The sequence below is a fragment of the Butyrivibrio sp. INlla21 genome (assembly GCF_900116875.1).
GTDB lineage: Bacteria > Bacillota > Clostridia > Lachnospirales > Lachnospiraceae > Butyrivibrio.
Window position 1 is genome coordinate 1 of the sequence record NZ_FPCC01000016.1, and the last position, 57,671, is coordinate 57,671.

The window sequence follows — 57,671 nt, forward strand, 5'->3', positions numbered from 1 at the left end:
TACTATGCGACCGCGTGAATCAATGAAGATTGCTTTCAGATCCTCCGCTCTTCCGATCTTTTCCCAAAGCGCATCTATCTCTGCTTGTATATCTTCTATAGATCTCATATTTATTCCCCATCATCTTTTACTTGTCTCGACTTTTATACTTGAAGCAGCTTCTTTATCTACGTTCATCATGCTGTCTCGCATCTTGATATAAGCCGACGGCAAAACTGCCGCTGATTCCGCATTATAAGCCTTAGATGACTGAAGGACATCCTTTAAGAGTTTAGTCATCTTCTTGCCAACAGCGGTATTATCCCAGGTTTTTACGTTATTAAGTACAGCATCGGAAAGGACACAGGTAGACGCAGAGGTGCCGATAGAATCGACTATCTCCGTAAAGACATTCGTGTCCATAAAGACTTTATTTTCAGACATTTCCCCTATCCTTCCTTTTATCTTATAAGCGTATTTGTAAATAACTAATTAACATGATATCACGGTAATACTTGTCCTTGCAAGAGAACGTAAGAAAATAAAAACTGATTTGTCATAAATATTTACACCAGTTTTTCTATTTCTCTTTTGATAGTCTTATCGTAGATTCCGTCTTTTGCTCTTTCAGCATCCGAAAGCTTCTCATAAGGAACAAGGAGATTGTGCTTACGCTTCTCGTTATCTCTTTTTTCTGCATAAGACCAGTGATTTATAAAGTGGAAACGGCTCCATCTGATGTGTTCGATCTTAAGTGCGTCTTCATCTTCATCACTCAGAATGCCGTCTTCCTTTAATTTCTTTTCAATCCAGTAGTGATCAGCTCTTGCGATACTTGAGCTCTTTTTAAAACCGCTGAGTTTTTTCCATTCGTTTTCCATCTCTTTTTTATAGTCGGAAGGTGCACATCTTTCTGAATACCTAAGTGCATAGTCGTAGTTGAAGAGTTTACCTTGAAGATATAAGCTCTCTTTTTTAACACTTTCTTCCGTAAGAAGATCGTCAAGAGCTCCGAAGGTAATGATCTTGTCGGAATCGTAAATATCTTCGTAGCTTGTTTCTTCCTTGAAATAACAATGAATCTCCGCAGTCGGATTTACGTAGAGGACCATCTGTATCATGTCAATGCTGTTTTCTTCAAAGCAGTAGATCACGCGGTCAATCTCCTTAAAAGCATCAGCGAATTCAAAGGCGTCATTTTCGTGAATGATTATCGTATCTTTGTTGTCAGTCGGGAGATTACCGATAAACTTTGCCTTGGCACCTGTAAGTCCCCAAATATGATATTCAAAAGACTGCTCCAAAGTATATAGGTTATTGAGATAACCGTATTTAAAGATTGCATCGGCAACGTCGTTGTTTCCGATGATTGCAATCTTAAAGCTTTTATCCTTGTGGTTGTAAAGATTGTATTTTTTCCAATAATCTCGTGCCAGAAGTTCATTTGTATTAAAGAAGTGAAGGTCTGCTTCCGAAGTGTCTGTCGCTTTAAGAAGCGTGGAATCAAGCTCAGTCATCATCATGAAGACCTTTTGATTCTTCAGTCTTGTCTCATTCTGACTGTAAAATGTGATGTTCTTGGCGTCGTTTTCAAACATCACAATGTGGTTTTTTACCTTCTCAGGCCTGGAATCATTTTCTGTTGCATATCCGTTTTTTAATGATGAAGCAAGGGCGTACCCCAGCTCGTTGTCTGTGTATACTACGGTCGAATCTTTTTTTAACCTGATAAAGAAGTGTTCTATCTTGGCATAAGCGTATTTAAGGACACTTAAAATGATTCCGGCTGTTACGATTACGGAAGTAATCTCACCGAATAAGATGAATGCGTTGACGTCTTCGGATACCGGGTTTACAAAATAAACGGCAATCGCGGCGTAGACGAATTCCCAGAATGTAAACTTACCTGTTATATAGTAGCCGTAGCAGGATACCACGAAGGGTATGAGCGCGGCAATGTAGATAAATACAGGATGTTTCTTGATGAATTTCTTTATTTTCCCCATTTACATTCTCCTCTTATCTTACAAACTTCCTCGGTACTCTCTTATTAATATCGCATGTAAGCTCGTAGTTGAATCTTCCGCTCATCTCTCCCAAAAGCTCAGCCGAGATCTCCTCTCCGCTTGTCTTGTCTTTTCCAAGGAGGATGACATCGTCGCCCTCTTTTGCTTCGGGAATATCAGTCACATCAACCATGAACTGATCCATGCAGACTCTGCCAAGAATCTGTGCTCGCTTGCCTCTAATAAGAACGTATCCCTTGCCGGAAAGGCTCCTGGGATATCCGTCTCCGTAGCCAACGGGAATCGTAGCGATCTTGGTATTCTTATCGCAGACAAAGGTTCCGCCGTAGCTTACAGGTGTTCCCGCAGCAACTTCTTTGATCATAACTATATGGCTAATAAGCTCCATAACAGGCTTAAGATCCACAATATCCTTAGGCACTTCCTCGGAAGGCCACATTCCGTACATAGTAACACCGGCTCTTACCATATCCATGGATGATTCGGGAACCGCAATGATACTCGCGGAATTCGCGCAGTGATGAAGCTCGATCTTGCGTCCTAATTTCTCTTCCACATCGCTTACAAAGCCCGCAAACACAAGCTCTCTTTCTTTTACATTGGAAAGATCCTTCTCATCCGCTCTTGCAAAGTGAGTGAAAATGCCTTCTATCTCAAGAGATTTTTCTTTTTCACATTCAAGGACAAAAGAAATTCCGGCATCGTCGGGATGTATTCCGATCCTGGACATTCCGGTATCAACAGCGATATGGATAGGTGCAGGCTCTTTTATCACGCCGTCTTTAAGAAGCTTGTCCGCGCACTGCGAAAGCTCTTTTACCATGTCTGATCTAAAGACGGTCGGCCTGATACCTTCCTTGAGCATCCTCTCGTACGCGTAAGGGAAGGTGTAACCGAGAATAAGAATAGGCTTACGTATGCCGTTATCCCTAAGCTCAAAGGCTTCCTCCGCGGTCGCTGTCGCGTAGCCCCAGATGTAATCCTTAGTCTCAAGGTCCTTTGCTATCTCGATACTTCCGTGTCCGTATGCATCTGTCTTAATAACCGCCATGATCTTGGTACCCTCAGGTATGTTGGCACGCATGGAATCAAGGTTGTACTCCACAGCGCTCAGATCGATCTTGGCGCAAACTCTCAAAAACTCGTTCTGCATTAGATTTCTTTTTCCTTATTTCAATATATCTTCAAGCTCATCGACAATATCCGTTGCCGTCATAGACAGCTTGCCGTGGCCTCTTGCTGCGATATTTCCTGCAGCGCCGTGAATGTATGCTCCGAGGCACGCCGCTTCAAATCCCGTAAGATCATAGCTAAGAAGCGCTCCTAGAATACCTGTGAGCACGTCTCCGCTGCCTGCGGTCGCCATTCCGTCGTTGCCGCTCATATTAATATAAATCTTTTTCTCATTGCTGTCACTTACGATGCTGCGCGCATCCTTGCAGATGACCGTGCAGTGAAGCTCGTTCGCAAGCTCCTTGGGATACTCCAAAAGATGCTCCTTGCAGTCCGCAACGCTCGTATTAAACAGTCTTGCAAATTCGCCCAAATGAGGCGTGATTATCAGCTTCTTGCCACCCGTAGCATAATTGGAAACAATGCTACGTAAGTTCTTGTCATCCGAAATAATATTGAGCGCATCCGCATCCGCAATTATGTCCTTGTCATAGTTGTCAAAGAGCGTTCTTACAAGCTCTATTCCCTTACCGTCAGCACCGATGCCGGGGCCAATAACAGCACAGCTTGACCACTTCATCGCTTCAGATAACTTGGGAAGGATCGGCTCAAAATCCTCATAAGTACATAGAAGTGCTTCAGGCAAAAGAGTCTTCACAGCGTCCGCGTTTTCGGCTGCCGTAAACACCATGACCATACCCGCTCCGGATTTAAGGCAGGCGCCCGCCGATAAGATGCAAGCTCCGCTTATGGTCTTGGAACCTGCGATAACAAGGACTTTTCCGTTTGTTCCCTTGTTGGAATCCTTTTTCCTCTCAGGCAAAAGATCTTTTACCTCATCATCGTACCAAAAGCACGTAGGCTCTTTGGCCAAAAAGCTCTCGTCCGTGATACCGGCGTCCTTCACAATAAGCTTACCCGTATACTCGCAGCCCGGATAAAGAAGGTGCCCTATCTTAACCTGATTGAAGGTAACGGTCGAATCCGCCATAACGGCGCAGTCCATGACTTTGCCGTTGTCCGCGTTTATTCCCGAAGGAATATCGACAGATACAACGAACATGTCATCCAATCTTTCTTTTTTACAATCATTGATATAGTTTATCGCTTCCTCAAATGTACCCGTGACATTTCTTGAAAGCCCTATACCGAACAATGCATCTACTATGATATCCCATTCGGCAACGCTTTTGTTGTCTCTTATATTGGAAAAAGTGTCAGTAGTGATCCCGTAACTTCCGCAGATCTTGAGCTGCATCAAAAGAAGATCGCTGCACTTGGTGGGATCTCCGATAACGCACAGATTTACAAGATATCCTCTCTGTTTGAGGAGTCTTGCGATACATGCGCCATCTCCTCCGTTGTTTCCGATTCCCGCAAAGACAAGTGCTCTGCGCTTTCTCGTGATCTTTCTTTCATCAGCGTATCTGTCTACTTCATCGCACACCGAAAGAGATGCTCTTTCCATAAGAATCTCGGTCTGAACGCCGAAGATCTGCGACGTATTTCTGTCGTACTGCTTCATCTCACTGCTAGTGACTGCGTATCTCATAGTAGTTTTCCCCTTTTTAGAACAATAGGCTGCCACTCGGGCAGCCTACTATATATAACTCATTCAACAAATTCACCGTCATCGGCGCTTCTCGGCCTTCTGATGGGATGCCTTCTGTTAGGATCGTATTTAAGATCAAATATCTCCATAACCTCAGGCCCGAATATCTGATGCATGTAGGAATAGAGATTGTAGTTTTCAAGCTCCGCTTCCTGCATATGGATTATGTTCTTCTTAAGCTCAACTCTCACTTTGGATACCCAATCATCAAGTTCCAAAATGTATTCGGTGTTGTCATGAAGCCTCTCATAGCAGACATTCATGGTCTCGACCATAAGCTTATAATCCACATCATATATTTCTCGCGACAGGTCTTTTAACTCATCGCTATAGGAATCAAGTCTCTCATTGCACTCCGAGATAAGCCTGGTCCTGTCCTGGATCTCTTTCTCAATCTGGGGATTGTCAATCTTACCTGCTTTATCGCGAAGCGGAACTATCTCGCCAAGAAGCTTCTTCTTAAGTTTCTTGATGTCCTTGGTCTCTCCGCGAAGCTTGGAATCCCTCTCTACCAGTGCATTAAGTTGATCCGCCAGCTCTTTGATCTCAGGCGACATTTCCGTCTGGGTAAAAAGCTGATGCCATTTGTTATCAAGCGTCAGAATGGGAATCTTCTTCCCTTCAAGCGCAGACATATAGACTTTATTGTCTTTTGCCATTACTTTTTCTCACCCGGGTTTAATGTTTGTTCGTATCTGTTAATATTATACGATAATTTCATCAAACTGTCAGATAAATGTACGTTTTCAACCTGTATGCTGCCCGGAACTTCAAGGTCAACATGCGCAAAGTTCCAGATAGCCTTGATACCACATTCAGAAAGCCTGCGCGCCATGGGCACTGCCTGATCCTTGGGGATCGTAAGCACGGCTATTTCTATCTTGTTCTTGCGAACAAAGTCCTCAACTTCATCTATAGGGCGAACCTCTACGTCTCTTATCTTGGTACCGAAAAGCGATGGATCGCGGTCAAACGCCCCCTTAAATACAAAACCTCTTCTTGTAAAGTTGGTGTAACCCGCAATAGCCTTACCAAGATGTCCGGCGCCGATTATAACAAGGCTGTGCTCCTTATCAATACCAAGTATCTTACTGATCTCATCATAAAGATAGCCGACATTATAACCATATCCCTGCTGACCAAATCCGCCGAAATTATTGAAATCCTGCCTGATCTGGGATGCAGTAACCTTCATTATATCGCTGAGTTCCTGAGATGATATTCTCTCGACACCCTTTTCCTTAAGGTCACCTAAATATCTGAAATAACGTGGGAGTCTCCCTATGACGGCTTGAGAAATCTCTTTATCTGCCATATTCCGCTCCTCCTCATTTTTGATATGTGGAACAAAATTCCGATTGGATTGTTAAGAATTCCACAATTCAATTATATCTGCGCGTTAAAAGTCTGTCAATTGAAAAAAAGGCTAAAAAAGGGCAAGGGTAATATCCCTTGCCCCAAGTGCCCAAGGGGATGGATGGGCACCGAACCTGATTTTCACGGTTTGAAGTAGCTTATAGCTTCTGTCAGATTGCCTGCAAGATCCTGAAGATTTCTCGCCGACTCCGTTATTATCGAGAATGTCGCATTAAGCTCCTGCATAGACGCATTGGTCTCCTGCGTTGATGCTGCATTTTCCTGAGATATAGCGGAAAGATCCGAGATAATCTCAACAAGCTTATTTTTAGCTTCATTAAGCTGCTCGATATGTCCTGCGATAATGTCGGTACTTCCCGAAACATTTCCGACGTTCTCGGCCATTCCTTTCATATTGTTTCTGGTATCATCGAGCTGTTCCGACTGATGCTCAAAGCTTGCATTAAGTCTCTGCATAACCTCAACCGAAGCTTCGGAATCTGCAACAAGCTTCTCTACTATCTTATTTATCTCTTCCGCACTGTTACTACTCTGAATGGCAAGCTGACCGATCTGAGTCGCAACTACCGCAAAGCCTTTGCCCGCTTCACCGGCTCTGGCAGCCTCTATACTTGCATTAAGTGACAAAAGATTGGTCTCCGATGCGATCTCCGATATAGCCTCCGAAAACTTCGTGATCTCTTTTGCCGATTCATTGGTCGATTCTATCGTACTTCCTATATCTCTTACGGATTCCTGCACCTCGCCGCTCTGCTCGATAAGCCTGTCAAGCGCTTCCATAGCCGCTTCGCAGGATCTCTTCATCTCATTTGTATAGTTATTGAGCTGCTCGACATTCTCAGCTACAACATCAATGTCTCTTCCGATATCGCCGGTACTTCCCGCCGCCGTCTCAACGCTCTCCGCCTGACTTACCGCACCTCTTGAGATGTCATCGACAGCTTCACTGACCTGATTGGATGCAGCGGAAGCCGAATCAGCGGATTCAGACAGTTCGGAACCGGATTTCTTCAGTTCTTTTGACATATCCATGGTCGTGCGGATTACTTCGCCAAGCTTATCGGACAGCATCTGTGCTCCGTCCGCAAGCATTCCGATCTCATCATTTCTTTTTACCGATTTGGGATCTATGTTGAGCTTGAGTTCTCCCTTAGACAAAAGATCCAGCTCATCCGCGATTGCTCTCATCTTGACCGATACCGTATTCGCGACAAGAATTCCGACTGTCGAAAGAGCTATCGTAAGGATGATCGCCACAACTACCATTGCAGTGATTATCGATCTGATCTTGGAGGAAACATCCGCCGTCGTTCTTCCGCAAAAGACCATTCCGATAGGGGTTCCGTCGTCCTGACAAAGAGGCATATAGTAGCAATAATATTGCTGCGCCGCCCCGGCGGGAATCGCCTTTGGAATAAAAGTAGCCGTGTTTCCTTTTACAACGGTATTGTAAACTGCATCGGAAATATCGTGGCCGACAGCCTTTTTACCGCTTGCATCAAGCATCGTTGTGATCATACGGGTCTTTCCGTAGAAAAGAGAATACTCTATTCCCGTCTCATCTTTGAGATTATCCATGATCTCTTCATATTCGGCCATGACATTTTCTTCACCTTTATAGACACTTCCGTCAACAAGCTGCCAATCACCGTCCCATACACTTGACATCTCACTTCCAAGCTGTGTAACGGCAAACCTGAGCTCCTCTTCGACCATTGTGGTATAGGTCTTATTTATCTCGATACCGCTTATGATCGTGAGCATCGTCGCAATTCCAACGATTGCCGCGATTGCTGCAAAAATAAGCTTTTGAACAACTTTTCCTTTTCTGATCTTAGCTTCCATGTGTGGCCTCCTCATAAGAGTACTATTCATAATTACGTATATTAATTATTACAATTTAATTATAGCAAACAAATGTCTCATTTACACAGTTTCAAAAAACATTTATCATATTGAAGAAAACCAAGAAAAGAAAGAGGATTTATTATGTCTTATAAAGATTATATGGTCAGGGCAACCGCAGCAAATGCACAGATCAGAGCCTTTGCCGCAACAACCAAAGACCTTGCCGAATATGCAAGAAAGGTCCACGGCTTATCCCCCATCGCCGCAGCTGCGCTTGGAAGGCTGATGACGGGAACCGTTATGATGGGAACGATGATGGATAATGACGACGATCTCATTACGGTCAAGATAGACGGCGACGGCCCGATGAAGGGCGCACTCGCAACAGCTGACAGGCACGGTAACGTCAAGGGTTACGTCATCAACCCTCTTGTTATTATGGAGCCAAATGCTTCAGGACACCTCAATGTTGGCGGAGGCTTTGGTGAGGGAACTCTCACAGTCATAAGGGATATGGGGTTAAAAGAGCCCTATGTAGGCCAGGTTCCTCTTTATACAGGAGAAGTCGCAGAGGATCTCACATACTATTTTTCCAAGTCCGAACAGACTCCTTCTTCGGTCGGACTCGGAGTACTTGTCGAAAGAGAAAACTTATCCGTTATCGCAGCAGGCGGTTTTATCATACAGCTCCTGCCCTTTGCCGATGACGCGACCATCGATCACCTTGAGGAGAACCTTAAAAAATTCACTTCCGTAACTGATATCTTAAAAGCCGAAAAGACTCCGGAAGAGCTCCTTAACATCCTTCTTGAGGGCTTTGACGTAGAGATCACTGACAAGGTTGATCTTAACTTTTACTGCAACTGCGATAAGGACAGAGTCGAAAGGGCTCTTATGCTGATCGGTAAAAAAGAGCTTGATGAGATGATAGAGGAAAACAAGGACTTTGATGTGTGCTGTCACTTCTGCAACAAAAAGTATACTTTTTCTCCCGAAGATCTTAAGAAAATAAGGGAACGCGCCAAGTAATTTTGACGGTAATGAGTTATAATATTTTTTAGACATAATTAAATATAAAGGAGGTATGGTATGAAGACTATTACTAAGATGACAAGGTCAATAGCATCTGCTCTTGCAATCGCTATCTTCTTTGCATTAAGTGTACCGACACTTAATCTTGCAGCTTATGATGCTCCGGCCGATGTCAGAACCATCGCAGACATTCCTGCAGATCTTACCGGCAAAACCGTGGTATTACAGACAAATGACGTCCACGGTGCACTCGGAAGATATGCTTATGTAGCTTCACTTAAGCAGAACCTTGCTGCCAGAGGCGCTGAGGTTATTCTCGTCGACTCAGGTGATTTCAGCCAGGGAACTCCTTATGTAAGCACATCAATGGGGGCAACCGCCGTTACGGTTATGAACGCGGCGGGATACGATATCGCAACTTTAGGAAATCACGAATTTGATTACGGTTATGCTCAGCTTGCAGCAAATCTTACACAGGCTAAGTTTAAAGTTATCTGTGCAAATGTGCTTGATGCAAACGGCAATCCTATTTACGATCCCAATTATATGTATGTTACAAAGAGCGGTTTAAAGCTCGGATTCTTCGGAATGGAAACACCCGAGACACAGACCAAGGTTAACCCCGGTCTTATCAAAGGAATATCTTTCCTTTCAAAATCCGACATTTACAAATGCGCTCAGGCTCAGACTGATGCATTAAAGTCTCAGGGTGCAGATCTTGTTTTGTGCCTCGGCCACCTCGGTGTTGATGAAGAGTCAGCTGCCGACGGACATCGAAGCGTTGATATGTATGCCAAGACTAAGGGCATCGACCTTATTCTTGACGGCCACTCTCACACTGTTATGACAGCAGGTGCCAAGAATGAGCCTATTCTTTCTACAGGAACCAAGGTAGAAAACATCGGTGTCGTTATTATCGACGATGCTTCCAAGGCTATTGAGGATAAGTTCCTCATCACACTCGACGGACTTCAGCCCGAAGTTACATCTTTTAACGTTGCCAACGATATAATCAAAAAGGTTGATAACGAATACAGCGTAGTATTTGCAAAGAGCGAAGTTCTCCTTGACGGAAATAAAGCTCCCGGAAACAGAACTCAGGAAACAAACCTCGGCGATCTCATCGCTGACGCACTTATCTGGAGCGTTCTTAGAACAGACGGCGGAATTACCGTTCCCGAGGATCACGTCGTTGCTATCACAAACGGCGGCGGAATCAGGGCTACGATCAAAGCCGGCGATGTTACCAAGGCAGACCTTAACACTGTTCTTCCTTTCGGAAACACAGTTGCCGTTGTTTATGTTAAGGGTTCTGAGCTTCTTGAAGCTCTTGAAGCTTCAACATTTGCCGCACCCGAAGCTGTAGGCGGTTATCCTCAGACATCCGGAATCAAGTTTATGCTTGATACAACAGTGCCTTATGCTCAGGGAGCCGCATATCCCAAGTCAACATACTATGCTCCTTCCAAGATCAATCGTGTGACCATTCAGAGCATCAACGGACAGCCTTTCAACATGAATGACACATACGCTGTAGTAACCAATAACTTCTGTGCAGCCGGCGGCGATACATACTATGCTTTCGCAAACGCAAGCTCACAGTTCGATACAGGTATTGTAATGGATGAAGCCGTTATGGAATATGTTAAGCAGATTCTTGACGGTAACATTACAGCTGCTCAGTACGGAAAGCCCAGAGGTGATCAGACGATCATTACTTCCGCTACAGACGCTTCCACAATAGCTGACGCAAAGGCAGCCGTTCAGGCCGGTTCAGGTGAGGCCGCTGCAGCACCCGCTAAGGAAGAGGCAAAAGCCGAGGCTCCCGCTGCTGAAGCTAAAGCCGAAGAACCTGCCAAGGCTGAGGAAAAAGCTGAGGCTCCTGCTGCTGAAGCTAAAGCCGAGGAAAAAGCAGATGCTACTGCCGAGAAGCCTGCAGAAGCTGCAGCTGAAACAGCTCCCGCTGCTGAAGCTACTCCCGCGCAGACACAGCCTTCCGCTGACACCTACGTTGTCGTATCCGGCGACAATCTCTGGAAGATCGCAGCTGTCGTATATGGTGACGGAAACAAATGGAAAGACCTTTACGAACTCAATAAGGACGTTATCAAGGATGCCAATAACATTCTTGTAGGTCAGGAATTAAAGACTAAGTAATCAAAAACATTATAAATAAACAAAGAAAGGGACTCTCCTCGAATGCCGATGCATCCGAGAAAGCCCCTTTCTTTTTTATAAATCGATCAGTAGTTCTTTCTACAGAGCCTTGATAAAATGCACTGTGAAAACCAAGGCGTTTTTTCTTTATGCATAAGCGCGTTGGGTTCACTTTCCCCATTTTTTTATTCTATCAAGCTCGTCTGTAAAAATGTACTTTCCTTTTACTATCTGCGTGTGTGAATTGATAAGCATTTCTTTCCCCATAACTAACTTCCTTTCCTTTATAAGCGCGGTTTGTTTGTGTATTTATATAGTAACATATTTTTTATAAAATGCAACTATTTTTTAATAATTATTAAATATATTTTTATATTTTTTTCATTTTTTATCATCATTATATGCTGAGATATAAAAAATTCCCAGAAAGCACCTGCGCTTTCCGGGAATTTAACTTTTATTTCACTTTTTCATTTTGCATTAACATTTTGCAACATCTGTTGCATAACGCTTTATTACTGCGCAACTTCCGTAACGGTAAATCCCACCTTTTCAAATATCTGAGCTACTTTCATGAAATTCGCTGCTTTGCCGCTCTCTTTTGACAGCGCATCTATTGCCTCCGTGTACTCTGTCGATGATGTATCAACAACAGGTATGTCCAGGGCATACAGCTTGTCTTCATAAACAAAATAGCATCTCTTAGCTAAAGTACCGTCTTCGCAAAGAGTCTTCACTACCGACACACTAAGATCGGTAATAGATCCAAAGCCAAACTCCAGCACCTTGAACGAACGAGCGTCTCTTCCACCCCTGGGTGCACGAGTCTTCTCTTCTATGGGAATATATACGCGTGGTCCGTCGTTAACACTGTATACCATTCCAAGACCGGGATTCTCTACGCCGGGAACATAGACTGTATCCGACTGTCCGCCGGACACACCATCAATAGGCTTATCACCAACTGTACTAACAACTGTTTCATTATTTTTTTCGGATACCTTAAGATGAAGATCCTCGAGTGTAAGCGATACATTTCCCGTAAGCGATGAAAAACTTACCGTATATGATCCGTCTTCATTCTTGCTGAGAGCAAATGCCATCTTATCTGTCTCTCCGGATAGCTGTCCGTTATCGGAAAGAGAATAACCGTCTTTTGCCTTGAGAGTTATAGTTCCGGCAATCTCAACAGGCTCACCATTTTTAGCAGTCTGAATATACTGTGTGTAATCCACGTCGTCACGTACAAAATCATTGTATGTAACATCCGTGTTATCCGTATCATATACTTCTACACTGTTGTATCTATTCTCTACCGTAACAAATTCTTTGTCGGTATCGCCTTTTTCACCATACTTATTGGTAATGTGTATTGTTCCATTGCAGGTAACTTCACCGTCAGGTGTATCTACCGTGTTTTTCAGATCACCGTAATAATAATTCCCGATCGTCAGATCATCTTCAGATTTAACTCCGCTTATTACCGTTCCGCCTCTGTTATTTGCAACAACAGCGCTGCTGATTCGAGCGTCATCAGGATCGAGGGCACTTCCGTAAACAACACCACCCGTATAATTATTCTGTACAGCACCTTCTTCAACGATAGTAGCTTCGGAATAATTCTCTACAATGTTTCCGCTATTCTCACCGACAACGCCGTTATTGGCCATGATCAAAGCCGAATTGTTGCCTACAGCTTTGTCATTATTCTCAATCATATCAGTATTATTGTCCACATAGCCGGCATTGCATAAAACATGACCTGCGTTATTGATAATAGTGGCATCCGTATCATTTAGTTCAACATAATAATTGTTGTTGATAATGCGATCTCTGTTGATGTTAACAGTATTATTATTATCGATGACATCACTCTTGTTTTCACCTACAACACCATTATTACTTATAACCCTCGAATTATTTTCACCAACAACTCCGTTTTTGTCGTTATTTACTATCTCAGCGTTATTGGTAAAAACAAGTCCGTTATTGTTTAAGATCGTACCGTCATTGACACCAACAGTAGAATAATTTGTGTTGATCTTTCCATTGTTGGTGTCAACATAGTCACCTGACGAAGACGCAGGTTCCGCCGCTGCCTCAGACGCGTCTTCAGATGTACTTTCCTGTGAAGCCTCAATCGCCACCTCTTTTGTTCCATCATCAGTACTCTCCTCGGCAGCATACGAATCCACTTTCATTGTCATGCCTACAACAATCGGAGTAAACACCATAGCGGCTGATAATAAAATCCTAGCAAGTTCTTTTGAAACAAATCTCTTTCTTCTCATTTCCCTCTCCTTTTATTCAGCGTTTTTTGCAAACATCAAGATGAAGATCCTTAAGCGTGATCTCAGCGTTCCCCTTAAGCTCCGTGATATTCACTGTATAAGAGCCATCGCGGTGCTTATCAAGTGTGTATGAAAACTTATCTGTTTCCCCACTTGTTTTTCCTGTATCGGAAAGCTTATAGCCATGCTTAGCTTTAATCGTAATGGAAGAATTTACCTGAATGGGTTCACCGTTTTCAGCAACAAGCGCATACTCTTTTTCATCGAAATCACTGAAAACAAAACCTGTATATGACACGTCTACGTTGTCGGCGTCTTTAACTTCTACAGAATGATAATGCTTATCCACAGTGATAAAGCTCTTATCTGCAACACCCTTTTCATCAGCGATCGCATCTACACCTTCCTCCGAAAAGTCATTAAGGATGTGGATCTTACCAATCTCGTCGCCTTCATCGTTGGTGGGATTATCATAATTTCCCAAAACCTCACCGTAATAAAAGTTGGTTACGGTAAGCTGATCGTCAGCATTATATCCGGCATAGAGCCTTCCGCCGTTGTTATATGTAACGGTTCCGCTTCCTCTTTCTGCTTCTCCGTTTTCATCATATTCGGCGCCTCCGACTACAGAAGCCGTCTCATTGTTGTTGAGCACGTTTCCGGTAATATTGAACACCAGAGCATTGTGATAATTGTTGTTTATCTCACCATAGTTGTTATGTACGCCCATCTCGTTATAATCAACCGTTCCAAAGTTGTTTTCGACTCCCCATTCCTGAGCGTAATTCCAGCCAAGGAAACCGTAGTTGTTTGAAATGGAACCATCATTCTTATCAACAGTTCCGAAATTATTAACCATGTTTTCCGACAAGAATTCCACATAACCGCTCTCCGGATTATCCGAAACCTGCTCCGCCGCAAAAGCAGTGATCGGCATAAGCACAACCGATGCCGACATGATCGCAGCTACTGCTTTCTTTGAAAAAATCTTGTTTCTCATTTACTCTCTCCTTTTTTGTTTTTATTTTTATCAGGTCAAAAACGACCATAATAAACCCATTCCACGCTCACTTTCCGATAATATCCAGATGAAGATCTCCAAGCGAGATCTCGGCATTTCCTGATAGTGAAGTAATCTTCACCGTATAAGAACCGTCATCATTCTTATCAAGAACATAAGACATCTTGCCGGTATCTCCCGAAAGCACACCGTCATCGCAAAGCTCATAACCGTCCCCGGCTTTAATTGTGATTGTAGATGTTATATTGGCAGACTCTGCATCTGCGGAGATTTCTGCATAATGTTTTTTATTATAGTCACCAATAGTGAACCCTTCATAGATAACATCAACATTGCCGGCTTCTTTTACATCCACATAGTGATAATGATTATCTACGGTAACGAAATCATTATTTTCGATTCCGGCTTCGGAAAAATCATTGATAATATGAATCTTACCTCTGTTAGGCTCATTATCGCCCGATGCAGCGCGGGTATAGCCCTGCACAACATCACCATAATAATAATTATTTATTGTCAGAAGATCACCCGAACAATATCCGTTTACAACAGTCCCGCCAATGTTATTGACAACAGTACTACCGGTTCCTTTTGATTGGGCAAAAGAGCTTTCTACGTCGTACTGTCTTCCGCCGATCACTCCGGCATCTTCGAAATTATTGACAACAGTTCCGCCGACATTCGCAACATATCCGCGTCTAAAATTATTGGTCACTTCCCCAAAGTTAAAATAGACCGATCCGCTATTTTCACTTATCGTGCCAAAATTATTCAGAACTTCCGAATCCTGGTTGTCTGCACCGATCACGCCGTAATTATTCTCAATAGACGAATCGTTGGTATCGACAGCGCCATAATTATTAGCCATGTAATCCGACACATACTCTACAAATCCGTCTTTAGGATTGTCAGCAGTTACAGGCTGTTCCTGCGCATAAGCACTAACAGGCACGAGCACCGAACCTACAGCAGGCACAATTGAAACCGATACTGACATCAGTATTGCCACAACTTTCTTAGAAAAACTCTTTTTCCTCATATAACTCTCCTTTCACACACATATTGTTTTTTGTTATAAAAAAAGGGAGAAATACCGGGATTCCCCAGTATTTCTCCTTTTTATATCTATTCAAAAAAATTATTCTGCAGCTTCCTGCTCTTCTACTACCTTAGTAGCAAAGCCAAGCTTCTCAAAGATCTGTGTAATTCTAAGGAAGCCGGCTGTATGAGCGGGCTCATCATTCAATACTTCAAGACCTTCTGCATACGCGGGTGCAACAAGGTCAAATGCAGGAATAAACATTACATATTCCTGATCCTTGTAATCAAAGTGACATCTCTTAGCTACAGGTACATTCTCGCAAAGATACTTAATAACAGTAGGTGTCATGTCAATCTTATCACCAAAGTAAATATCAATAACCTCAAGTGCTGCGATATCATTTCCGCTTGCAGCTACCTGCTTCTGAACCTGATCTGTAACAGCCTTGATAGCCTCATCGGCAAGGTTGTAACCTGCAGGAGCAGCTGCCTCGGCAGGGCTTCCTGAGTTGTCTGAACCACCGCTGATAACAATTGCTTCATCATCCTTGATATCATCAAGATTTACTGTAGCGCCGCCGATCTTAACCTCTGTAGTCTCATCGCCTGTAAGCTGTGAAATGATAAGATGAAGCATTGCAGGAGTAAGCGCGACATTTCCATGAAGTGAATTAATATTAACAGTATATGAGCCATCTTCATTCTTACCGAGGTTATAAGAAAGTTTTCCTACTTCTCCGCTCATCTGACCATCGTCAGTAATCTCGTAGCCATCGTTAGCTTTAAGCGTAATGATACCATCTACAGGAATATCCTCTTTATTAACAGCAGTCTTCTCATAATTAACGCCCATATAATTTTTATCAAAATTATCATAATGAGCCGTTGCATTTTCAAGATTATCAAACGATACCGTATGATACTGATTATCTACAATAATAAGATCATTACCTTTAAATTCTTTGCTGTCATAATTATTAATGATATGGACTGTTCCTTTTCTAGGTGTGACCATAGAGCCATCATGATTAGTATAATTAGAATCCGTACTCACATCTCCATAAACAAATTCATTTACAGTGATTGAATCATTTTCCCAAGCTCCATTAATAATTGCTCCGCCACTATTGACATTAATTGTCCCAACAGAATCTTCTTTATTTTTGTCTAGCATGACATAATTGCTTGGCATTCCTACAACCAAAGCCGATTCACAATTTTCTCCGACTACTCCGGAGCAATTGTAAACAATACCATTATTAACACCAACATAACCATCATTATCACTAACCGATTCTTCATTCACTTCAACTGTACCTGTAGGACTGTTATACAAAACTTCAAATGCATTAGTTCCCACATATCCATCATTCAAAAAAACAGCGTAGCCTTCATTGTATTCAATTTTTCCGGTTTCAGTATTATGTATTACTCCACCACGGTTATAATCAATATCGCCTTCGTTATTTCTCCTCATAGTATGGTTTTCCTGATATGATACTTCTTCTCCTTCCGGATTATCATCTATCCATTCAAAATTTCCGGATATATCTTTATATTGTTCAAGTATATCAGGCGCCGCGCATGCCTCCATCGGCGCTGCGACACTTCCCACAATCGGTGCGATCAGCATGATCGCTGACATTAAAACTACTGCTAATTTTTTTGAAATAAATTCTTTCCTTCTCACACGCTCTCCTTCGCGGTATTTAGTACTTTGCCTCGTATTTGTCCCCCTCTTAAACAATACTTAGCGTTATTAATCTTACTCATATATCTTACCATTAATTTTAAAAAAATATACATCTTTTTTAATAATTTTTATTTATTGCAAGGGAAACTTATATTTTATTAACAGTTTCCACAGAGTTATCCACAATGTGTTCAAAAAAAAATCACATTTAATTTTTACCCCAGTATCTATCGGACTCATCAAAAAATAATCCGTGTATTTTTCGTAACCTTTATTTGACATGATTTTATAATTTTGCTACGGTGTACGAGTGTTCCCCAAACACACTAGTGTTCCCCATAACACTTAACGTTTGTAAAAGGAAAGAGTTTTTACGTAACACCGGAGCTTCGGCTCCGCGAAAAAAAGACATTGCCACATGGCAATGTCTTCACATACATGTGAGAAACAATGAAATACTAAGCAAGACCTGAGAGACAAAAGGGATCATGTATGACCCCTCTATGATTCCCATTACATTTATACAGATGCATCGGAATCCCCAGGTTCCGTCTTTAAATATTCGATCATATAAATGAAGTATGAATCATAGAGAACACATATTATCTATCTAAGCATTATCCCCACAACAAAATAAAGTCTCTCGAACAAAAACCTCTTTCCTCGCACAAACCAAAAACACTGACGAGGAGGTATATTTAAATTGAGAAAAAAAATCGTTCTTAAAAGTATGCTTACAGCCGCTATGGCAATGAGTATGCTCTTTTCTGCAGTAGGTACCAATACTGCATTCGCGGCGGGAAGCGAAAAGGTATCTTTTGATATTTCCAAAGATAAAATCAGTGATAAAACCAGTAAAGACAAAAACTTTTTGGGCAATTTGTTAAAAAAAGATTTATCCAAAAAGATAGTTCTTATTTCTACCAGCGACATTCACGGTGCCCTTTTGGAATTCACTTATGTATCACAGCTTAGAAATCTGCTTAAAAAACAAGGCGCCGAAGTCCTCATCGTAGATTCCGGCGACTTCAGTACAGATAAAGACGTTGATAATTACATTAAGAAAACCAATATGCTGGATAACCCTTCTTTAAAGACCAGAGGTATCGCACCCGTAAAAATCATGAACGCCGTAGGCTATGACATCATCTGCCTGGGCAATCATGAATTTGAAAGGGATAAGACCGATCTGGATGACATCATCAACGAGGCTAATTTCAAAATAGTCGATGCCAATATTTCCAAAGACATATATGCAGAAAGAATTAAGCCTAATTTAATTTTAGGAAACAACGCAAAAATCGGCTTTTTTGGTTTAGATAGTTTGGAAAACAACAGTTGGTACAGAAAGAACAATTTTGAATGTTCCGATGAAGCCACCTATTTGCATGAATGTGCTCAAAATCAGGTAAAAGAATTACAAAACAAAAATGCTGATGTAATAATCGGTCTCACTCATCTTGGAGTAGATGATGACCCCGGTAAAAGAGCTGCAAAAAATCTTGAAAAAGTCGAAGACGATGAAGCATTATGGCCTCAAAAAACAGAAAAACAAAAGAAAGAAGATCCAACAGATAAATATGACTTACTTTATAAAAAAGGAATCAGAAGTGTAGATCTATTTGCTGACGTTAAAGGAATTGACCTTCTACTTGACGGTCATTCTCACACAACAATGACCGGCTGCAAATATTTTGAGGATTTCAATATCCAGTCATGCGGAATCCAGTTCCAGAATATTGGTGTTGTAGTGATCGGCGAAAATGAGAAAAGCAAAAAATATGAGATTGAAGACAGATTCCTTATTCCCGAACAAGATTATGACCAGATCGGTGAAGATGAAAAGATTTCCGGCTATATCGGTTATGTCCTTACGAAAATATATCAAAGTGAAGAAATGAATGCGGAAATAGCCAGAAACGATATCGAAGATTACAATCCCGAAAAAGACTACTCCGAATACTATATAGAAGTTAAAAAAGGTGAAACTGCATATACAGCAGCAGAAAGATTCAGAAAAGAATTAGAATCATCAAAAAATGATGATAGTTCCGCAGCTGATGACTCCTCTTCTATCGAGGCTAGCCTTCCCGAGAATGAGCTCGAAGCTACTGAAGCAGCAAGCAACACAAGTATCGAGAACGAGGACGCTGCAAACAGTGCAAGTTCAGAAGACGAAGCAAATATCGAAGAGTCAACTGAAGAGACATCTTCAGACGATTCTTCAAATGAGAAGTCCAATGATAAATCAGGCAAAACCGGTGACCATCACCGTGAGCGCCATCACCACCGCAACTATAAACACGGTTTCGGCGGCTGATGACGGTATCACCTTAACTATCTGACACATACAGTAACTTGTAAACACAACACATAGGAGGTGAATTACATTGAAAAGAAAATTCGCATTTAAAAGTTTGCTGTCACTGGCAGTAGCAGGTACCCTCTTCTGCGGCAGCGCTATTTCTGCATTCGCGGAGGATATCGGTAATTATAAGGTTAAAATGCCCGGCTCGGAAGACCCCAAGAATATAGAAGAAATTTCAAAAAAATACAACGGTGATCTATCTGATAAAGTAGTCATTCTTTCAACCAATGACACTCATGGCGCAATACTTCAGTTTGCTTATTTTGCTGCTTTAAAGAATTATTTCGCAGACGAGTTAAATGCTTCCGAAGTTCTTCTTGTTGATTCAGGTGACTTCTGTGCTGACAAGGATAAAAAAGATGATGTAGCGGATGGAGAAACAACCACCTTAAGAGTGGCCGACTATAAACAAGAAGGCCATCTTGGAAGTGGTAAACAAATTAGATCAATCAATCTCATGAATGCAGCCGGATATGATTACGCTTGTCTTGGAAACCACGAAATTAGCAGTAAGGGAACGTTACAAGAAATGCTTAATGCGGCAAAATTTAAAGTACTTGATGCCAATATACATACAGATGATAGCTTCAAGTATTCATCAAATGCTGTTGCTGAATTTGATAATCTGAAGATTGGATTCTTTGGCTTGGATACGCATGAAATAAAAGACACCGTAAAAGGTTGGTCCCCAAAAAAGGAAACAGAAGAGAAAAAACAATATAGTGTAGATACGGGTGCCGCTTTAATAGCGTGTGCTCAAAGCCAAGTAGATGAACTAAAAGGAGAAAAAAATAACGCCGATCTTGTCATCTGCCTCTCACACTTAGGTATGCAAAAGGAATATGCCCCGAATCCGGATAATGCAAAAGAAATTGGTGGCGATAGAGATAAAAAGAGAAGTATTGATCTATGGACTGCTGTAAACGGCATTGATCTTATGCTTGACGGGCATTCTCATACTGCTATCTTCGCCGGAGAAAATAATGAGCCAATTATGTCCGGTCAGATATGGGGTAACTACCTCGGTATAATTGTAATCGATAAAAAATCCAAAGAAATGGATAGATTCCTCATTTCAGACCAAAATTATGAGAGCGTATTCGGAACAACCTCTGAAGAGCGTGTATCAAAGCTTAATGAATACGGTGCCGGTGATGTAATCAATCTCCTTGAAGATTACACAGGCAAAGACGCTGAGACACTGTTCGATTACGATTATGACGACGATGATTCTTCAAACGATAAGAACCACGACAAGAATGGCAAGAATGGCCGAAACTCCGGTAAGAATAACGGAAAGAACAATGGCAAAAACGGTAAGAACGATAAGAACAGCAAGAACGGTAAGCACAGCAAGAACGATAGAAACAGTAAGAGCAACAGCAGATTCGGTAAGCGTAGCTTCGAGTACGATGAGGAAGATTTCGAGCTTGAAGAAGATACACAGGCTATAGAGGATGCTTCAACTGAGGCTACAACAGCTGATGAGAATGCTGAGATCACAAGCGAGGCTAATGACGAGAGCAGCACTCAGCTTGATGAACAGTCTACAGATGCTGCAAGCACAGATGATAGCACTGAAGCAACCGAGCAGACTGATGAGCAGGATAACGCTGAACAGAGCGAGGATGCTGAAGTAGATCCCGCAGCATAAAAACTTTTTTCAAAAACATCGTAATTTCATTGTGACAAATACCTCAATATAGATAAAGAGCACAGCCCTTTTGATACGGTCCCAAAGGCGCTGTGCTCTTTTATTATCCAAAACTTATTATCAAATAATACTACTCTATTCCCGCAAGGATCACTTGACCAGCTCTCCGTAGCATGAAGGTCTTCTGTCTCTAAAGAGCCCCCATGACGATCTCATCTTACTGTTCTCTTCAAAATCATACTCGGCATAGATGATCTCTTCCTTGTCGCGACTTGCCTTGGCAATAACATCTCCCGTCTGATCCGTAAGGAAGCTGCTTCCGTAGAAGCATAACGAAGACTTCTGCCCGCCGTTTTCCTCACAAGGCTCAACATCCTCTTTACCGATTCTGTTAGCCGCCGCAACAGGAATGATATTTGCTGCGGAATGCCCCTGCATCGTTCTCATCCAATGGCCCGAGCTGTCCACATCAAGAATCGGCTCCGATCCGATTGCTGTAGGATACAGGATAATATCCGCTCCGCCAAGTGCAAGACACCTTGCCGTCTCAGGGAACCACTGATCCCAGCAGATTCCGACTCCTATCCTTCCCGCCTGAGTCTCAAACACCTTAAAGCCCGTGTTTCCCGGAGTAAAATAAAACTTCTCCTGATAATAGTGATCGTCCGGAATATGAGTCTTTCTGTAAACTCCGACAATCTTGCCGTCGGCGTCGATCATCGCAACCGAATTATAAAAGACATTCTCATCCTTCTCAAAGACGCTTATCGGCATGACCACTTTGTTTTCCTTGCAAAACTCGCTAAAGTAGATAACAGCCGGGTTCTCCAAGATCGGAACCGCAAGCTCATAGTAGTCATATCTTCTCTCCTGGCAGAAATACTTTCTTTCAAACAGCTCTGACAAAAGAATTATCTTAGCGCCGTTATCTGCCGCTTTTTTAGCTAGCTCAGCAGCTTTCTTTATGTTATTGTCAACCTGCTCCTTATCGGACGCACAAGGCGCTCCGCAGGCAAACTGGATACATGCAACTTTTGTAAGCGACATCTCTATCTCCTTTTCAAATATACTACAGACATTTGCACTTTACCGCACATGTCGTAAGAACACGATCATCCCCTCGGCACCTGCTGCGTAATGCAGTGAATATTACCGCCGCCGAGCAAAATATCCCTCGCAGGAATCCCGATTACTTCCCTACCCGGACACAGCTTCCTTAAAATCTCAAGCGCCCTCTTATCGCTATCCTCATTCTCACCGCCAAACATCGGAAGCAAAACAGCTCCGTTTATATAGTAGTAATTGACATAACTCGCAGCAAGTCTCTCTCCGACCTCTCGGAAATCCTCGCCCTCTTCAAACTCATAGTTACCAAGATCTTTTTCTGTAATAAAAATAGGCTTCTCCGGAATCGGAAGCTTGTGGATCACAATCTCTCTGCCCTTCGCATCCTTCTGCGACCTAAGATATTCATAAGAGGCAAAAGAAAGCTCGTACTGCGGATCGTTCCTGTCATCCGTCCACGCAAGCACAACCTCGCCGGGCGCCACAAACGCGCACACATTGTCGACATGCTCGTTTGTCTCATCATTGTAGATGCCTCGAGGAAGCCACAAGATCTTTTTCGCACCAAGATAAGTCTTAAGCCTATCCTCAATCTCATCCTTGGACAGCGACGGATTCCTTCCCTTACTCATAAGACAGCTCTCCGTCACCATCACCGTTCCCTCGCCGTCGGAATGGATCGATCCACCCTCAAGAACAAAAGGCGCAGCGTCATAATAATCACAGTTCATATGCGCCAAAAACTTACAAGCAAGCGCATCGTCCTTATCCCAAGTAGCATAAAGCCCGTCGTACTCTCCGCCCCATGCGTTAAAGCTCCAGTTGATACCTCTGACCGATTTGTCACCGTCAACAACAAAAGTCGGTCCGACATCCCTTGCCCAGGCATCATCCGAATCTATCGCAATTACTTCTTTTCTTTTATCAAACTCAGAACGAGAAAGACCTGTCGCAGGAAAAAGACTCTCCAAAAACTCGCACGCCTCATCATAAAAATCCGAAGAAGCCGCCAAAAAAAGCTTCTCTCTCTTCATGATCTCGGTGTAGATCCTGCCGAAAGAATTAAGCGCTCCGCTCCTGTCTTTTCCCCAGCTTCCGGGACGAGTCGGATATATCATAAGGGTTCCTTCATGCTCCGCAAACTCCGCAGGCATAAAGAAACCGTCTTTGTCAGGTGTTGTATGTAACCTCTTCATATATGTTCCTATAAATCACAATCTCATCTTGAAGTCGTCGTAGCCAAAGCGCTTAAGCACCTCAACCTCGCCGTCCTCATGCATTATATCGATATCGGGAAGCGGCATTCCGTTAAAAGTATTGTTCTTAACCATGCTGTAGATCGCCATATCTTCAAAATACAGCCTGTCGCCGATTCCGATCTCTTTATCAAAACTGTAGTCGCCGATAATATCCCCCGCAAGGCAGGTTCTCGACGAAAGCCTGTACGTATTGGCAAGCTCTCCCGCTTCACCGCTGTCACGAAGCGGCGGCCTATACGGCATCTCAAGAACGTCAGGCATGTGACAAGCCGCCGAAGTATCAAGAATAAGCACCGGATACTTCTCCGTCTTAACAATGTCCATTACGGTCGTAACAAGAAGCCCCGCGTCAAGCGCGATCGCTTCGCCCGGCTCAAGATAAACCTCGATACCGTAAGTATCTTTTATCCTCTTAACGAGCTTTATAAGCCCTTCTCTGTCGTAGTCTTCCTTGGTTATGTGATGTCCACCGCCAAGGTTGATCCACTTGATCTTGCCCTCTTCGCCTTTACGCGTAGGGAAGAATCGTTTAAAAGAGCTTTCGACTTCAAGAAACGTCTTTTCAAGCGGCTCAAATCCCTGTTCGCACAATGTATGGAAATGAAGCCCCGAAACGCCCTTGGGAAGCTTATCTCCAAGGTCCGCGTTTCTTATTCCGAGCCTTGACCCCGAAGCACACGGATCATAGATCTCATGCCCTTCCTGCGTGCTGTACTCGGGATTTATTCGAAGCCCTACAAAGAGACGTCCGTTTTTGACATTCTTCTCCCAGACCTCTCTGTGATGCTCAAGCTGCGTAAGTGAATTAAAGACCATGTGGTCACAGATCTCACACAGCTCTTTTATCTCATCGTCATTAAAAGCAGGCTCAAAGACATGATTTTCGATCTTGCGCTTACCCTTTAAAGGTTCGATCATCTCTTCTTTCGCAAGCCTTGCTTCATATAAACCCGAAGCCGTAGCTCCGGACAAATACTCACCTATCATAGGATAAGTCTTATATGCGGAAAAAGCCTTCTGCGCAAGAAGTATCTTGGCGCCCGACTCTTTCTGCACATAGCTTAAAATCTCAAGGTTTTCTTTTAATTTCTTTTCATCAATTACATAAGCAGGAGTTGTGATCTCCGATATCTTCATCCGTTTTCTCCCAGAGTTTCAATATGCAGTCAAACCGCTGCTTCTATGCACGTAGCGTCAATCCACAAGAGCGGGATTCTCATCAACCACCCAAGGAAGTCCGTACTCATTAAGCATCTCCATGTAAGGATCGGGATCGAACTCGTCCGTTGTGTACACACCGGGCTTCTTCCACTGTCCGTTAACAACAAGAGCAGTTCCGATCATAGCAGGCACACCTGTTGTGTAGCTGATAGCCTGGCTTCCGAGCTCCTTGTAGCATTCCTGATGATCACATACATTGTAGATGTAAACCGTCTTTTCTTTTCCATCCTTGATTCCGCGGAAGATACAGCCAATGTTGGTCTTTCCGACTGTTCTCGGTCCAAGGCTTGCGGGATCCGGAAGAAGTGCCTTTAAGAACTGGATGGGCACGATTTCTTTTCCCTCAAAGTTAATGGGACTTGTTGAAAGCATTCCGACATCTTCAAGGCAGCGCATATGATCAAGATAGCTCTGACCGAACGTCATGAAGAAACGGATTCTTTTTACCTCGGGGAAGTTTCTTCCGAGAGCCTCGATCTCCTCGTGATGAAGAAGGTACATGTCCTTCTCACCTACCTCGGGGAAGTTGTAAACTCTCTTGATCTCCATGGGCTTAGTCTCAACCCAGTGTCCGTCCTCCCAGTAGCTTCCGTTCGCGCTAACTTCGCGAAGGTTGATCTCGGGATTAAAGTTGGTCGCAAAAGCGTAACCGTGGTCACCGCCGTTGCAATCAAGAATATCGATAGTGTGAATCTCGTCAAAATAATGCTTCTTGGCATAAGCGGTAAACACGCTTGTTACGCCGGGATCGAAGCCTGTTCCGAGAAGGCCTGTGATACCTGCCTCCTTGAACTTATCCATATAAGCCCACTGCCAGCTGTAGTCAAAATAAGCTGTGAAGCCCTTTTCCTTGCAGCGCTTCTCGTAGATCTCACGCCACTTCGGATCATCCGTATCCTCAGGCTCATAGTTGGCTGTGTCGATATAATCAACCTTGCACTCGAGGCAAGCGTCCATGATAACAAGATCCTGATAAGGAAGCGCAACGTTAAGAACCGCGTCAGGCTTATACTCCTTGATAAGTGCGATCAGCTCGTTTACGTCATCGGCATTAACCGCCTTTGTTGTGATCTTTACGCTGCTTCCGCTCTTTTCAATCTTATCTTTTAAAGCGTCGCACTTGGAAACCGTGCGGCTTGCTATGCAAAGCTCCGTAAATGTCTTGCTGTTCTGACAGCACTTCTGTATTGCAACCTGTGCGACTCCGCCGCAACCAATAACAAGTAATCTGCTCATCTGGACATGTCCTCCTCTTCCTGTAATAAGTCTTCTACGTACTTGGGCAGCATGAACGCTCCCTTATGCAAATGCGTGGTGTAATACCACGTCTTGACCCCTCTCTCATCCCATCTGTCAGGATTGAAGTCCTTGAGCGGATGGTACTTCTTGCTGGCAAATCCAAAGAGCCAGTAACCTGCGGGGCATGTCGGGATATGCGCCTGATAAACCCTGTTTACCGGGAATACTCTGAACGCCTTCCTGTGCATCGCTCTGCAGCTCTCCTCATCCTCATCGTAGAACGGGCTTCCGTGCTGGTACACCATGATGCCGTCGTCGTGAAGCGCCTTGTAGCAGCTTCCGTAGAACTCCTTGGTAAAAAGACCTGCCTCATGGCCAAGGGGCTCGGTCGCATCGTTGATTATAAGATCATACATATCCTCGCACTTACGAAGATACTTAAGTCCGTCCTGATAATAAATATGAACTCTGTCATCCTCAAGTCCGATCGCATTGTCCGGGAAATATTGCTTGCAGACATCCACAAACATGTTGTCCGGCTCAACAACGTCGATTACCTTGATCTCCTCATAGTGAGTGAGCTCTCTGGCAACACCGCCGTCGCCGCCACCAAGAACCAGGACTCTCTGAACCTTGGGGTGAACCGCCATCGGAACATGAACGATCATCTCATCGTAAGTAAACTCGTCCTTCTCGGAAAAGATAATATTACCGTCCGAAGTAAGGAACTTGCCAAACTCAGGTGAGTCAAAAACGTCTATTCTCTGAAATTCGCTGCTACCGGAAAAGAGCTGTTTGCTGATCCTGATGCTGATCTTAACGTTTCCGGTATGCATATCGCTAAACCAATAATCCATCTCTGCCATTATCGATCTCCTATAAACGCAACCATATAGCGTGTCTATGTATTATTCATTATATCATGATGTGGTCTGTTCCGCGCGATGCGCACCCACGATCACTTAAGCACAAAAAGCTCGGAAATATCCTCACTCTCGGGTCCCTGCATCGAGCAACCTTTCTCCCTTGCTGTCGTTATATAGTCGAGAATCTCCTCTGTGATAACTTCTCCGGGAGAAAGAATCGGTATTCCCGGCGGATAACACATAACAGACTCCGCACTTATCCTGCCGACTGAATTCTCGATAGAAACAGGCTCTTTTTCCGCATAAAAAGCTTCCTGAGGTGTCGCCTTAACAATAGGTGTCACGTACTCCGCAGAGAAAAAGCTCTGCTCAGGCTTGGAATAAAGTCTTCTGATATCGGCAAGCGCTCCCGCAAGTCTCTCAATATCCTGCAGCCTGTCGCCGATTGAAATATATGCCATGACATTGGACAGATCACCAAACTCCATCTGAATGTCATATTCATCTCTTAAAAGGTCATAGACCTCGATACCCGTAAGACCGATGCTCCTGGTATTTACAACTAGCTTGGTCTCATCGAAATCATAGATACTTCCGCCGTTTATAAGCTCATTACCGTAAGCGTAGTAACCGCCGATATCGTTGATCTCTTCTCTCGCATACTGCGCCATCTTGGTTACTTTGGCAAAGCTGTCCGCTCCGTTGAGCGCAAGATTTCTTCTTGAAATATCAAGACTTCCGAGCAAAAGATAGCTTGCACTCGTAGTCTGCGTAAGATTCACAACCCTACTGATGTATCCGACATTGGCACCCTCTCCGCACAAAAGAACCGAGCTCTGCGTAAGACTTCCGCCCGACTTGTGCATACTGATCGCTGCCATGTCCGCTCCCGCAGCCATCGCATTTAAGGGAAGTCCCGGTCCGAAATACAAATGCGTTCCGTGAGCCTCATCAACAAGCGCCTTCATGCCGTTTTTATGAGCAAGCTCGACGATTGCCTTAAGATCTGAACAAATACCGTAATAAGAAGGATTATTAATAAGGATAGCTTTCGCATCCGGATTCTCTTTTACCGCCTTCTTAACGTCCGCGATCTCCATTCCGAGCGGAATTCCAAGCTTCGTATCAACTTTGGGATCGATATATACCGGAACCGCGCCGCAAAGAATAAGCGCGTTGATCGCACTCTTGTGCACGTTCCTCGGCATAATGATCTTCTCGCCCTTTTTAACGGTAGAAAGAACCATCGCCTGAACCGCACTCGTTGTTCCGTTGACCATCATGAACGCATGCGCTGCACCGAAAGCATCAGCCATGAGCTCCTCTGCATCCTTAATAACCGATACCGGATGACAAAGATTATCAAGTGGTTTCATTGAATTAACGTCTACACTGACGCATCTATCTCCCAGGAAACTAACAAGCTCGGGATTACCTCTGCCCCTCTTGTGTCCCGGAACGTCAAAGGGAACAACCCTCTGCTTACGAAATCTCTCTATAGCCTCGTAGACAGGCGCTTTCTTTTGTCTGCTAAGGTCCAACTTGCCGATCCTCCTACCAAATAAAACTTCGCGAGTAAAAGGGAGCGGTGCGAGTCTTCGCACTACTCCCCGTTAAAATCCAATTGTACAGTAAACTTATAATACTATATATTGCTTCATTATGAAAGTAAAAAATTTGTATACAATCTTTTGCCGAAAAAGAGCTGTCTACTGCCCGTTCTCGAGTTTCAGATAAGCTTCAAGCTCTTCCTCTCTAAAACAGCAGATATAAACATTTATCACAGCATCCTCGTGCGCTGCAAGCCAGTCTTTTACTGCTTTCATGGCGACCTTCGCGGCGTCGCCCAAAGGGTATCCGTAGACACCTGTCGAGATGCAAGGAAAAGCAACGCTCTCAAAGCCTCTCTCAAGCGCCCTGTCGAGGCTGTTTGTATAGCACGATGCCAAAAGGTGCGCATCCTCATCGGATCCGCTGTACACGGGACCGACGGTATGGATTATAGCCTTGGCAAAAGAAATATCGTATGCCCCTGTAGCCTTGGCATCGCCCGTCTCGCACCCTCCGAGCGTTCTGCACTCGGAAAGAAGTCCCGGACCTGCCGCCCTGTGGATCGCGCCGTCGACACCGCCGCCTCCCAGAAGCGTATTGTTTGCGGCATTAACTATAGCGTCGACCTTAACGTCCAGAACACCGCCTTTTACTATATTAATATATGCGTTGCTTCCGCACTTAATAACTTTTTGAATCATATCGCCCTCCTATCCTTATTATAATTCTATTTTTGGACAGGGAAAACCCACGGAAGCTTTGTTTCATTCTCCCGTGGGTTTTTATGAGGTGGGGTATATTATCTATAAAAAACAACTGACGTAAACTGCACGAAAGTGTTTTTATAGGGCAATAATAGCGGAGTACTCGCTGTCTCCGTGATAACCTCCTGTTATCTGGTCGTAATCAAGCCACAGATAAAGGTTATCTCCTTCATATCTCCAGTGAACGTTGTCACTCTTTATAGCTTTTTTAACTTCTTCTGTGATAACGAAATAATCCTTATCGTTATGCGCTGAATATATCTGATCTGCCGCATCCTGGATCTGAGCCTCTGTAAGGCCCTGTACATCTGAAAGCTTTGTAAAATCCTTAGTGTCCTTACTTATAAAATAAGATTCTTCATAAACATTAGGATGAGGTCCTCCGACTTCCTGTATCCTCGAAACATTGATATAAACATATTGAGCCTGTTCATCAATGGATACGGAATTAACCTTCTGCGAATAATACGCAACATTGGCGTTATCGGCAAGATCTTTATTCTTTTCATTTTCAAATATCTCGTTAAGCTCGCCTACAACCTTGTTATAATCAGGGTTCATGCAAGAAAACTTAGGATATTCGTATGAATATAACTGTGTTACGTTGGAACCGTCCCCTGCCGCGGTCTCACAACCTACGGCAATACCCGCACTTGCGAGATTCTGATCGCCGGAAACCTGTGCGTTATCGGCAGGTGCCTGTGCCTGTTCACCACCTGACGGTGTAGGCTTAACATCCTGTGTAGGCTTAGGTGCCGGAGTAGGTACTCCTTGTTCCCAAGATGCGCTTGTTTCCTTAACTGCAGGCGTCTGTTCCTGTGTTTTATTGGGAGGAGTCTGTGCCCCGTCTGTCGTTACTGAAGATGCTGCTGAAGCCGAAGCCTCATCTTTGATACTCTCAGATGAAGATGCGCTCGCGGAAGCGTCTTCATCATGCTCTTCATCTTCTACCGAAGACTCTGCAGCCGAAGATTCCTTAGTTGGAATAGGAATACCGGGTTCAGAGTTTTCGCTTGTTGCCTCAACGGCAGAACCAAACTCACTCTCAATATCCATTTCGCTACAACCTGCCGTAGCAAGCATAGCACCCAATAAGGAAAGAATTAAAATGTTTCTCCTCCATTTCCTTATTTGATTTCTCATAAAATTCTCCTCTTATAAAGCGTTCGTGTCGTCGTCTTTAACACTATAGTTATATTATCACATAATTGTTAATCTGTCTAGTATATTTTTTAATATTTTTTAAATATTTTTAAATATTATTTAAAATACCATATCAAACACGTGCTTTTCCCCGGTTGCGATGATGTCATCGCCCTGCGTTACCTCAAATATAGCGCCATCCCAACCGTATTTGATAATTCCTTTAATACTTCCGGTATCATCCGTAAACTCAAGCTCTCCGTTTCCTTTTTTGGTAAAAGAGCCTTCTATATCTTTCTCTCTGTAAAGAGCAAGCTTAACAATGTCATCGCCTTCCATGCTCTGTGTGATCACCATTGTACTGTAAATATCGCTTGTTCCCTGCGTATCAACATATGTGTTATACAGAGCTCTCTCGGGCATTGTAAAGCTCTCTCCTTTAATCTTTGCAAGCTCAGATGCAAGGATCACGTCTCTGTTATATGTAAGGGATCCCATGCAATTATTATATAAAAGCGGATAAATCGTTCCGCTCTCTTCACGAGGACCGATCTCGGAAATGATCACATCTTCTTTCATTGAATTCCAATTTCTCTGCGCGGAAAGTAAGCTTTCTTTTGTAGCCGCATCTGCGCTCTTATCAATTCTGCCCCAGAGACTGTTAAGTTCATAATCATATACTTTAACGCTCCATGCCGATGCCATATTCATATCGGCCTGTCCCATTGCTTCCTGTGCATACTCATCGTACTTAGCAGCAATTTTAACCACCTTATCAAACTCATCCTGAATAGATGATGCCGATGAGATCGCCGCCTCAACTTCTTTTTCTATATCAGCGGTGTAATCAGCTCCGAAATCCTTGGTCGGATCAAAGTCAGAAGTACTGTTGTCATTCTCGCTCAGATCTGCCTGAGTATCTTCTGAAGTAGCCTGCTCATCCGTATCAGCTTCCTGCTTGTCAGGTGCAGTCTCCTCGATAGACTCGCTGCTTACGCCGCTACCGGTTTCCTCAAATATCTCATCATTACAACCGGCAAGCGAGAGCATAGTGATCATAAGTGCTCCGATAAGTACTTTCCTTTTCATAAACGTTTTTCTCCTTTAGTTTATAGTTTAATTTATAGAAAATTTCTCTATAATTCTATTGGCTATTCCTGCGCAAAGCTCATGATTGGATCCTACAATGTTATACTGAATCGTTACACAATATACAGTTTCATCAACGTTTTTCTCCTGATATATGAAGCAGTTATCTCCCATAACTCCTTCAAGATTAAAGCCCTGACCACCGTTTAACTCATCAACCGATACACTTTCCATCTTGCTTGAAAAGTAGTCATGATCATACATAACAGCTTCATCAGCACTTCCTGCAGGTGTCTGTGCTCCGGGAACTGCACTGACCTCAACGATCATCCCATTAATCGTATCAGAGAATATCATCATATTTCCTGCTGCTGTCTGCTCAGGTGTCTCAGATGTAAAATCAGCAGGCACCTCGAACTTAGCATTCATCACGGAATATTCCTTCCACTGAAGATCGCCCGCCTCGGCAAGCATAGGAACGCCGTCGGCATTAACCTTTCCTGTATCTGTCGCTTCGTCCCCCGATGTATTCATGGAAGCGTCTGTCTCTGTCTCATCATCAAAAGTTAAATCCTTAGCAGTTTCTTCTCTGCTCATCTCAATATTACTTTCCTCTACGTCAGGAGTAGTGCTCTCAACTTCGTCTGCACATGCTGTAAGCAGCATGGCTGCAACTATAATCGGTAAAATAAACTTTCTTTTCATTTCTCTTCCCTTTCTTTTATGAAAACAACTGTAACATTTCTATAACATAATATCACATTTTGCAAAAAAAGCAAACCAAATAAAAAGGCCCCAAAACGGGGGCCCTGCGAGATCAGCTGTAATGCCTGATTTTTAGCTCTATTCCGGTTTCCTTAGATATCTTCTTGCACTTCTCAATATCTTCTTCGGGAAGGACATCGACGATAGACCACTTAACATCGCCAATCTTCGCCTTGCACTTCGTTGCGAAATCGACCATCTTAACGAAACCGTTATCGTAACGGGGTCTCGTAACCTCTTGGTATTTGGCGGCGTCCGGGGCGTTGAGGCTGACGGATACACTGTCGATAACTTCCGCAAGGTCCGGCACAATGTCTCGTCCATTCTCTTCATTTCCGAGACCGTTTGTGTTAAGGCGTGTCTTAAGGCCTTTTTCTTCCTTGGCGATCTTTGCCGCAGCAAGGAGTGTCTCCAGCTCGCAGGTGGGCTCTCCGTATCCGCAGAACACAAGCTCGTCAAATCCCGTAAAATCATAGTCTCGAACCGCCTGCAAAATTTCCTCCTTCGACGGATTCTTCTCATGCCAAAGCGTATCCGCGCTGCCAACGCCGTCCTTAAGCGAGCGTATGCAGAACGTGCAGCTGCAATTGCACTTATTTGTGATGTTTGCGTAAACCGAATTTTTATATGTATAAAGAATGTCTGCCATCTTGAAATCTCCTTAAGTCGTATATTTTAAAACCGTTCTCTTAACCGACGCCCCGTCAAGCGCAGCTGCCGCGATATAGAAAAAGAGCGCGCTTCCGCCGGACTGAACAAGACTACCCGAAAACGCCGCTATTATCGCCGTCTTACTTCCAAACAAGATCATCTCAGCAATGTAATATCCAAACGCCGAGATAAAAAAAGAAACGATCGGCGCGATCATGTTACGCCTTGATATCAGCGACTTACTGCGACTTGAAAATGGCAGTACGATCAGCATCTTAATGATCATCGTAGGAAGCATCCACATCGGCGCCGTCAGAAGATCGGCTATACCGCCGCCCAGCGCTCCCACCACAGACGCATAAGGTGTGGGCAAAAGAACTGCCGCAAGATATATCACGGAATCTCCAAAATGCACGTACCCTCCGTTCATCCCAACAGGAACATGAAAAATATATGCCGTAAATATAACGGTCATCGCCGTCATAAGACCCGTAAGCGCCATAAGTCTTGTCTTTGTCTGTCTCTTTTTCTCTATCATAATCTATCTCCTCCTAAAAAATATATTTCGCATCTGAACCGGGCCACTCACCGCCCTCCCAGAGCACTTCCGCCGCCGGCTCAAATGCGACGCAGTACCTTCTCGAAGTCAACTCCGTAGTTTCTGTCATCGGATGTCGTTGCGGCTATTGCCTCGCATATAAATGAAGAAGCCGCCTTGACTGCGTCTACAATCTCCAAGCCGTTTAGAATATTCCCAAGAAGCAGCGCAGCGAACAGATCGCCTGTGCCGGAATAGCTTCTGCCGTTTGTCTTACCACATATGTATTCATATTTATCACCGTAAACAACAAGGTTATAAAGCTCATCGCCCTCGCCGGGGATTCCCGTAACGACAACAGTCTGCTCCGCATGCGCCCTTGCCCGCCTCGCGATCTCCACGATCCGATCGCGATCCGCTTCGGAAGCGGCGCCTTTCAAAGCAATCTCTGCGATCTCATCGGAAGCCACATCCGAAGCAAAGGTATCCGACGCGCCCTCAGCGCTTTCTCCCGCCGGGGCTTTGCTCCCCGTCGCCGCAAGCTCGGCTCCCGCAAGCAGACACGCCTCCGTAAGATTCGGTGTTATTATGTCCGCCGTCGCCGCGAGGTCTTTTATCTTGGCGAGCATCGCGTCGGAGTAGTTGGAATAGCACTTCCCGCCGTCACCCATCACGGGATCGACCAGAAGCACCGCGCCCTCGCGGTTAAATGTATTTACGAAGTCAAGTACACTCCCCGCCATTTCTTCACTAGGCATGTAGCCCGTAAGCACGCCGTCGAAGGTCACTCCCATCTTGCTCCATTCTTCTTTGCTATGCTGCACCATATCTCCCGTATCGTGCATATAATATGACGAAAAGCCTGTCTGTGCGGTAAGTACCGCAGTCGGAACCGGACAGACCTCAATTCCCATCGAAGATAAAACCGATATATCTGCCAAAAGTGAGCATTTACCAAAGCCCGACAGATCATTAACCGCTGCAACCCTCATGTTTACAGCTCCTTTCAACAATTATTTAAAAGACACTTTACTCCAATGCTGGATATATAAAAATAGTCAATTCAATGTTTTTTCTTATAACCAGATTAAAGCACAAAAAAAGGCGGAGATTTCTCTCCGCCTCAGACTGTAGACAAAGTGGTCTTGAGAGCATAGCTCTCAAGGCCATTTTTCATCTTATGATGATGATTTTATAATAAATATGGTCATAAATGGCCCCTATCAGGCCATTTCTAACCGCCATTCATGCTTGATTCTTGCAAGTTTTTTCAGATTCATACACGCAAAGGTAAGCGCGACCTTCATTTCCATCCGCGCCTTGCCATACATCTGCGTATATCTGAATCCGTGGTTCTCTTTAGCTGTTCCAAAGATTCTCTCTATTGTTTCTTTTCTGTGAGAATAGAGATCCTTCATTCCTTCTGTGTACCTTATATCCTCACATTCTTCCATGTAATCTTCCCAGATATGACGAGTTATAAGCTTTACATGGTTTTTACTGAGTGTGCACTGCTCGAGATATGGACAGCTTTCACAGACCTTTCCGCAGCTCTTGTATTCCCTGTATCCATCACGATTTGTTGTTGAATACTCCAGTACCTGATCATTAGGGCATACATAGCAGTCATTGTATTCGTCGTAAGCGTACTCAGATTTCTTAAAGAATCCCTTCTTTGTCATTGGACGCTTGTATGGAAGAAGTGGTTTGATGCCATCATCTATGAGGAGTTTTGCTATGGCCGGTGTCTTATAGCCTGCGTCTGCAACGATCGTTTCAACACCGATATCCTTTATCTTATCGTATAGCCCTTTGAATGTACGGCTGTCATGCTCATTACCTGGATTAACTGTATAATCAAGGATCCATCCATTCTTATCACATGCAGTTTCTATTCCGTATGCGAATACATTCTTGTGTTCACCTTTGTGAAACCATCCACTATCAGGATCGGTAATGCTGCATTTTACATTCTTGGTATCCTTGGGAGTATCGTCAGTGAAGTCACTGAAATCATCATGCCCGCCTGTGCCTTTATCATTATCATCATCTTTATCTTTAAGAGCCTTCTTACCGTGCTCAGCTCTGTCTTCGTTTATCTCTTTTCTGAGCATTTCTTCGTAAAACAGTGCTTCCTGCTTTGCCAGTTTATGCTGCATCTTACGGTTGTTAGCTCTGGCTTTTACATGAGTAGCATCTACAAATACAGCGGTAGGATCAACAAGCTTGAAGCGGTAGCAGTCTTCAAGGATACGCTGGAATATCTGCTCAAAAAGATCAGTATCTTTAAACCGTCTTGTATAGTTCTTTCCAAATGTTGAGAAGTGTGGGACAGGTTCATTAAGCTCTAAGCCTAAGAACCATCTGTATGCAACATTGACTTCGATTTCCTTGATAGTCTGCCTCATGCTGCGGATTCCGTACAGATACTGGATGAAGGGAATTTTAATAAGAGTGACAGGATCCATGCTGGGCCTGCCCATGTCTGAAGAATACTTATCTTCAACAAGATCATATATGAATGACCAGTCGATAGCTTTATCAATAAGCCTGAGCATGTGGTCCTGTGGAACTAGATCATCCATGCTCACAAACTGCATTTGTTCACGCTTTCTTTCGGTATTAGAAGTCATCATAAAGGCAATCCCCATCCCCAACTTTGATACTACTATTATACCAGAAAAAGCGCCTTAATCCCAGATGCATACTGGGTTTTTGGCACTTTTACAAAGAAAAATCCACGGCGTATGCCGTGGACTTTGTCTACAGTCTGAGGCGGAGATTTCTCTCCGCCTTTTTGCGTTTTAGTCTGTGCACTTACTAAGTGAAGAACCACCTCTGTAAGCATCAGGGAACTGACTATCATCCCATGTCTCATAATACTCGATCATGCTGCTGTCAGTCTCTGCTGTCTGAAGTGTATACTGTACACCGGTTGAAGATGTAGCCTGGATCTTATATCCGTTTGCAGTCTTCTCTGCAGAATCGATCTTGTCTGAATGATCGACTACGAACTCACCGTTCTTCTTGTGACCGTAATCAATGCTTGAATCCTTAAACTGTACATACCACTCAGGCTGCATATCGTCGCCATCCATATATCCGATGGAAGCAGTTGACCATGTTCCGTCGATTGAAACAGAAGCGCCTGACTTAGCATCTGTAGCGTCGCTCTTTGTTGAAGAAGCTGCGTCCGCAGAATCCTCAGAAGTTGCTACTGTTGAAGCCTCGGTAGTTTCCTCCTTTGTGGCCTCCTCAGTCTTTTCTCCTACAACATCATCTACTGTAAGTGTGCTGCTCTCAATTGCAGTCTCATCAGCGGGCATCTCAACAGCCTCGCTTGTACATGCTGTAAGCATCATAGCTGCTGCAGCTATAGGTAAGATCATTTTTATTTTCATAATATTTTCCTTCCTTTTATTCGATATTTGTAAAATGCGTGTAACATTTGAATAACATATTATCACAAATCAGAAAAAAATGCAAAAACGCTCATCAGTTACTGAGCATTGAGATCATCTCACTCTTGGAAACGGTGCCCGAAAGCTCTTTTGCCCTGCTGTTGTCATAAGCTGCACTAAACTTAGCATTGTAGGTAGCTTCGTCAACCGGCTGTCCGCCGATATCATATGATCTTGTGGGATTCTCACTTGAATAATCCTCAGACCATTCACCGTCAAAGACTGTGGTCCAATTACCGTTCTCAAGCTTATATACGGTATCGTTATATGCGCCCATAATTCCCTCTGAATTGCATAAGAGGCCGCCCTTTTCAATATAGTTAAAATACAATCTACGTGTATAGATCTCATTGGGCTGTCCGTTATTACATGCAACTATAAAGCTTCCGTCAGCCTCACAAGCTCCCTGAATAGCAAGCTCGGGAATATCGTCATTGTCCACATAGATAAGAGCATAATTGAACTGATCGCTTCCATCAGGTCTCATACTATTGATGTAAGACAAGTACGCATTTTTCCAATCGGCACCGACAGACGCATTTGCTGCCTGAGTGTTTGTATTATGCTGCTGAACCGCACCTGCGGATGCGTTAACGTTTCCTGAAGGCTGCACTACAGGCGCACTTGAATCATCCTCTTCCAAAGTGTCGCTCTCTTCAACTTCAGTCTCTTCGGGCTGTGTCTCCTCAGTCTCAGTCTCAGTCTCTTCGGTCTCATTCTCCTCAGACATATCCATCTCTGTCTCTGCAGTCTCCTGCACGTCAGACTCGTCACTTAATTCCATGCCGCCACAGCCTGTCATCATGAGCGTCGCAGCAACCATAACTCCAACTCCGTTCAACATAAATTTCTTCATTTTTCTTTCCTCTCTTTCCATTGTACCGGCCCTCAGGGCTTTTACCTTTTCCTAATAACATCAAGAAGAGTAATGGTACTCTCTTCTCTCGTCGCCGACCTTGTAATACAAAGTCTTCGTCTTGGTATCCAGCTCTTCAAAATCCCCTCCGCGAAGAGATGCATACCGGTCATCCGTCGCCGAAAAATCAACATCCGGATTTCTATGATCATAGCAAAATGTCTCGGGCTCCATTGTATCCCCGAAATCATGCTCTCGATCCTGTGCAGTCATCATAAAATATGTCAGCTCATGCTCTTCCGTATCCGGAAGCCCCCAAGTGGGGTCAATAAAATATCCGACGTCATCAAGCGTAACGTATGTCCAGGCGTGCTTACTGTTCTCTTCGCCACCAAGGTATTTCACGGCGTCGACTCCGCACTGGAGAAGCAGATAATTATATACATTGCTGATCTCATTGCAGATTCCTTTTTTATCTTTAAAAGTCCTGTAAGTACCGTACGTTCCTCTCGGAAGATTATTTATCTTGGCAACAGTGTTGTTGTCACACTCCCTGTAATCGTATACATAGTTGTTCACCATGTATTCATACAACGCGATACACTTTTCAAAATCGGTATAATCCGTCCGCACATTCTCTTTTAAAATGTCCTCGATAGTCTGCTCGAACTCTTTTTCCTTGGCAAGAAACTCATCCTTGGGAACGGTGTACTTAATACGTCCCACTCCCTTCGAATAACCGTCTAAGTAATCCATATCCACGCAGTACCGTGCCACCGGAAAAAACTCATCAAGTGGGCCTCCGCTGAAACACCAGGCGTAAACTTCCTCACTTGGACAGTCAAAAGAATCTTCACCTTTTCGAAGCGCATCGCAAAGATTGAAAAATGCGCCCCATTCCTCGGGTCCGTATGCATCATATAACTTCTTCGGACAAACATGCGGATTAAAAGAATAGTACTTACCCGTTTCATTCGGTCCTTCAAGAACCTGTTCCCCTTCACTTACCCCAACCTCTATCGGTAAGGCGGGTACCGCGGCACATGCCGTGACCGTCAGACCGCACAAGACCGATGCGATAAGTGCTCTAAATCTCATTATGGGTTCTCCTTCTTTTTACAGCGTATCAACCGTAATAAAACTTTTTCTTCTCTCCCATCACCTTGTAATACAAGATCTTTTTTTCTTGTCAAAAGAAATAAATTCGCCCCTATGGAGCGCGGCAAACCGATTATCCTTCGCGGTAAAATCAACGTCTTTTTTCTGAAAATCATAATAATAAATTTCAGGCTCCATGACGTCAAAGTCAGGATCACGTTCATCCGATGTTATCATAAAATACTGAAGATCCGAATCCGTCTGATCCGGAAGTCCCCAAGTCGGATCTATAAAATATCCGACGCCGTCAAGCGTGACATAAGACCACGCATGCCCTACGGGCTCAGTATTGACCCAGCCTTCGTACTTAGCCGCCTCGACTCCGCACTGAAGAAGCAGATAATTGTAAACATTGCTAAGCTCATTGCAGACACCTTTTTTGTCAAGAAAAGTCCTATACGTGCCGCAATCCCATGTCGTATAAAAATCCCCGGACTCATTGGCCTTAGCCTCATCGTAATCATACACATAATTATTGATTATGTACTCATACAGCGCGATGCACTTCTCGAAATCCGTGTAATCCTTGTCGACATTGTCATTTACAATCTTCATGACCATCTTCTCGAAAGCCTTTTGTTTCTTCATGAATTCATCTTTGGGTATCAAGTACGTGATATGCCCAACGCCTTCGGTATAGCCGTTCTCGAAATCCATCTCGAGATTGTATCTTCCGACAGGAAATAATTCATCCAGGGGACCTCCGCTGAAACACCACTCGTAGATCTCCCTGCTGGGACACTCAAAGGTATCTTCCCCTTTCCTAAGAGCGTCAATAAGTTTAAAAAATGTCTCCCACTCTTCCGGTCCGTAAGCTTCGTAAAGCTTTTTGGAACAAACATGAGGATTAAAAGAAAAATCCTCGCTCGATATTTCCAAACCTCCCGGCAGCGTAGGCAGCTCGGGAAGCTTGGCACAAGCAGTTAAAAGTATGCCACATAAAACAGCCGTGACAATCGCTTTAACTCTCATTTTTAAAAATAGATACTCCTTCCTTTTATTTTATAAGCACTCATATGTTAACATATTTGTATTAGTTTGTCATCTTTTTGTTACTATTTTTTATATTTTTTTAATTTTATAGCCGTGGAATGCCGCTCTCAGCCTCGAAAAATGTTTCTTAAGGAAAATTAAGAATTCTCTACATCAAGTTCTTAAGATTTGTCTGATATCATTGAATATGTCGACGGCCTTTCAACGGCCATTCTTATGTCGACACATGGCGGATTCGCCAAATTCTATTATTTTCGGAGGTGCTGTATGAACAGCCAAAACAATCTTTCTAAATTATTTCCAATGATCAAGACAAGGGAACAGGTTCTTGAAGAAATCAATTCAAATGATACTCTGCGAACGATATTTAATAACTGGCCAGAGCATCATCAAAATGAATTTCTTGCCATCTGCACCGGATCAAAAGGAGTAAAAGTGCTCTATGACAGCTATTTTAAGGAAATATTTAATCCTGAGTATGCGCCGGAGCGACTCTCATCGCTTATCAGTATATTGATCGGAAAAAAAGTCACTGTAAAGTATCAGCTGACCAACGACAATACCCGAATCGGAGATGAATCTTCTCTTGTCATAACAGACATCGTGGTCGAGCTTGAGGACGGTACTCTGGCTAATATCGAAGTCCAAAAAATAGGATACGCCTTTACGGGTGAACGAGCATCCTGCTATTCCGCAGACTTATTACTCCGGCAATATAAACGCATCAGAGATGAAAAGAAAAAGAATTTCTCTTATAAAGACATCTCTCCGGTATATACCATCGTATTTCTCGAAAAATCTCCAAGCTCTTTTAAAGAGTTCAAAGATGATTATGTCCACAAATTCACAACTATCTCAGATACAGGTCTTAAGCTGAATATGCTTCAAAACTTCATTTTTATCCCTGTTGATATTTTCCTTGAAAAACTCCATAATAATGGTGTACAGAGTGAATTGGATGCATGGCTTACATTCCTAGGTTGTGACGAGTCGGAATACATAATGAGTCTTTTAGAAACTCATCCGGATTTCAAACCGCTTTACCATGATCTGTTCAATATATGTCAGAACACAGAGAGGATGATGACTATGTTTTTTTCGGAAGAACTAAAGATCTTAGATGATAACACTGTTAAATATATGGTTGATCAACTCGAGGAATCTAACAAAGAAAAAGATGCGATAATAAATGAACTAGATGCCACCATCGCTGAACTAAATACGGAAAAAGCCGCTTTTATGCAACTCATAAACCAGCTCGATGAGCCAAACGCAGATAAAGAAGCCATCCTTTCAAAGCTTCGTGAACTAAAAAAGTAAAGCGAGGTCGGAACATTGATCTTTGAACTTAATTATGACAATCAAGCAAAAGAAATATTAGAAGGCCAGCGCCGTTACAGAGAGCAAATGAACTCTCAATATACCGCAGGATACACCGATGCTGAAGAGAAATACGAACCCGAGCTTGCGCAGAAAGAATCTAAAATTTCTGAGCTGTGCGATGAAAACACCGAACTTCGTGATGAAAACACAGACCTTCGTGACGAAAACACAGACCTTCGTGACGAAAATAGCGAACTGCGTGACGAAAACGCCGAACTAAAAAGAAAAATTGCCGAACTCGAAAAGGCTCAAAGAAGCTAATACCACACAAAGCGAGGTCGGCAACCAACAATTAAATTAATTACACAAGGCCGGATCCCACGATCCGGCCCTTATCATCTCTCTTCAAGATACCTCACTACTTTCCCATGCTCCCGGGCATACTCAATCTCAGATCTCGTACTATCCCCGATATACCCTCCAACGTTAATGACAAAAATCTCATCCGCCATATCAATCTTGCGCTTATGCATATCATCCAGCATCACCTTAGTCTTGGTAAGCGTGCCCTCGTCCATGTTCTCCCACACTTCCTCGTCACCGGAATGCCCAAAAAGCCCAACACTGATAACAATGTTCCCCTCTAATGTAAGCCTCTTCTGCGCTTCCATAAACTCATCCTTAAAGCGCGTACTTCCGCATAATGTGATCACCTTATAATTTCCAACCATGATTTCATCCAACCAATCCTAAATCACTCAATCTCCCAAACAACCGTGACAGTATCGGAAACCTCGATATCATCAGGTTCAATATCCATGGCTAAAGCTTTTACGTCACCATATCCCTCGCCATCAGGAAAAGCACTTCTCTCCATAGGAGAATAATCAAAACGAATTTCACCCCAAGAATAATCTATGCTCAATATATCTTTGAGCTTTACGCCTGCTGCCCCGGTCAAAACCTCTGCTTTGGCTTTTGCATCGGTAACAGCCTTCGCAAGAAGAGCATTCTTGGACGCTTCCTTATCTTTTACCGTATAGCTAAGTTTGAATTCAGGATGAATATCTTTTGCATTTGCTATGGCATAAAGAATCTTCCCAAGCCTGCTGTTATCGGAATCAAATTCAACCTTCACCTCGTGTGTAAACTCATAACCTAAAAAGCGGTTCTTCCAACTCTTATCATGAGCCTGATAGCTTTCATGTCTAGGTCTGACATCAAACGAAAGAGTCTTAACATCAGTTCGTTCAAAGCCCTGCTTTTCAAGAATATCCTTTAGAATCTCCGTATCTTTTGAAGACCTATCAATAGTCTTGTCATACTCCTTATCCATCCCCTCAAGAGTCATAGTGATTATAGTCATATCGGGTTTAACCTTAAGGTTACCTCTACCTGTTACCTTTATTATTCTTCCATTAGCCATGATCACTTACCTCCTTTATGCTCGCGCCAATACTCCTCAGCTGCATCGTAGGCTTCGTCTTCATCTTCGTAGTCATCTTCATAATCATAGAACTCCTCGTACTTGTCATCGGCAAATTCCTCTGCTGACTTATAATCATGTACATCGTAGGGATCGCTATTCTTCTTTGATGACTTTGTTTTTTTCTTAGTAGAGGTTCTCTATATCCGTATTCTGCTCGGATAAACTGTCCCTATATGAAATATTGGGATTATCAACCCCATGAAGAAGCATATTCATCGCACCGATACGAAGCATTGTTCTGTCCATATCGTTGCCATAGAACATATCATTATTGAAATGATTTCTCTTTTTTTCATCCAAGAACATATCAGGGTGATTCTCACGAAGATATGTCTGCGCAGATATTAAGAAACCTGCTGATCCCATTGCAGGATCAATGATAATATCATCAGGCTGTGGTTTTGTAAGTTTGACCATTAAATCAATGATATGTCTTGGTGTTCTAAACTGACCGTTAGTTCCGGCTGTAGCTACCTTTGAAAGCAAATACTCGTATAAATCTCCTTTGGTATCTTCATCACCAAGTTCAAGCTGGTCTATACCGTCAACAATCTTTGTAAGCATTGCAGCCGTCGGGACTTTAAATATAGCGTCGCCCATGTACTTTGAATAAGCAGAATCGCCATCCTGATGAAGATTCTTAATAAACGGAAATACGCCGTTCATAACAAGATCATACATCTCATCAGCGGAACCAAGGTTTTCTTTTTGTCATTTTCATTCTATTCAATTTAGTCATTTAACCGGCAAATGACTAAATTGAATTAATATGATGAGGTAATTGAATTCTATGAATCCTCTTTTAGATACAAAAAAGACGGCGCTATGTAGCGTCGCCTTTTCCAAGACACAAAAATAACCGCCCGAGCCTGAGAAACTAAGTGGTTATTAGACAATATTATCATATTACAGTGCTAACTGTCACTTCCCGAAGCGTTCTCTCCATAGTGCACAGCCTGCTATGTTAAAAACACGAGTGTATCCATAAACCAGCCTCCGGACTTTATAAAGACAACCAGCGATAATATCGCGAGAAACACGGACAAGACCATATGCAGGATCTCTTTTTTCCTATTGTGAGTTATTGTGTGCATCATGTAGATCTCGCGCCATTTCATAAAGTGACGTATGCCGAAATACATACCGATAGCCTTTGTAAGTATTTCTAACAGGATAACATCCGGTCGGGGTTGGCGTCAAAAAATGTACTAAATAAGAATTATTGAAAAAGAACAAACGTTTGGTAAAATATTAATGGTGCTACCATTCACGGTAGGCGGTTAGTCCTTCAACCGGAGGACTGTGACCTCCGTTTATCATAGAAATCTCGTATGAGAAATCCATGTTGGGAGGGAATGGCTTATGCTAACCATCAACGACTTGATTGCAGTTCTCGCACTGTGTGCGACGTTTTACAGTCTTGGATACGTTCATGGAAAGCGTGATTCCAAGACACAAAAATAACCGCCCATTGTCACGGCCATGACTGAGCGGTTATATTTCGCTTATTTATTCCGGGACTAACCGTCTATCGGTAGCACCTTTTCTTTTATTATATTAGCAGTTCTCTGCGGCTACGTCAAATATCATGCCCGACTTTATGCTCGTTGGCGTCGTCCCATTCGTCGTAGATGTCGATGGCAGGATTTTGCGTGAGGTCGCGGTAGAAGGCGCTATCGTAGAATGTCTTGATCGCGGCGCTGTCGCGAGCGGGGCCGTTTTTGACTGTGGTGTAGATGCTAAGGTTCACGCGGTCGAAGTACTTAAGGCCCGTAGCAATATCTTTTTCCAATTGAGCGGTGGTCTGGCCTTCCATGCCGAACATGATGTTGATCCAGCTAAAGTGGCGGGCGATCTGCTCGGGCGTCACGCCGGGGAGGCCTTTATGGAGGATGTCCTCTCTGATGTGCTCATCGAAGGTCTCGACGCCGCATCTGAAGATGGTCTTGATCCCGTACTGCCTAAAAAAGTCGGTAAAAAACGGATTGGCGTCTCTAAAGATGTAGTGTCCTTCGAGGATCACGGTGTCTATGCCTTTTTCGCGGCAGACCTCGCGGATGTAGTTGATGGTGGTAAAGGGAAGCTCTGTGTATGAGGCGGAGCACGTTACTTCCAGGGTAAAAGAGCCTACTTCTCTTCCTTTCACCTGTGCGAGGGCTTTTTTGTTTACGGCGTCGCTCTCAAGGACGGTTGAAGCTTTGTCGTCCTGATAGTCGCAGAAGGCGCATTTTCCCCAGGAGCAGCCAAGGGATACAAGGAGGACGTTTTCTCTTTTTAATGAACTTGTCTTTTCATCTACAAGCTGGTAGCGAACGAGATCGTAGATCATGCTGCTTCCTCCGAGAGAGTTTCGTCCTTAGCATTTTCTTTTTCCAGAAGAATGCCGCTCTTACGGTTGAAGATGCCTGCAAGGTAGAGAAAAGGTGTGTCGCAAAGGGCGATGAGCATCTCGATGATTGAGCCAGCGACAGCGACCTCGAGGCAGTAAAGGAGCGGGAATGTTCCGATAAATGCAAGGATCGAGAAGCCGAAGTTCTCGGCACAGTTGCAGAGGATGGTCGAGAGGTTGTTTCTAAACCACATGTGCTTGCCGCCTGTCTTTTGCTTGAGCTTCTGGTAGATGATGACGTCGCCCCAGTTGGATAGGATGAACATGATGCCGGAGGCTGTGGTGATCCTTACGGACATGGCGAATATGCTCTTCATTCCGGGATCGACGGTGTCGAAGGTGTTGGGGATGAAGGCTTGTGTAAAGAGTGCGAACAGTATGTAGGCGATGAGTGCCGCTGCTGCGATCTTGACTGCGTTTTTGCTTGCTTTGTCGCCGTATTTTTCGTTGAGGATGTCGGTCGTAAGGTAGGTCGATGCGAACATGACGTTGCCGAGCGCGGTTGAGACGCCGGCGATGTCGACTTGCTTGGAGACCTGTATGTTGGCAAATACCACGGCGAGAGCCATCCATGTGTAGAGGCCGAATTTGCCGAAGAGTTTGTCCATGAGGAGGACTCCGTAGAATATTACTATGAGTTCCATAATGCCTAGGAGTAGATTCATTTCTTTATAACCTTTCTGATATGTATGGTTGGTGCAGGGGGAGTTAGATTCGGAGCGGATTCTCGTCGCGCTTCGCGGACGGATTATCCGGAAATAAAAAGGCTCCGCGCATAAGTACGCAGAGCCATCAGATTGCATGGTAATACATGTTGTTTCTAACTAGCCCTGGTTTTGTTTAACGACAGGATGGTGCAAACGAACTGTCGGGGTTACGTAATGTAACAGCCTTGGGTAGTTTACTATGGCGCGAGGATGGTGTCAAGGGGGTGTGGTTATGATATAGTTATATAAAACCAAATGTGGGGGAAATATGGAAGAAAACAATAACAACAATATTGTAAACAACGAGAAGGCTCCGCGGAAGGGACTGAATAGGGCTCGGCGGAGCTGAAATTTGCGGTTTGTGCATGCGAATCGACGTTTTCTTTGATTTCGCATGTCGTTTTTGCCTGAATTATCAGCATTTCATTCAATATTTGAAGGAAAACGAAGGTGAGTGAGCATGCGTAGCGAGCATTTCTGTTAAAGCGCATGCTTTTTGGGAAAAATCGAGCACGCATATCCGCTAGAAAAGCCGTTTGGCATGTCGGAAGACGGTATTGTGATAAGTTTTGGAGAGTAGGCGTGCCTAGGGTGCCGAATGATTCTCAGTAAATGTGTTATACTAGAAAGTGCACTGACGGAGGTAAAGATATGGAGAAATTCTTGGATACATTTATGAATAAGGTGAAGGTGGAAGGAAAAACCGAGGCATATCATGAGATAACTATTAATATGATCAAAAATGGTATTCCGGTAGATACGATTTCTGCTTCAATACCTGATCTGCCCAAGGATGAGATACAGGAGATTTTTGATAGTATCATGAAGGATAAAGAATAAGGTGATGCGATAAGCGCAGTTTATTTCTATCGCTCATACAAGAGAAACCGCCACCACTGTTCTGCAAGTAAGCTTGTTCACTGTGGTGGCGGTTTCTCTTGTCGTCCGTTGTCGTAAAGCTCGCACACTCAAAAAATCAAGCGCGCCTAAGGCGCACTATAATAACAAAGAACCCCATCATACCAAGCGAGCTTGGTGATGGGGTTCTTCATTATTAAACCACTTCGTGGTGCTTGATTTTTTGAGTGATGAGTTTTACTCGTTATCGCTCACATCATTCCCATTCCGGGATTTCCTGCTGGCATTGCGGGAGCGGGTTCTTTGATTGTTGCTACGGCAGCCTCTGTTGTGAGGAAGCTTGATGCAACGCTAGTAGCGTTCTGGATAGCGCTTCTTGTAACCTTGGCGGGATCGATGATTCCGTCCTTAACCATGTCTACATACTTCTCTGAGTATGCGTTGAAGCCTACGCCTACCTTGCTCTCTTTTACCTTGTTAACGATAACTGATCCGTCGAGACCTGCGTTGTTGGCGATGTGGAAAAGAGGAGCCTCGAGTGCCTTGAGAACTACGTTAGCACCTGTCTTCTCATCTCCCTCAAGCTCAGAAGCAAGCTTCTCAACTTCCTTGGAAGCGTGGATGTAAGCTGAACCACCACCGAAGATGATTCCTTCTTCTACTGCTGCTCTTGTTGCGTTAAGAGCATCTTCCATTCTGTACTTAGCTTCTTTCATCTCTGTCTCTGTAGCTGCGCCGACTCTGATAACGGCTACGCCGCCTGCGAGCTTAGCAAGACGCTCCTGAAGCTTCTCTTTATCGAAATCAGATGTTGTATCTTCAATCTGCTTTTTGATCTGTGCGATTCTGGCCTGGATCTCTTTCTTAACTCCGAGACCGTCAACGATTGTTGTCTTCTCTTTTTCAACCTTGATGCTCTTAGCTCTTCCAAGGTCATCCATTGTTGTATCCTTAAGCTCAAGGCCGAGGTCTGAAGAAATAACCTTACCGCCTGTAAGGATTGCGATATCCTCAAGCATAGCTTTTCTTCTGTCGCCGTAGCCGGGAGCCTTAACTGCTACTACGTTGAATGTTCCGCGGAGCTTGTTAACGATAAGAGTTGTAAGTGCCTCTCCGTCAACGTCCTCAGCGATGATAAGGAGCTTAGATCCTGTCTTAACGATCTGCTCGAGAAGAGGAAGGATGTCCTGGATGTTTGAGATCTTCTTATCTGTAATAAGAACAAAAGGATCTTCGAGGTTAGCTTCCATCTTATCCATATCTGTTGCCATGTAAGCTGAGATGTATCCTCTGTCGAACTGCATTCCTTCTACGAGGTCAAGCTCAGTCTGCATTGTCTTGGACTCTTCGATTGTGATAACGCCGTCGTTTGAAACCTTCTCCATAGCGTCAGCAATCATCTGTCCAACTTCGTCATCTCCTGAAGAAACAGCGGCAACTCTCATGATCTGATCTTTGCCTTTAACCTTTGTAGCCATCTTGCTGATTGCTTCAACTGCGCAATCTGTAGCCTTCTTCATACCTTTTCTGAGTACGATAGGGTTAGCGCCTGCTGCGAGGTTCTTAACGCCTTCGTTGATCATTGCCTGTGCAAGAACTGTAGCTGTTGTTGTTCCGTCACCTGCTACGTCGTTTGTCTTTGTAGCAACTTCTTTTACAAGCTGAGCGCCCATGTTCTCATAAGCATCCTCAAGCTCGATCTCTTTTGCAATAGTTACACCGTCGTTGGTGATTGTGGGTGCACCATAGGACTTGTCGAGAACTACGTTTCTTCCCTTAGGTCCGATTGTTACTCTTACTGTATCTGCAAGCTTATTAACGCCTTCTACCATAGCTGTGCGGGCGTCTGCGCCGTACTTGATTGTCTTAGCCATTATTGTTTTCCTCCATATATTAATAAAAATAATACGGATTGCTACGCTACGCTCTCGCAATCCTACATGCATTCAGAAATCGATATACTCATTTCATTCGTATATCTTTTTTCTTCATGCATGTTCGGTCTTCAAAGTCAAATAATTCTCTGTACAAGTACAGAATTATTTGACCTTTCATCCCTTTATTATTGCCAGTATATCATTCTGCTTAACGATGATGTATGTTACGTCGTCGAGCTTAACCTCTGTTCCGGCGTATTTGGAATAGATGACGTTGTCACCTTTCTTAACCTGCATCTTAACTTCCTTGCCGTCTACTACTCCGCCGGGTCCAACAGCTATAACTTCAGCCTGCTGGGGCTTCTCCTTCTCTGCTCCGGGAAGAACGATTCCGGACTTGGTTGTTTCCTCTGCTTCAAGTGCCTTGAGCACAACTCTGTCTGCAAGTGGTTGTAACTTCATTATGGTGCCTCCTTTATATAATAGGTTCTTTTTTCTTTTTTAATTGTTAGCACTCTTTTATCTCGAGTGCTAACCCCTAAGAACATATATTAGTTACTTATAGGTGTATGTGCAAATATGGATATATTGGATTTGCTCGTTATTTCTTTTGTATACTCTCGATAACTCTTTTATACTCTCATTTTCTTCTATTTCTCCTGAAACATTGATAAAACCAATATAAAAAAGCCTTTTCGGAGTTTATAGATTAATCTGTCGCAGTAAGATTTATTTTAGAATTATTTTATTATAAAGCAATTGCAATTAATCGTTTTACGGCGCATAATACAGATACTTAAAGATCAGTCAAAACACGGAGGTTTTGAGATTTGCTATACGCAAGCGATTGGCAAGGAGGTAATGCCTATGAGTGCTAACATATTCAGTAGCTTATCAGGTTCATATAATTATGTTAATGATATGAGCAATCTCCTTTCTGATTATTCGAGCATAAAGAACGGATCATACGGTACACTCATGAAATCGTATGTTAAAAAAGTTGGCAATCAGAATGCTCTCGACGCTTACCGCAAAACCGGTTCTACAGCTTCAGTAGAGGCTCCTGCCAAAGAGGAATCACAGTCTTCCAAGACCAAAACGGTTAAGACTGTTTCTGAGATGACAAAAGAGGCAGCTGCTACCACTACCAAGAAGACTGACAGCACCGTTAATACAGCGGATAAGTATGAGAAGCTTAAATCCGACTGGCTCGACAATCAGCTTAAGCAGTATGATAAGGATGCAACCAAAACAACGGCTGCAGATACTTCGGTATCGTTTGACGCCACAGTTTGATACAAGAATTCAATAACCGACGTGGAACCGGCAGGGTATGTGCCCTGTCGGTTTTTTGTTTGCAATTACTAAAGGTTTCCGTTATAATCCGTAAACATATGGTGCATTTTTTACATATGGGGAACACGGATGCAACCATGCTTTAGTAACAATGTACAACACGCAAAAAGGAAAGGAAGTGAATATGAAGTTAAAGAAGACGAACGTACTGCGTCTGCTTACGTCTACCATTTTGACCATGTCAACGATGGTATTATGTGCAGCGCCCGTGTATGCCGAGAATCTCGGTTCAACGATCAGCCTTGAGGAGTCAGGTATGGAGCTTAACAACGTCGAAAGAGGTGAATGTCCTTACACATGGGTCAAGGTTGACGATGGAGCTACTCAGGTTCTCTACCCCTCCGGAGGAATGTACAGCATTATGTACGATCTTCGGTATTTTTCTAACGGTAATGATTTCACTCAAACCGATTATCAGAGTTCAACAGGATGCGGTGGCTACAAATCTCTCACCGAACATCCCGATTTCCTTGATTCATTAAGAGAAACACTTCAAAATGCCAGAAACAGCGGCACATCTATTGTTCTTAGATTTTCCTATGCAAGCGATGCAACAACAGGAAACGAACCTTCCAAGGCAGGCGAAAAAGGCGCTGAGCCCGACGTCGACCTTATTCTCAAACACATCTCGGAATTAAGCAATGTAATAAATGATTATAAAGACACTGTACTTGCGGTTGAGTGCGGAATGTACGGCCCTTGGGGCGAAATGCACACGTCAATGTACGACGAGCCTGAGTATTACGGCCAGTTGTCAAAGGCTTGGATTGCAGATCTCGATCCAAACATCAAGGTTCTTGTAAGAGCGCCCAAGCACCTCATGGCGCACTACGACTTTGCAGGTAAGGCAGAGGATTTTGCCGCAGCGGTTAGTAACGGAAGCCTTAAGATCGATCCAAGACTTGGTATGTACAATGACGGATACCTCGGTTCATCGACAGATGTCGGTACATTCGGCGACGAAAACAAATGGCCTTACATCACTCGTGAAACTGCAGCCGATCTCCTTCAAAGAATGGACACCGTTCCTTACGGCGGAGAGATGGCTTATGTAACGGCCGCCTCACTTAAGGCCGACGGTTCTATTATCTATGATGAGCCCGCGCTCATGGGCGAGCTTTACATGTCCCACTTATCTTACCTTCACAACATCAATGAATCCGGACATGTTATCGCAGGCGAGCTCGACAAGCTCACTGTCTCGGAAGACTTTATCCTTCCGGGCATGGATAAGTCAGACGTTGCACCTTATATAGGAAAGTCCTACAGAGAATTTATCCGCGATCACATGGGCTATCGCCTCTTGGTAAAAGAGTCTGATCTGTCCGAAACTGTTGATGAAGACGGAACCTTCAGCATGACAGGTAAGATCACAAACACCGGCTTTGGTAACTTCCTTACAGACAAGAAGGCAGAGGTCATCCTTAAAAACGGCGACGACATCTTCATTTCAAGCATTGATTCATTTAATGCAAAAGAGCTGAAGTCACTCGGAACCATGGATTATGACTGGACCTTCGAAGTTCCTACAGACTTAGCTTCCGGTGACTGGGATGTTTATCTCAGGATCAAAAATGCGTCCGATACAGGCGAAGTTTCTAAGACAGGAATCAGCTTTGCAAACAAAGACTGCTTCGATGAAGATCTTCGTGCCAACAAGATCGGAACGATCAGCATCTCAAGCGAAGGCGTAAAAGAAACTACGGATGAGCCCGATACTCCCGATCAGCCCGGCACTGATGCTTCAACTGATGAGCCCGGCGCCGACGCTTCTACTGACGAACCCGGCACCGATGCTTCTACCGATGATCAGGGCAAAACAGACAAGGACAAGAAAGATTCTTGTGATTCAAAAGACAAAAAAGACAAAAAAGATAAAAAAGACGACAAGCACGATCATAACAAGAAAAAATACAACAAGCATAAGTCAGGCAAAAAATACAGCTTCAAGCACTACAAACATAAGAAGCACTGATACACTCTAACATTGCAAACGGCAGGTTTTCCTGCCGTTTGTTTTTATATACTTTATTAGTTTTTCTCCGAAACCGATCGCTACATCCACATCACAACAAGCGGTATCGTCACGATCGCAGCAAGTGTAGTGAAAATGATACCTGCGGATATATTCTCCTCTTCTATCCCAAACTGTTTACATGCCATAAGCGGAAGATTTGCGGCGGGCATTGCCGACAATATAACAATCGTCTGCAGCATCAGTCCGCGAATTCCGATTGCCTTCATTATAAATGCAAGCATGATAGGAACATCAATTTGCCTTAGCATAATAAACACATACAATCTCCAATTGGAAAAGACCTTTCTCGGTATCATCTGCGCTACGGATACGCCAAGTACCAGCATCGACATAAAAGTCGTACATGAACCGATATGCGTAAGCAACGTGCTCACCACGCCGGGGATCTTAAAATCCGCCGCATACACAATGATCGTTGCGACGGACATAACGGTCCCTGCATTCACAATGCCACCATACCTAACACCGGCACCCGTTCGACCGGCCCCTTTGCATGCGCCGGAATGCTTCTCCGCCAGCACTCTCATCCCATACGTATAGAAGATCAGATTAAAGCATAGCCCGCAGATTGCCACATAGATAAGCGACGCACTTCCGAGAACGGCGGACGCAAAAGGTATCCCTATAAATCCCACGTTTCCGAATATCGTTAGCATGCGGAATTCAAATCTCTTTTCCCTACTTATAAAAAGAAGTCTCGGGATCAAATAAGAAAAGGCGATAAGAACCGCATACATAATCGCAAAAAGTGCAAACGAAGTAGCAAGCTCTTTTGCCGATATTTTCTGCTCTTCCTTCAAGGCAGCGCAAAGTAAAGTAATGGGATTTGTGATGTTAACGATTATCCACGACAGCTGCTTCGAAGTGTCATTGGATAAACGTCCTCCTTTATATAGGAAGACACCTATTAAGATCATGAAAAAGATCATGATCATTTGTCCCAAAACTACTGTAGTACTCATTGTTTCCAAATACACCTATCACACTTATAGCAATTGGGTCCTTTCCTGTCTGCGGGGAACTTTCCCGGCATTCCCATCTTTCTTCTTATATCAACAAGCTTATCTATCTCTTCCTTAGTAAACTCCTTGGGCTCTCCTATAGTCTGCGACTTATATAAGAGCTCAGCGTAAAACTCAAGCGACTCCATCTTCATGTACGCGCTCAAGAGATCGACAGACCACGTAAGCGCTCCGTGATTCTCAAGTAAAAGTGCATCGAAATCATCAAGATAAGGATTGATAGCCTCAGGGATCTCCATGGTTGAAGGAGTTCCGTAAGGAGTAAGCGGAACGCAGCCAAGCGCTATCACGGCCTCAGGCATGATTGGCTTGTTCAAGGGCTTTGCCGCGATCGCAAAACTTGTCGCAAAGTTTGGATGCGCATGAACGACTGCTCCCACATCGGGGCGTCTTTCATATACTCTTAAGTGCATCTTTATTTCGCTTGAAGGTCTAAAGCCCTCGCTTGCCTCAAGTACATTGCCCTTCTCATCAACCTTACATATATATTCAGGCGTCATGAATCCTTTGGACACACCGGTGGGCGTGCACAGAAATTCGTGGTCGTTTAGCTTTACCGAGATATTTCCGTCGTTTGCCGCAACCATGTTTCTATCATATATTCTTTTACCCAAGTCACATATTAAATGCTTGATCTCTATTTCATTCATTTTCCTACCTCTGTTTTCCACGTCATGCGTTGCCATATCAAAATGACCCTCATGGATCATGGCTCATATCTCTTTACGTCAAAAGAGTTCCTCACGCACTCCTTTGCCTCTTTTTCATCCGCAAAAACTCCGGCGGTTATCATCTGCGTCATAAGATTTCCGATAGCGGTTGCTTCCGTAGGCCCTGCGATTATCTGCCTTTGCGTGCGCCTTGCGGTCAGCTCGTTAAGATATGAAGCATTGGATCCTCCGCCGACAATATGTATGCAGTCGTAGCGCTTACCCGTAACTTCTTCAATAACAGAAAGCCTATCCGCATAACACTTGGCAAGACTGTTGTAGATAACTGCGGCAAGCTCAGACAAAGTTTCCGGCACTTCCTGTCCTGTCTTTTTACAATAATCCTTAACCGCCGCCGCCATATCTTTTGGCGATAAAAAGCTATTGTCCAGGCAATCAACAACACTTCCTATAGTTTCGTGCGAAGCCATCTCGCATATAGTGCCGTAGTCCAGATCCTTGGCAAGCTCATTGCGAACGGACTGTATCATCCAAAGGCCCATTATATTATTCAGATAAGTTATCCTTCCGCCGTAGCCGCCTTCGTTCGTAAGCCCAGCCTCCATGCTCTCTTCCGTGCAGCTAGGGTGCGATAACTCAACGCCCATCAGCGACCATGTTCCTGATGAGATATAGCAAATATCGCCTTCTCCGGGCACAGCAAAAACAGCGCTCGCGGTATCGTGCGAAGGAGCCAAAGTCACAGTGCAGTCGAAACCGACTTTGTCCCTGATCTCTTCACGCAGCGTGCCGAGAACGCTCCCGGGCATAGCTATCCTGCCAAAGAGCTTTTGGGGGAATCCGAGCTTTTCGGAAATAAGCTCTGTATCCCATTCTCTTTTTATGGGGTTTAAAAGCTGAGTGGTACTTGCCTGCGTATATTCCTGCGCCTTTTTTCCGGTCAAAAGAAATCCGAAATAATCGGGCAGCATTAGAAGGCTCTCAGCCTTAGAAAGAAGTTCCGGATGATATTTCTTAAGAGCCGCAAGCTGAAAGATCGTATTGTACATTGCTTTCTGAATGCCCGTTCTTGCATACAGCTCTTTTTCCGAAATCTTCTTGTAGACTTCTGTATCAATGCCGTCTGTCCTGTGATCTCTGTAGGCGACGGCTCGTCCGAGAGGCTTGTCCATGTCATCAATAAGCACATAGTCAACGCCCCAGGTATCAATGGCAACACTCTTTGGAATCTTTCCAAGCTCTTTACACTTGGAAAGGCCTGTCAGGATCTCGGAAAAGAGTCTTTCGGTGTCCCAAAAGAGTTCTCCGTCCGGCGCTTCATCCATTCCGTTTCGGAAGCGATAAACTTCTGTAAGCTCCATCTTATCGCATGCCAAAGAACCGAGGATGTGACGCCCTCCCGACGCACCAATGTCTATTGCCAGAAAATACTCTCTATTCACTTATGTTTCCCTCTCGATCTAAGTCACAAGGAAACACCGGATCCACGGAGTTTCCTTAGAACATTCCAAAGATCTTATCGCGGAAAGAGTTATAGAGTGTGGCATAATCCGTATAGCTTATATTTGTATCATCGAAGCGATTGTTCCATGCCGTTTTAAGTCCGTCGCACAGCTCTTTTGCGGATTCATCTTCTGTAAGAAGCACTGCGGGAAAAACATAATAGATCATGAAAAGATTGAGATCCGCCTGCATAGCACCTCGTATCTTACCCTTGGTGTTATAGGCATCAAAGATCTTATCAGCAAATTCTTTTCCCACTTCAAGCGAAGCGGCAGCCTTATCTTCCGATGCATTCACCTTTTTTAGCATCTCGTCAAAAAAGTGACCGTGCTCATCCCTAAAGCTTTGCATATTTATCTCGTAGCTTTTCTTCTTAAGCTTACGCATCATCGCTGTTCTGTTTTCAAAAATAACTTCGACGTTCTCCGGCATGGATCATCCCTCCGATAAAAAAAATTTAGATAACAACACCTTTTCTAAGAATAATATTAGCATAGATTGCCGTCTCTGTTGTTTGAATTACAACTTTAGCTCTTTCTTTGGTCTGATCGTAAAATTTCCATTTATTGATTTCTTTAAAAGCTTTCTCGCCGCGCTCATCGTACTTGGCAACGATCTTTTTATACTCATCCCAGATAGGTGTGGCTACTTTGCCAACATCGCCCGGCTCAAGCGCCATGAGCGTGCAGGGTGCATCTTCTTCGCCCTTTGAATTGGGATATGTATCAAGCGGAAAGACTGTAAGAATAGCATCAAGAACCTCGGGAACGCCGAGTCCGTCCGCTCTTATAACGTAGTCGCACATTGTGCTTCCGGGAAAATTGCCGTCTGCAATTACAAGTTCATCCGTATGTCCCATATCATCCAAAACCATCAAAAGCTCGGGTGATAATATCGTTGGGATTCCTTTTAACATCTTTATTCCTCTTTTCTTTTATTTATGTTCTTAAATTTATGCTTATTTTTATATTGAAAGGGACCGGTAATCCCGATCCCTTTCGGAATAGATTTAGTCGTAAAGGTTAGGAAGAATGTCAGGTGAATCCATATTTGTGCTGTCGTACCAATAACCTTCTGTGGAGATATCAGATACTGTCTCACCTGTTGCGATCTGATAAAGTGTCTTAACTGTTGCTCTACCCATTGCAAGAGGTGACTGTGTAACAGCACCGAACATTGTTCCGTCCTTAACTGCTCCCTTGATTACGCTACCTGCATCAAAGCCTACACCAAGGATTGTCTTGCCGGGCTCTGAGCCAAGCTTGTTGAGGTTCTCGTTAGCTGAAAGGATACCCTCTGCTGCAACCTGGTTTGAACCAAAGATTCCGAGAACGTCTGACTTGTTCATGATAGCTGAAGCCTCTGTAGCACAAAGCTCAACTGTTGTCTGAGCGGGAACTGCAACTTCGATGATAACGTCTGCTGTTGCCTCATCGCCCTTGTCCTTAGCGCCGTTTACATAGAACTCGTTACCTACAACAGCAACCTTCTTGCCGTCTGCTGTAGCAAGCTCTGCGAACTTATCAACGAATCCGAGACCACGCTGTGTGATTGACTCTGAAGTTGACTCCTGGTTAACTTCACCGATACGAACAGGTGCTGATGCGTTTGCGATAGTGTCCTTAAGAGCAGCGTACATATTCTCAGCTGCTGTTGCGCCTGCGCCGTAGTTGTCTGTAGCGATTGTTGAAAGAACTGATCCTTCTGGAGCGTCAGGGCATCCTGAGTCAAAGCAAACTACAGGGATTCCTGCGTCTTTTGCCATCTGGAGAGCATCAAGGCATGCACTCTGATCGCAAGCTGCTAGGCCGATTCCGTCGGGTGCGCCGTTTACATAGTTGGTGAGCATGTTAACCTGATCTGCGATGTCAGACTCAGCGTTAGGACCGTTACACTCTACGTTTACACCAAGCTCTTCTGCTGCCTGATTAACACCTGTAACGGCTGCCTGCCAGTATGATGACTGGAAGCTCTTAACAACGATCTTGAAGTTAAGCTCTTTTCCTTCGGGTGCTGCCGACTCGGGCGCTGCTGCCTCGGTAGCCTGTGTGTCAGCAGCGGGCGCCTCGGCGTCGGGAGTCTGTGCCTGCTGTGCTCCACAGCCTGCAACAAGTGCTGTAACCATAACTACACTCATGATTGATGCAAAAAGTCTTTTTTTCATTTTCATCCTCCTTAGAAAAAAATACATTCTCTTTTATATGATCTACGTCCGTAGTCCATATCACTTCTTCTCTCTTCTCTTTTTGATAATGTCGACCATTACGGAACCGATAAGTACAAAGCCCGTAACTATCTGCTGCCAGTTTGCCTGTAACCCGATAAACGGAAGTCCCGTTTTAAGAAGGCAGATGACAAATACGCCGACGAAGGTTCCGATTATGGAGCCCGCTCCGCCCGTTGCGGATACGCCGCCTATGATCGCTCCGCCTATAGCCTCAAGCTCAAAGCCTGCGCCCGTTCCGGGAAGAACCGTCTTGAACACGGCTGAGTATGCGATTGCTGCAAGTGCGGCGAAAAGACCTGAGATCGTATATGCCATTATG

The 57,671-nt window shown here is 43.9% G+C and carries 51 protein-coding genes and 1 pseudogene (1 of these 52 running past the window's edge); 9 read left to right on the top strand and 43 right to left on the bottom strand.

Annotated features, from left to right (window positions below; genetic code table 11):
• Window positions 1–120 precede the first annotated feature (120 nt).
• The 7 genes from BM377_RS10100 to BM377_RS10130 form a co-directional block, all read right to left on the bottom strand.
• Window positions 121–423, bottom strand: a complete 303-nt coding sequence (locus BM377_RS10100; protein WP_092247581.1) for a hypothetical protein — start codon at window positions 421–423, stop codon at window positions 121–123.
• Window positions 424–545: 122 nt separating this feature from the next.
• A complete protein-coding gene (locus BM377_RS10105; RefSeq protein WP_092247584.1) occupies window positions 546–1,985 on the bottom strand; it encodes a RyR domain-containing protein in 1,440 nt (479 codons plus the stop codon).
• A 13-nt stretch (window positions 1,986–1,998) separates the two neighbouring features.
• The gene (alr, locus tag BM377_RS10110) at window positions 1,999–3,159 is read right to left on the bottom strand and encodes an alanine racemase (RefSeq protein ID WP_092247587.1); all 1,161 of its coding nucleotides are present in this window, start codon (window positions 3,157–3,159) and stop codon (window positions 1,999–2,001) included.
• A 15-nt stretch (window positions 3,160–3,174) separates the two neighbouring features.
• The gene (locus tag BM377_RS10115) at window positions 3,175–4,731 is read right to left on the bottom strand and encodes an NAD(P)H-hydrate dehydratase (protein WP_092247590.1); all 1,557 of its coding nucleotides are present in this window, start codon (window positions 4,729–4,731) and stop codon (window positions 3,175–3,177) included.
• A gap of 59 nt (window positions 4,732–4,790) precedes the next feature.
• Window positions 4,791–5,450 (bottom strand): hypothetical protein, encoded by a 660-nt coding sequence (locus BM377_RS10120; RefSeq protein ID WP_092247593.1) that lies wholly within the window; start codon window positions 5,448–5,450, stop codon window positions 4,791–4,793.
• A complete protein-coding gene (locus BM377_RS10125) occupies window positions 5,450–6,106 on the bottom strand; it encodes a redox-sensing transcriptional repressor Rex (protein ID WP_092247596.1) in 657 nt (218 codons plus the stop codon). The genes BM377_RS10120 and BM377_RS10125 overlap by 1 nt, the downstream gene beginning before the upstream one ends.
• Window positions 6,107–6,288: 182 nt before the next feature.
• Window positions 6,289–8,013, bottom strand: coding sequence for a methyl-accepting chemotaxis protein (locus BM377_RS10130; protein WP_177223853.1), 1,725 nt, complete (start codon window positions 8,011–8,013; stop codon window positions 6,289–6,291).
• A gap of 144 nt (window positions 8,014–8,157) precedes the next feature.
• On the opposite strand from BM377_RS10130, the gene hslO reads away from it, so the two are divergent.
• Together hslO and BM377_RS10140 are read left to right on the top strand one after the other, a co-directional pair.
• A complete protein-coding gene (gene hslO / locus BM377_RS10135; protein WP_092247602.1) occupies window positions 8,158–9,045 on the top strand; it encodes an Hsp33 family molecular chaperone HslO in 888 nt (295 codons plus the stop codon).
• A gap of 60 nt (window positions 9,046–9,105) precedes the next feature.
• Entirely contained in the window at window positions 9,106–11,205 is a 2,100-nt protein-coding gene (locus tag BM377_RS10140; protein ID WP_143104496.1) for a 5'-nucleotidase C-terminal domain-containing protein, read from the top strand.
• Window positions 11,206–11,720: 515 nt separating this feature from the next.
• Here BM377_RS10140 and BM377_RS10145 read toward each other — a convergent pair.
• From BM377_RS10145 to BM377_RS10160, 4 genes are all read right to left on the bottom strand, one after another.
• Window positions 11,721–13,496, bottom strand: a complete 1,776-nt coding sequence (locus BM377_RS10145) for a hypothetical protein (RefSeq protein WP_092247605.1) — start codon at window positions 13,494–13,496, stop codon at window positions 11,721–11,723.
• Window positions 13,497–13,512: 16 nt separating this feature from the next.
• A complete protein-coding gene (locus tag BM377_RS10150) occupies window positions 13,513–14,496 on the bottom strand; it encodes a hypothetical protein (protein WP_092247608.1) in 984 nt (327 codons plus the stop codon).
• A gap of 67 nt (window positions 14,497–14,563) precedes the next feature.
• Complete coding sequence (locus tag BM377_RS10155; RefSeq protein WP_092247611.1) at window positions 14,564–15,556, bottom strand: hypothetical protein; 993 nt, start codon at window positions 15,554–15,556, stop codon at window positions 14,564–14,566.
• 99 nt (window positions 15,557–15,655) lie between these two features.
• On the bottom strand, window positions 15,656–17,248 hold the full coding sequence (locus BM377_RS10160) for a hypothetical protein (protein WP_092247614.1): 1,593 nt from the start codon (window positions 17,246–17,248) through the stop codon (window positions 15,656–15,658).
• 706 nt (window positions 17,249–17,954) lie between these two features.
• Here BM377_RS10160 and BM377_RS10165 point away from each other — a divergent pair.
• Both BM377_RS10165 and BM377_RS10170 read left to right on the top strand, forming a co-directional pair.
• Entirely contained in the window at window positions 17,955–19,571 is a 1,617-nt protein-coding gene (locus BM377_RS10165) for a metallophosphoesterase (protein WP_092247617.1), read from the top strand.
• A gap of 70 nt (window positions 19,572–19,641) precedes the next feature.
• Window positions 19,642–21,273: a bifunctional UDP-sugar hydrolase/5'-nucleotidase gene (locus BM377_RS10170; protein ID WP_092247620.1), complete on the top strand. Its 1,632-nt coding sequence runs from the start codon at window positions 19,642–19,644 to the stop codon at window positions 21,271–21,273.
• 150 nt (window positions 21,274–21,423) lie between these two features.
• On the opposite strand, the gene aguB is transcribed toward BM377_RS10170, so the two are convergent.
• The 18 genes from aguB to BM377_RS10260 form a co-directional block, all read right to left on the bottom strand.
• Complete coding sequence (gene aguB / locus BM377_RS10175; protein WP_092247623.1) at window positions 21,424–22,320, bottom strand: N-carbamoylputrescine amidase; 897 nt, start codon at window positions 22,318–22,320, stop codon at window positions 21,424–21,426.
• Between the two features lie 65 nt (window positions 22,321–22,385).
• Entirely contained in the window at window positions 22,386–23,534 is a 1,149-nt protein-coding gene (aguA, locus tag BM377_RS10180; protein ID WP_092247626.1) for an agmatine deiminase, read from the bottom strand.
• A 15-nt stretch (window positions 23,535–23,549) separates the two neighbouring features.
• A complete protein-coding gene (gene nspC / locus BM377_RS10185) occupies window positions 23,550–24,734 on the bottom strand; it encodes a carboxynorspermidine decarboxylase (RefSeq protein ID WP_092247629.1) in 1,185 nt (394 codons plus the stop codon).
• 57 nt (window positions 24,735–24,791) lie between these two features.
• Complete coding sequence (locus BM377_RS10190) at window positions 24,792–26,054, bottom strand: saccharopine dehydrogenase family protein (protein ID WP_092247632.1); 1,263 nt, start codon at window positions 26,052–26,054, stop codon at window positions 24,792–24,794.
• The gene (gene speE / locus BM377_RS10195; RefSeq protein WP_092247773.1) at window positions 26,051–26,914 is read right to left on the bottom strand and encodes a polyamine aminopropyltransferase; all 864 of its coding nucleotides are present in this window, start codon (window positions 26,912–26,914) and stop codon (window positions 26,051–26,053) included. The genes BM377_RS10190 and speE overlap by 4 nt, the downstream gene beginning before the upstream one ends.
• A gap of 101 nt (window positions 26,915–27,015) precedes the next feature.
• Window positions 27,016–28,464 carry an aminotransferase class I/II-fold pyridoxal phosphate-dependent enzyme gene (locus BM377_RS10200; protein WP_092247635.1) on the bottom strand — a complete coding sequence of 483 codons (1,449 nt, stop codon included), beginning with the start codon at window positions 28,462–28,464 and terminating at the stop codon, window positions 27,016–27,018.
• Between the two features lie 168 nt (window positions 28,465–28,632).
• Entirely contained in the window at window positions 28,633–29,175 is a 543-nt protein-coding gene (locus BM377_RS10205; RefSeq protein WP_092247638.1) for an O-acetyl-ADP-ribose deacetylase, read from the bottom strand.
• A gap of 141 nt (window positions 29,176–29,316) precedes the next feature.
• Window positions 29,317–30,381 carry a hypothetical protein gene (locus tag BM377_RS10210; protein ID WP_143104497.1) on the bottom strand — a complete coding sequence of 355 codons (1,065 nt, stop codon included), beginning with the start codon at window positions 30,379–30,381 and terminating at the stop codon, window positions 29,317–29,319.
• A 120-nt stretch (window positions 30,382–30,501) separates the two neighbouring features.
• On the bottom strand, window positions 30,502–31,470 hold the full coding sequence (locus BM377_RS10215) for a lysozyme inhibitor LprI family protein (RefSeq protein WP_092247644.1): 969 nt from the start codon (window positions 31,468–31,470) through the stop codon (window positions 30,502–30,504).
• Window positions 31,471–31,497: 27 nt separating this feature from the next.
• Window positions 31,498–32,175, bottom strand: coding sequence for a hypothetical protein (locus BM377_RS10220; protein ID WP_092247647.1), 678 nt, complete (start codon window positions 32,173–32,175; stop codon window positions 31,498–31,500).
• 112 nt (window positions 32,176–32,287) lie between these two features.
• Window positions 32,288–32,884 (bottom strand): TIGR04100 family radical SAM protein, encoded by a 597-nt coding sequence (locus BM377_RS10225; RefSeq protein ID WP_092247650.1) that lies wholly within the window; start codon window positions 32,882–32,884, stop codon window positions 32,288–32,290.
• 12 nt (window positions 32,885–32,896) lie between these two features.
• Window positions 32,897–33,424, bottom strand: a complete 528-nt coding sequence (locus BM377_RS10230; RefSeq protein WP_092247653.1) for a TIGR04002 family protein — start codon at window positions 33,422–33,424, stop codon at window positions 32,897–32,899.
• 80 nt (window positions 33,425–33,504) lie between these two features.
• Window positions 33,505–34,416, bottom strand: a complete 912-nt coding sequence (locus BM377_RS10235; RefSeq protein ID WP_092247655.1) for a bifunctional hydroxymethylpyrimidine kinase/phosphomethylpyrimidine kinase — start codon at window positions 34,414–34,416, stop codon at window positions 33,505–33,507.
• 231 nt (window positions 34,417–34,647) lie between these two features.
• Window positions 34,648–36,060, bottom strand: coding sequence for an IS1182 family transposase (locus tag BM377_RS10240; protein WP_143104498.1), 1,413 nt, complete (start codon window positions 36,058–36,060; stop codon window positions 34,648–34,650).
• A 168-nt stretch (window positions 36,061–36,228) separates the two neighbouring features.
• A complete protein-coding gene (locus BM377_RS10245; protein WP_092247658.1) occupies window positions 36,229–36,825 on the bottom strand; it encodes a hypothetical protein in 597 nt (198 codons plus the stop codon).
• A 94-nt stretch (window positions 36,826–36,919) separates the two neighbouring features.
• The gene (locus tag BM377_RS10250; RefSeq protein ID WP_143104499.1) at window positions 36,920–37,741 is read right to left on the bottom strand and encodes a hypothetical protein; all 822 of its coding nucleotides are present in this window, start codon (window positions 37,739–37,741) and stop codon (window positions 36,920–36,922) included.
• A gap of 60 nt (window positions 37,742–37,801) precedes the next feature.
• Entirely contained in the window at window positions 37,802–38,839 is a 1,038-nt protein-coding gene (locus tag BM377_RS10255) for a transglutaminase domain-containing protein (RefSeq protein ID WP_092247664.1), read from the bottom strand.
• 60 nt (window positions 38,840–38,899) lie between these two features.
• The gene (locus tag BM377_RS10260; protein ID WP_092247667.1) at window positions 38,900–39,871 is read right to left on the bottom strand and encodes a transglutaminase domain-containing protein; all 972 of its coding nucleotides are present in this window, start codon (window positions 39,869–39,871) and stop codon (window positions 38,900–38,902) included.
• 288 nt (window positions 39,872–40,159) lie between these two features.
• On the opposite strand from BM377_RS10260, the gene BM377_RS10265 reads away from it, so the two are divergent.
• Complete coding sequence (locus tag BM377_RS10265) at window positions 40,160–41,212, top strand: PD-(D/E)XK nuclease family transposase (RefSeq protein ID WP_177223854.1); 1,053 nt, start codon at window positions 40,160–40,162, stop codon at window positions 41,210–41,212.
• Between the two features lie 15 nt (window positions 41,213–41,227).
• Window positions 41,228–41,536, top strand: a complete 309-nt coding sequence (locus BM377_RS10270) for a hypothetical protein (RefSeq protein ID WP_092247673.1) — start codon at window positions 41,228–41,230, stop codon at window positions 41,534–41,536.
• A 74-nt stretch (window positions 41,537–41,610) separates the two neighbouring features.
• Here BM377_RS10270 and BM377_RS10275 read toward each other — a convergent pair whose 3' ends face one another.
• The 5 genes and pseudogenes from BM377_RS10275 to BM377_RS10295 form a co-directional block, all read right to left on the bottom strand.
• Entirely contained in the window at window positions 41,611–41,946 is a 336-nt protein-coding gene (locus BM377_RS10275) for a hypothetical protein (RefSeq protein ID WP_092247676.1), read from the bottom strand.
• A gap of 23 nt (window positions 41,947–41,969) precedes the next feature.
• The gene (locus BM377_RS10280) at window positions 41,970–42,641 is read right to left on the bottom strand and encodes an SIMPL domain-containing protein (protein ID WP_092247679.1); all 672 of its coding nucleotides are present in this window, start codon (window positions 42,639–42,641) and stop codon (window positions 41,970–41,972) included.
• 198 nt (window positions 42,642–42,839) lie between these two features.
• Window positions 42,840–43,409 (bottom strand): annotated as a pseudogene (locus BM377_RS10285) (HsdM family class I SAM-dependent methyltransferase); the annotation flags it as partial.
• Window positions 43,410–44,283: 874 nt separating this feature from the next.
• Entirely contained in the window at window positions 44,284–45,033 is a 750-nt protein-coding gene (locus BM377_RS10290; RefSeq protein WP_092247682.1) for a radical SAM protein, read from the bottom strand.
• Window positions 45,030–45,737, bottom strand: a complete 708-nt coding sequence (locus tag BM377_RS10295; RefSeq protein WP_177223855.1) for a queuosine precursor transporter — start codon at window positions 45,735–45,737, stop codon at window positions 45,030–45,032. Before BM377_RS10295 ends, BM377_RS10290 begins: the two co-directional genes overlap by 4 nt.
• 714 nt (window positions 45,738–46,451) lie before the next feature.
• Here BM377_RS10295 and BM377_RS10300 point away from each other — a divergent pair.
• A complete protein-coding gene (locus BM377_RS10300; protein ID WP_092247688.1) occupies window positions 46,452–46,640 on the top strand; it encodes a hypothetical protein in 189 nt (62 codons plus the stop codon).
• Between the two features lie 269 nt (window positions 46,641–46,909).
• Here BM377_RS10300 and groL read toward each other — a convergent pair whose 3' ends face one another.
• On the bottom strand, window positions 46,910–48,532 hold the full coding sequence (gene groL / locus BM377_RS10305) for a chaperonin GroEL (protein WP_092247692.1): 1,623 nt from the start codon (window positions 48,530–48,532) through the stop codon (window positions 46,910–46,912).
• Window positions 48,533–48,709: 177 nt separating this feature from the next.
• Window positions 48,710–48,997, bottom strand: coding sequence for a co-chaperone GroES (locus BM377_RS10310; RefSeq protein ID WP_092247695.1), 288 nt, complete (start codon window positions 48,995–48,997; stop codon window positions 48,710–48,712).
• Between the two features lie 405 nt (window positions 48,998–49,402).
• Between BM377_RS10310 and BM377_RS10315 the strand changes: the two genes are divergently transcribed.
• Together BM377_RS10315 and BM377_RS10320 are read left to right on the top strand one after the other, a co-directional pair.
• Window positions 49,403–49,831 (top strand): hypothetical protein, encoded by a 429-nt coding sequence (locus BM377_RS10315; RefSeq protein WP_092247698.1) that lies wholly within the window; start codon window positions 49,403–49,405, stop codon window positions 49,829–49,831.
• 184 nt (window positions 49,832–50,015) lie between these two features.
• Window positions 50,016–51,866, top strand: a complete 1,851-nt coding sequence (locus tag BM377_RS10320; protein WP_177223856.1) for a DUF4832 domain-containing protein — start codon at window positions 50,016–50,018, stop codon at window positions 51,864–51,866.
• A gap of 80 nt (window positions 51,867–51,946) precedes the next feature.
• Here BM377_RS10320 and BM377_RS10325 read toward each other — a convergent pair whose 3' ends face one another.
• The 7 genes from BM377_RS10325 to BM377_RS10355 form a co-directional block, all read right to left on the bottom strand.
• A complete protein-coding gene (locus BM377_RS10325; protein ID WP_092247704.1) occupies window positions 51,947–52,891 on the bottom strand; it encodes an AEC family transporter in 945 nt (314 codons plus the stop codon).
• A complete protein-coding gene (locus tag BM377_RS10330) occupies window positions 52,888–53,601 on the bottom strand; it encodes a class II aldolase/adducin family protein (protein ID WP_092247777.1) in 714 nt (237 codons plus the stop codon). Before BM377_RS10330 ends, BM377_RS10325 begins: the two co-directional genes overlap by 4 nt.
• 56 nt (window positions 53,602–53,657) lie before the next feature.
• On the bottom strand, window positions 53,658–55,064 hold the full coding sequence (locus BM377_RS10335) for a rhamnulokinase (RefSeq protein WP_092247707.1): 1,407 nt from the start codon (window positions 55,062–55,064) through the stop codon (window positions 53,658–53,660).
• 55 nt (window positions 55,065–55,119) lie between these two features.
• The gene (locus tag BM377_RS10340; RefSeq protein ID WP_092247710.1) at window positions 55,120–55,557 is read right to left on the bottom strand and encodes a hypothetical protein; all 438 of its coding nucleotides are present in this window, start codon (window positions 55,555–55,557) and stop codon (window positions 55,120–55,122) included.
• Between the two features lie 25 nt (window positions 55,558–55,582).
• Complete coding sequence (locus BM377_RS10345; RefSeq protein ID WP_092247713.1) at window positions 55,583–56,041, bottom strand: RbsD/FucU family protein; 459 nt, start codon at window positions 56,039–56,041, stop codon at window positions 55,583–55,585.
• 93 nt (window positions 56,042–56,134) lie between these two features.
• Complete coding sequence (locus BM377_RS10350; RefSeq protein ID WP_092247716.1) at window positions 56,135–57,289, bottom strand: substrate-binding domain-containing protein; 1,155 nt, start codon at window positions 57,287–57,289, stop codon at window positions 56,135–56,137.
• 60 nt (window positions 57,290–57,349) lie between these two features.
• Window positions 57,350–57,671 carry the 3' portion of an ABC transporter permease gene (locus tag BM377_RS10355; protein WP_092247719.1) on the bottom strand. The gene runs 653 nt beyond the window's last position, so the window shows 322 of its 975 coding nt (coding positions 654–975); its start codon lies off the right edge, out of view; it ends in the stop codon at window positions 57,350–57,352.

Bases quoted from the DNA above. Each gene is read 5' to 3' on its own strand.
- alr (WP_092247587.1), bottom strand. From the start codon at position 3,159: ATGCAGAACGAGTTTTTGAGAGTTTGCGCCAAGATCGATCTGAGCGCT.
- nspC (WP_092247629.1), bottom strand. From the start codon at position 24,734: ATGAAGATATCGGAGATCACAACTCCTGCTTATGTAATTGATGAAAAG.
- aguA (WP_092247626.1), bottom strand. From the start codon at position 23,534: ATGAAGAGGTTACATACAACACCTGACAAAGACGGTTTCTTTATGCCT.
- BM377_RS10280 (WP_092247679.1), bottom strand. From the start codon at position 42,641: ATGGCTAATGGAAGAATAATAAAGGTAACAGGTAGAGGTAACCTTAAG.
- BM377_RS10225 (WP_092247650.1), bottom strand. From the start codon at position 32,884: ATGGCAGACATTCTTTATACATATAAAAATTCGGTTTACGCAAACATC.
- BM377_RS10345 (WP_092247713.1), bottom strand. From the start codon at position 56,041: ATGTTAAAAGGAATCCCAACGATATTATCACCCGAGCTTTTGATGGTT.
- BM377_RS10300 (WP_092247688.1), top strand. From the start codon at position 46,452: ATGGAGAAATTCTTGGATACATTTATGAATAAGGTGAAGGTGGAAGGA.
- BM377_RS10340 (WP_092247710.1), bottom strand. From the start codon at position 55,557: ATGCCGGAGAACGTCGAAGTTATTTTTGAAAACAGAACAGCGATGATG.
- BM377_RS10230 (WP_092247653.1), bottom strand. From the start codon at position 33,424: ATGATAGAGAAAAAGAGACAGACAAAGACAAGACTTATGGCGCTTACG.
- hslO (WP_092247602.1), top strand. From the start codon at position 8,158: ATGTCTTATAAAGATTATATGGTCAGGGCAACCGCAGCAAATGCACAG.
- BM377_RS10255 (WP_092247664.1), bottom strand. From the start codon at position 38,839: ATGAGATTTAGAGCACTTATCGCATCGGTCTTGTGCGGTCTGACGGTC.
- BM377_RS10310 (WP_092247695.1), bottom strand. From the start codon at position 48,997: ATGAAGTTACAACCACTTGCAGACAGAGTTGTGCTCAAGGCACTTGAA.
- BM377_RS10320 (WP_177223856.1), top strand. From the start codon at position 50,016: ATGAAGTTAAAGAAGACGAACGTACTGCGTCTGCTTACGTCTACCATT.
- BM377_RS10315 (WP_092247698.1), top strand. From the start codon at position 49,403: ATGAGTGCTAACATATTCAGTAGCTTATCAGGTTCATATAATTATGTT.
- BM377_RS10235 (WP_092247655.1), bottom strand. From the start codon at position 34,416: ATGAGGGTTGCAGCGGTTAATGATCTGTCGGGCTTTGGTAAATGCTCA.
- BM377_RS10295 (WP_177223855.1), bottom strand. From the start codon at position 45,737: ATGGAACTCATAGTAATATTCTACGGAGTCCTCCTCATGGACAAACTC.
- BM377_RS10240 (WP_143104498.1), bottom strand. From the start codon at position 36,060: ATGATGACTTCTAATACCGAAAGAAAGCGTGAACAAATGCAGTTTGTG.
- BM377_RS10245 (WP_092247658.1), bottom strand. From the start codon at position 36,825: ATGAAAATAAAAATGATCTTACCTATAGCTGCAGCAGCTATGATGCTT.
- BM377_RS10215 (WP_092247644.1), bottom strand. From the start codon at position 31,470: ATGAAAAGGAAAGTACTTATCGGAGCACTTATGATCACTATGCTCTCG.
- aguB (WP_092247623.1), bottom strand. From the start codon at position 22,320: ATGTCGCTTACAAAAGTTGCATGTATCCAGTTTGCCTGCGGAGCGCCT.
- speE (WP_092247773.1), bottom strand. From the start codon at position 26,914: ATGGATTATTGGTTTAGCGATATGCATACCGGAAACGTTAAGATCAGC.
- BM377_RS10100 (WP_092247581.1), bottom strand. From the start codon at position 423: ATGTCTGAAAATAAAGTCTTTATGGACACGAATGTCTTTACGGAGATA.
- BM377_RS10210 (WP_143104497.1), bottom strand. From the start codon at position 30,381: ATGAGAAATCAAATAAGGAAATGGAGGAGAAACATTTTAATTCTTTCC.
- BM377_RS10260 (WP_092247667.1), bottom strand. From the start codon at position 39,871: ATGAGAGTTAAAGCGATTGTCACGGCTGTTTTATGTGGCATACTTTTA.
- BM377_RS10145 (WP_092247605.1), bottom strand. From the start codon at position 13,496: ATGAGAAGAAAGAGATTTGTTTCAAAAGAACTTGCTAGGATTTTATTA.
- BM377_RS10330 (WP_092247777.1), bottom strand. From the start codon at position 53,601: ATGAATGAAATAGAGATCAAGCATTTAATATGTGACTTGGGTAAAAGA.
- BM377_RS10140 (WP_143104496.1), top strand. From the start codon at position 9,106: ATGAAGACTATTACTAAGATGACAAGGTCAATAGCATCTGCTCTTGCA.
- BM377_RS10125 (WP_092247596.1), bottom strand. From the start codon at position 6,106: ATGGCAGATAAAGAGATTTCTCAAGCCGTCATAGGGAGACTCCCACGT.
- BM377_RS10105 (WP_092247584.1), bottom strand. From the start codon at position 1,985: ATGGGGAAAATAAAGAAATTCATCAAGAAACATCCTGTATTTATCTAC.
- BM377_RS10275 (WP_092247676.1), bottom strand. From the start codon at position 41,946: ATGGTTGGAAATTATAAGGTGATCACATTATGCGGAAGTACGCGCTTT.
- BM377_RS10115 (WP_092247590.1), bottom strand. From the start codon at position 4,731: ATGAGATACGCAGTCACTAGCAGTGAGATGAAGCAGTACGACAGAAAT.
- BM377_RS10250 (WP_143104499.1), bottom strand. From the start codon at position 37,741: ATGAAGAAATTTATGTTGAACGGAGTTGGAGTTATGGTTGCTGCGACG.
- BM377_RS10120 (WP_092247593.1), bottom strand. From the start codon at position 5,450: ATGGCAAAAGACAATAAAGTCTATATGTCTGCGCTTGAAGGGAAGAAG.
- BM377_RS10190 (WP_092247632.1), bottom strand. From the start codon at position 26,054: ATGAGCAGATTACTTGTTATTGGTTGCGGCGGAGTCGCACAGGTTGCA.
- BM377_RS10155 (WP_092247611.1), bottom strand. From the start codon at position 15,556: ATGAGGAAAAAGAGTTTTTCTAAGAAAGTTGTGGCAATACTGATGTCA.
- BM377_RS10325 (WP_092247704.1), bottom strand. From the start codon at position 52,891: ATGAGTACTACAGTAGTTTTGGGACAAATGATCATGATCTTTTTCATG.
- BM377_RS10130 (WP_177223853.1), bottom strand. From the start codon at position 8,013: ATGGAAGCTAAGATCAGAAAAGGAAAAGTTGTTCAAAAGCTTATTTTT.
- BM377_RS10150 (WP_092247608.1), bottom strand. From the start codon at position 14,496: ATGAGAAACAAGATTTTTTCAAAGAAAGCAGTAGCTGCGATCATGTCG.
- BM377_RS10265 (WP_177223854.1), top strand. From the start codon at position 40,160: ATGAACAGCCAAAACAATCTTTCTAAATTATTTCCAATGATCAAGACA.
- BM377_RS10290 (WP_092247682.1), bottom strand. From the start codon at position 45,033: ATGATCTACGATCTCGTTCGCTACCAGCTTGTAGATGAAAAGACAAGT.
- BM377_RS10350 (WP_092247716.1), bottom strand. From the start codon at position 57,289: ATGAAAAAAAGACTTTTTGCATCAATCATGAGTGTAGTTATGGTTACA.
- BM377_RS10220 (WP_092247647.1), bottom strand. From the start codon at position 32,175: ATGAAAAGAAAGTTTATTTTACCGATTATAGTTGCAGCCATGCTGCTT.
- BM377_RS10205 (WP_092247638.1), bottom strand. From the start codon at position 29,175: ATGATTCAAAAAGTTATTAAGTGCGGAAGCAACGCATATATTAATATA.
- groL (WP_092247692.1), bottom strand. From the start codon at position 48,532: ATGGCTAAGACAATCAAGTACGGCGCAGACGCCCGCACAGCTATGGTA.